The following is a 40,943-nucleotide window of genomic DNA, read 5'->3' on the forward strand; positions in this document are numbered from 1 at the left end:
GGCTACCAGCATGATGAAATGACAGGAAGCTACTTTGCACAGGCTAGATACTATGATGCTGGGGTAGGTAGATTTGTTAGTGAGGATAAAGTAAGGGGATTTATAGATTATCCAGAATCGATAAATCATTATTTGTATTGTTGGAATTCACCCATGTATAAGGAAGATTTGGATGGTAATCTTCCGACAGTAGTTATTGGTGCGGCTATTGGTGGTGTAATAGGTGGTGGTGCTACAATTGCATCTTCGTTGGTTAAAGGTGAAGATATTAGCTGGAAAGAAGTGGGAAAAAATGCTCTAATAGGTGCAGGAGCTGGTGCAGCGATTGGCACCGGTGTTGGAGCTGCAGCCATGTTAGCTGAATATGCAGGTGCTTCTGCGACAGTAGCAACAGGAATTAGTGTTGGTGCTGGAGTAGTCGGAACGGCTAGTGCAACTATTGAAGCAACTAATGAAATAAAAAGTGGCCAAAATATTAATATGAATAGTATAGTAAGTGAGGGAGGCAAGGGTGCTGTAAATGGAATGATAGCTGGTGCCTCGTTGGCATTTAATCCAGCGGGGGCAGCATCGGGATTTATGATTCAAGGAATATCAGATATAGTAACTGGAAAGCAGTCTTCTATGGAATCATATACTGGAGCAATGTTTGCTGGTGCAATAATTCCGGAAATAAACACTAAAGGAATGTCTACTTTAAATATTATTAAGAATATGGTTTATACAGGTTTTTTGGGTGGCGCAACAAGCGTTTTAATGGGTGATGCTTTAGAAGTAGTTAATGAAAGAAAAAATCATTCTATAATTTCGACTGCTACACATAGTATATTTGCAGGAGTTACATCTGGAATACTAGCTCCTATTATAGGGCACTGTTTACCATTTGATGTAAAATTTATAACCGGTAAGAATTACGGTGAAGAAGTATATAAGATAATAGAAGAAGTAGCTAATTTTACACTAGAGCAATTTTATCAGGAATATATTTGTGGAGAAAAATAAAATGGAAAAAGAATTATTTGTCACGTTAGTATTAAATATGATTTTGGTTGGAGTAGCCACGTTGATGTATTTGCTTGATCTCTTTGGGAATAAATTATTATTATCGGAACCCTTTACAAAATCATTGAGAATGGATTCAAGAGATATAGTAATAGTAAAAATTGTTCTTGGGATAATTGTGTCATATTTGTTTTATGTATCTTTTATATTGGGTTTTTTAGACATGAAGTTGTTGAAGGAAGGAGAAATATCTTGCATAGAAGGGTATGCCAATAATAGTGTGCAGGAAAACGAATATTATAGCGATTTAACAATAAAAACAGAAAATGAAAATATAACTATACATTTAAGGAAATCATATAAGGATGTTAGTGAGGGAGATTATGTAACAGTTTATTATCTTAAGAATACAAAGCAAGGAGTAATAAAATAAAAGAAAGCCAGTTGACTTAATTTGTTTTACTACTGTTAAAAGTATGAGCTGGGCTCTTCGATGTACATGACAAATTTTATGATTTTCAAATGATTTCTTATAGCTATGATGAGTTTGGAAGGTTAAGAACAAAAGCTATGCTAATGGCGTAATGCAGGAGTATTCATACCTTCCAGGTGGAAATCTTCACAGCATGGAAAGTCATGATAAAGAAGGTGTTCTTGATAAGTACTTCTATACTTATGACAACACAGGACTTATCAGTGGAATAAATAGAAAGAGAAGAGGCCTTGATGCAGTATCAGGTCAGTATGATTACAAGTATGATGCAATAGGTCGACTTACAGAATCAAGTTTAAATGGTCAGGTTAAATCAGCTTATGAGTATGATGCGTTTGGTAACAGAACAAGCCTGACAGAGAAAGAGGTAAAGACAACATACAACTACGATGTCCTTGATAGACTAGTAGAAGCAAAAGAATTAAACAACAGTCAGGCAATCGTAAAAACATACGACTACGATAAACGTGGTAATCAGACAAAAGAATTTGTAGATGGTCTCTTACAAAAGACCTTTACTTTTGATGCAACAAACATGCTTGCAAAGGTAACAGACGCTACAAAGGGCGAGTTAGAGAATCAGTACAACGGCCTTGGTTTTAGGGTGGCATCTACAAGACCAGAAGAAAAGATAGAATACTTATGTGATCTATCAAGAGACTACTACAATCTTCTTGAAAGAACTGTAAACGGAGAAACAGAAAGCTTCATCTATGACAACAACGTAATTAGCATGTCAAAGTCAGGAAGCAACTACTACTATCTCCAGGATGAGCTAGGCTCACCAATGTACATGACAGGTACAGATGGAGTAGCAGTATCATCATATGCATTCGATGACTTCGGACGAAACATCGACCCAAGAACCGGAAAGCAAAGAAAGCATGAATACACAACAAACGGTAACGTTATTCAGCCATTTGCCTTCACTGGCTACCAAGAAGACGAGGTGTCTGGCCTTAAGTTTGCACAGGCGAGATTTTATAATGCAAGTACAGGTAGATTCCAGAGTGAAGATAATGTAAAGGGATTTATTAATGCTCCATTCACTTTGAATCACTATGGATACTGCTTTAGCAATCCTATTGGAATAGCTGATAATAATGGTAATTGGCCAGAATGGGTAAACAAGGCGGGGCAATTTGTGAGTGATCATAAAGAAATAATTGTTGCTTCTGCTGCGACAGTCGCTGCTGTTGGTATAACTGTTGCCACTTGTGGCGCGGGTGCAGGAGTTGCAGCTGGATTAATAATTGCGGGAACAGGTGCAGCTGAAGGTGTTAAAGCTTATAAGAATGGCGAAAATGTAGAAAAGGCTGTCGCCCGTGGAATGGCAAATTCTTCTGTGATAATAACGTCGGCCGCGGTTAATCCGACTGGAACTATCTTAGGAATGAGTGGGCAAATGATTGCTGATGGAATAAAGGGAGAAATGTCTCCAATGGAATGTTATTCTGGAGCAGCTTTTGGTGGTGCTATAGCTAATTCTGGAATACCTGTTCAGAATCTTATTGGAGGAATGGGAGGTTCATTAATGGCGGATTCATTGAAAAATGGATTTGGAAGTGAAAAAGTACCAGTTGAAAAAGCGCTTATGCATGCAGGATTGTCAGGCTTAATAGGTGTAGTGTTTGACGCAGGAAACTCTGTTTTGGATTCTGCTCAGCCAGGTTTTGTGGAAATGGAGAAAGAATATTTGACTAATCCACTTTGGTTCTTACGCGAGTATGATAAAAGAACTGCGACAGAAATGATTGATGATGTGGGGCGTGCACTTTTGGGATGTAATGGTAGTAAGAATACAATAATGAATTATTTAGATACTTATGTGACAAATAATGTAATAGAATGTACGGATAATTAGGAGGAATAAGATGTATCAAGAGCTTTTTCTTAAGCAGTTTACTAAAATCATACTTTTATTTATTGTTGGTGGTTTATCAATATCATATATTCTGTTTAGTAAAAAATATTGGGATAGATTTGAAAAGTATAAAGATGATATTTTAGCAAAATGTATGATAAAAGGTATAATAGTATTCTGTTTTTGCTGCTTTGTTCGGTTGAGTGCTTGGCCTATGATTAAAGATAAACCATTAATTGATGATAACAAATATGAGTTATTAGATAATGCTACTGTTATTCAAGGTGTTACTAGGGGTGGTATTTTTGGTTTGTGTGAAGACATAATTGTGGAATATGATGATAAAGAATATGATCTAAATGTTGTAAAAGCAGATGATAATATAAACAAAGGAGATATAGTAAAAGTAATCTATTTACCAAATTCCGAGTACGCTGTAATTGAAAAAATCAATTAAATCAAGGTGCCTGACCCCATTACATAGAAATTACAATGTAATAAATTCGTAATGGGGTCAGGCACCAATGTGGTCAACTTAAAATCAAGGTGCCTGACCCCATTACATAGAAATTACAATGTAATAAATTCGTAATGGGGTCAGGCACCAATGTGGTCAACTTAAGCTGAAAAGCCAGTAAAATCAAGGCTTTTCAGCTTATTCTTTATTATAAAATCTCTGCATTTTTCTTGCAAAAATCACTTGACATAGCCTCCAAAAAATGCGGCGCTTCGCGCCTATTGATCAATAAGAGATTCGTTTCCGAGGCGAATTAAATTTGATCATTTTTTGGAGGTTTTCTTATGAAAAGAAACGAGATTTGTAACTCTATTGTCCAAGCTATCAAGCAGTACATTGATTCTCCTGATTGTATGGAGATTCACCGTGCACCGTCTAAGTTTATTAGAAAGCGTAAGCTTTCTTTTCAGCAAGTAATCCTGTATCTCTTATACTCTTCCAAAGCATCTATGAATCAGAATCTTGCTACGATTAGGCAAGAACTATCATCCATTTCTTTTCCTGACATCACCAAACAAGCCCTTTCAAAGGCTAGACAGTTTATCCATCCATATCTATTCCGTGATCTGTTCAACATTTCTGTAGATCTGTTCTACAAGAATCTTAATTCCAGAAAAACCTGGAATGGCTATCATCTCTTCGCTATAGATGGTTCAAAAATAGAACTTCCCAATTCCAAATCTAACTTTGAACATTTTGGCGAAATGTTTGGCTATCCTGATTCTAACAGAAAATTCACCATGGCACTAGCTTCTACAGTTTATGATGTACTTGAAGACTATATTGTTCATGCTTCTATTGATAGATATCTCGCTGGTGAACGTGCCCTAGCCATCGAACACCTTAAAACATTAGAAGCTCTCAAAATCTACAAAAACTCTATAGTTATCTTTGATAGAGGCTACTATTCTGAAGGCATGTTTCGCTACTGTGTAGAGCATAATCATCTTTGTGTTATGCGTCTAAGAGAAAATTTTAAGCTTTCAAAAAACTGTAAAGGTGAAACTCTAACCATTCTTCCGGGTAATCCTAAATATGGTACTCAGGATGTAGATATCCGTGTCATTGAGGTATCTCTCGATGATGGAACTAAAGAATATCTTGCCACTAACATTTTCGATGAATCTATCACGGCGCCTATGTTTAAAGAGCTATATTTCAAAAGATGGCCAATTGAAATAAAATATCATGAGCTTAAAAGCTCTCTTAAACTGGAGGAATTCAATGGCGCAACTCCTGTTGCCATTATGCAAGAGTTTTTCATAAGTCTAATGCTCTCGAATATTGCATCTCTTATCAAAAATCACGTTGATGGACTAATTGATGAGACTGCAAATCCTGCAAATAAATATAGATATCAAGCAAATCGCTCATTTATAATAGGTCAACTGAAATATCGCTTTGCTCGTTATATAGGTTCTCAAATTGACATTAATACTTTTGAAGATTTGATATCCTTGGCTTATAAAAATAGGTCGCAAATTCAGCCTGGTAGATCTTTCAAAAGAAAGAAAAATAAAGCCATTGGGCGAACTCACTTCAGAAATAAAAAGGTCACATTTTAATCCAATTAATAGAGGTTTCATTGCCAGCTTCTATATAGCTGCTGGCTTATTCTCCATGCATTTTTTTTGTTAGATTCTTCTTAATATGAAAAGATAATTCGCAAATACGATATTCTCCGCTAAATATGGTATTATTTATTTAGTTAAAATCCTTATAGATTTTTCTTAAGTTGTTGTGAAGTTGACCCCATTGGTGTCAGACACCAATGGGGTATAAAATGATTAATAAAAAAAGTTCTATTATAAAAAAAGTATTAGGTTCAAAATTAGAGGAAGAAGGATTTGAATACCAAGGTTATAATAATAAAACTTGGATTTTCAGAAAAAAAGGTGAGGTTAATCAAGAAATACTAATTTTAGAATATAGGTATGATAGTTCCTATTATACATTGCTTTTATCAGGTACATCGGCGATTCCGGCATCAAAGTTAGATTCTTCCGAGAAATTTATGGGAGAATATTGGCATATTGAAAATGATGATGATTTTGAAGCATTAATTAAATATTTTCTTGAACTTATAAAAACTAAAGGTTTAGATGAGTTAAAGAAAGTTAATGCTGTTTCTAAAAATTACATTGTATTAAACAATATTTCTAAAGATATTTATGATAAGCGAGAAGAGATTTTTGAAAGATTTATAGAAAAACATCCGCAGTTACCGGTTGATGATTATTCGTTGGAAAATATAAACATATGGTTTGATTTTATAGAAAAAGAATATGACTTTTATAGTCGTGGTGACATTATAAATTTTTCAGAAAAAGATTTAAGAGATTTTGAAGATGTTTCTGTCTTTTTATCTACTATGTTAGAAAAACATTTGTCAGGGGTTTGGGTGAAATATGATTTTGATGACGAATGCTCAGTAGTTATCGATAAAATGTGTTCAGTTAATAAAACGATAAATATTGTTGCTATTTTGAATAGTGTGATTGAGCGAGGAAACCTCCAAATAATAAAGTCAATATTTGAAGATATATATAGAAATAGAATAGTGAGATAAAGAGAAGGTGCCTGACCACACATGTGCAGGCCTAAAATTCAGGGAGTGACATGATATGAGTATATCGTATATGAAAATTATAAAAGAGGTTATGGGAGAAGAGGCTTAAAATAGAGGTTATAAGATTACGAGTCATCCAAAACTTTTAGCTACTAAGCCACTGGCATATTTTAGAAGAAAGATAAATGGTTTTAGTCAAGAGTTTGAAATAACAGAATACCTAATTGGACCTAGAACGATATTTCTGAGAGTAATGGGTAAAGAGATTCATTTAGAATATGATGATGAAGAAACTTTTAGGAATTGTATTAAAAAATTTCATAATTATATGATTACTGAAGGTTATGAATTATTGGAAAAAAATACAGAGGTTCCCGTTTTCAGCACGAATGATATTTTGTTTGTGAAGAACAATTATGAAGCACTAGCCAAAGATTTTTACAAAGAAAGACCTGTATCATTCGAAAAAGGTGTGGAGTTAGTTGTTGAAAATATCAACATAATTATTGATAGTGATTGGGATGAGATAAAAAGTGAGTTGATGGGAATAGCAGGAGCTTTGACATTTATACTACTTAAAGAAAAAGAAAATAGTAAGTTAACTGAATCTACGACTACTGATTCATTTTTCGTAGAATACGACTCCGAAAAACATATGAGAATTGATCCAGTAAGATTAGTATATAATTCATATATAAAAAAGGATCCAGATAAATGGATTATAAAGAAATTAATCAATAATAACTAAAGAGATGTGCAATATAGTCAATAAAAAGGACACGATTTGTGAGAATCGTGTCCAATTAGAAAGATGAAATGATTTTATAAATTAAAAAATATCTTTTGTAAATTCAATTATAAATGCCTTCACATCTTGATATGAAATCTCATCAGATATGAGATTTCTGGTGGTACGCTCGTAATCATTTTCGTAGAAATCTTTATCACAAAACTCTTTGATTGTGGCAGCTATATCTACGCTAGGCTCGGCAGAAGGAGCTACATTATCTTTTATTTCTAATCTATGATTACGAACCTCAGTAACAAGAGATTTGAAATTATCATCTACTGCAACTTGCTGTCCAAGCTTATAAATATCATATAGATGACGTGAGTTTCTTGCAGCTTTGTTTTGAATGTAGTAGTCACATAAAGCAAACAGCTTATCTATCAATGTTCGCTCTAAAGATTGCACCTGCATAGGAAATGGCATAAGATTATACTCTTCAATTAATTCAGGTTCCTCATCTTTTAAAGCTTCATAGATATAGTTTCCTATCATTCTCTCTTCGGTTGGAAAAGCATAAGACATTAGGGCAGTTTCCAGCTTTACATATGTAGTCAAAAAAGGATTATCTACTATGGAGCTATAAGCAAAATCGTAGTGATTGTAATCTTTATTACTTTCAATAGAATCCCAGTTTGCTATTGTAAATCCTAATTTTTCTGCAATGGATTTTAAGATATCGTATTTAAGATTCTTTCTTCTGTTTTTTCCTAAATGCTCAGTGAATGTGATATCAATATCTTCTGAAAAACGATCTATTACTCCAAAGGCCTTCGAAAGAGAAGTGCCGCCTTTAAAGCAGATAGGATAATCACATGAAGAGAGCTCCTTGAGAATAATTGTGACATAGTAATCCTTCTCTATGATATCTTGGGCTTGACCCATCTTTTCTGCAGTAAGGGCGACGATATCGCCAAATAATTCTTTATCATCGTGCAAGTACATTGTCTAACCTCAATTCATAATAAAATTTGAATGCTGTAAGTGGAAACTTCCTTATATATTTATCCACGTCGCTTCTTTTTATGTTATGTGATTCAATAAATTTCAAAAAGCATTGTCTGGCTTCTTCATAATCATAATCTAAATATGAGTCTAAATCCGACAATAGATACAGCATTTGTAATATGTAAACATTTTCATCGGTGATGGCTGTAAGTGGTTTTTTTACATTAAATTTTCTGTTACCAATGATAACATCCCTAGGGGCTGAGTTAGTGTTGTTACTTACTATCTCAACTACATGAGGAACCTGAGTAGAGATGCCAATCTGATTTGCAAAGGTATTTCCAGTATAGAATCCATCAACCTTTCCATTCTTGACTATAAACCTATATTTGGCAACGGTATCTGCTGTTGGTCCAACTGCTGATTTAAGCCTGGTTTTCTTTGGAATATAATAAATGCCATTATCATACTTAACAAGCAAACCCTTTTTGCATAGCGTTGATAGTTGCTGGGTAAGGGCTGGCTTTGAAATGGTGCCATCATATATATCTGAAAAGAAGATTGGCTCACCTTCTTTATATTTATCTTTTATGTAGTTGTATATCATATCATCACCGCCTTAACACATTGAAATATATAATATAATTCGTTAAGTCTATTTTAACATGTTATTAGAATATGTCAAAGAAAAAGTAGTCTCGCATACTTCAATAACAGTAAAGCTGTCTCAATTGAGGCAGCTTTATTTTTTCACTAAAAATTCTAATAATTATCCCTTGAAAGCAATAATGGAGAGTATTACAATACTACTAAATAAGTAAATAGACGGCACGATTGGTATAGAGTCGTCGATTTGTGATGAGGACGGGGCACTATTTTTTGAAGAAAAGGCGGAGGAGATAGATCTATGAAAAGAAGCTTTAATATAATTACAAAAAGAGTAGTGCTTGCGGCAAGCCTTGCATGCGGCATTAGCATTACGGCTTGTTCACAAGATAGTACAGGTGCCGACGCAGATACCAAAGACATTTTGACAAAGTTTGAGCAGGGCGAAGAAGAAAGTTCAGAAGAAACAAAGGAAATAGAATCTTTATGGAGCAAAGAGAGCGCTAGTGAATCAAGGGTCAAACTAGAGTCTAAATTAGTTGATGGTGAAATCGAATTAATCATACCTCAATACAATGGCAGCTCAGATCAGAGAGTAGAATACCTAATTGATGGTGAAAAGAAGTGTGATTTTAATTTTATATTCCCAGAGCAAATAACAGAAATAGAAACATGTGATTATAATTTTGATGGAAACGTTGATATTGTTTTTGTTGGTTACAATCATGGAAAAAAGGATTTCTGGCTCTACAGAAGTTGTGTGCGCGAATACGAAGAGGATACGTGTTATTTTGTAAATGATGATGATATAGAATCATATGTAGAAAAAGAATTATCTGATGATTATTCTGCAGAGGATATTATAAATGCGCTTACAAATGGACTTGTTAATGGTGAAATCAGTTCATATAGTGATGCATACAAGGCAATTGTGGCGTTTAACCAAATAGAATATGAATCATTAGATTTGAAGTATAGTTTGGTTTATATAGATGAAGATGATATACCTGAACTTCTTGTTGATGATACAGGATACTGGATAAGCGTTTATAGCTTTTCTAATAGCACAGTGACAGAGCCTATGGAATTCTGTGGATATGGTGTAGGTGGATGCGTGAATTACGAATATGTACCTTATAAAAATAGTCTTAGATACTTTGGACATGACACGGAAACATACGGCTATACACTCATGAAAATAGAAAACAACAAGCTTGTAACTACATACTTAGAAGATTGTTATTACGAGGAAGAAACTGTAAATTATAATAATTACACTGATGAGCAACTATCACCTGAAGAATTGAAGAACAGAGTTGAGGAATATAATTCTTGCGCTTTTGAAGAATTATATGGAGAATATACAGAGGAAGAGATAATAGAACAATTGCAATAGAATTGTATAATGCGCGGAGGATATTTTATGAAAAAGAAAATGGTAGAGTTAATTGCTCTGTCTATGTCGGCGATGCTTCTTGCAGGTTGTGGCGTGACCACTATCCACGATGAAGCCCTCAAAGCTGCCAAAGAAAATGCAAAAAAGGAAGAAGCGGCTGAAATCGATAAAAAGGAGTTAGTGGATATACCATTAGTGGATGATTCATTTTCAGATTGCACTGAAAGCAATGTGAGTAATGATTTAGTAAGATGGCTGTTGGCAACGACTGCTGTGGAGGTTCAAGGCCAGGGCCTGGATTGGCAGCAGATTGGTGGAACCAAATCAACAGCAGAGGATATAGAAACAGTAAAAAAATACCTCGATGAAAACAATGCAAAGGATGGGGATGCTGCGTTAGAGGTGGCGAGTGCATTGGTGGAGGAAGATTATACAAAAGCATATGAGAGAGCTTACAACCTGGGCACAGCTGAGTCGATTCTGGCGGCCAGCTACTGCGCAGGTGATTTAGAGTTCAATCAGTATTTGATGCATGCAGTCCCTGTTGCCAAAATGATTCAGCAGGAATTCGATAGTTTCGACGATTACGGAGACAACTATGTGACTGGATATATGTGTCATGTTGGACAGGGGGATTGTGGCGATGCATCTCGCGTAGGATACCGAGTTGTGCTGCAGCAGGCCTTCGTTGGAATGGCTGCATATTATGATGGCGCATACGCAATCGATTATGATATGGAACTGACTGGTGAAGCATACTCCACATATTTTGACGAAATGCCGGAGGAGGTAGATACAAAATCCCTGGAGGGCAAAGCTCCTGAATTTGTGCAAGGCTACATTGCGCCAATTGAGCTTGGTGAGAATCCAGCAAGTGGCAACATAGAAATCGATGGTGATTTGTATCATGTCCCATTTACTATCAAGCAGCTTACAGACAACGGATGGGAAATAAAGGATGCTCCTTCTGAGCTGGACGTCAACAGAGATGACACCATCAAGCTTACCCGCAACAGAAAGACCATCAAAGTCACTACCGAAGCTATTTCAGAAGGCTACACTGATGTTCAGTACGGATTTGTAGACTATATTGATACAGCTACATTGGGAGATGTAGAGGTATCACTTCCAGGTGATATAAAGTCCGGAATGGACATGGAAGATGCCAAGGATGTTATTGATAAATTCGAAATAGAAAATGATGACATGACAGATTCAGTCTTGTTATATATCTCAGATGACAGCGATAACAAGAGCAAAATCTGCATCACAGAAGAAGACGGAAAGGTCAGTTCATTCGTGCTATTTGTCTCTGTCTTAAACGGACAGCAAAACATGGACCAATACTACACCACTCTTAAGGAGGATGGCTCAAACTACAGCTACGCCCAGGCAATGACAATCAAGGCGAAGACAGACAAGTATCGTCCTGGTGCAGAATATACAGGCCTCCCTGAGTTGGCCCTCTCAGACAGCCTGGATGATTTCACAATCCAGATTGACAACACAGTTATTCAACTGCCAACAACTTATCAGCAGTTGTTAGAGTTGGGATTCATTTTTGACGATAGCGCCGATACCATTGTTCAACCTGATGAGCAGTACGAATTTTCCGGATACTATTTAGGAAATGAATACAGCAAAATGAACTTTATAGTCATCAATAATGGTGAGGAGGAAGCTAAATTAGGTGACATCCCTGTGCAGTACGTCCGCGCAACAATTTTTGGCTTCAACGAATACCAGGATTATCCATTTAAGATTGCCCAGGGAGTTGAGTTCGAAGCCACACTTGAAGATCTTCAGGAAAAGTACGGCACACTCACAAAGAGCGACAACTCTTTCGACAACGGCTATGTCCAGCTTGATTACTACACCTATGAAACCGAAAAGGGCTGGTACACTTTCTGGGTACAACCAGAAGGCATGTACTCCGGCGTAGAGATTAACGTATATACGAACAAGAAGACGGAGGAGTAATGAAAAGAATCATAAATTTTAAAAAGTTTGGTCATAGCTTTTTCACATTCTATTGTTAAACTAGCTCCCGTAGTAGTTCTTCAGAAAGAAGAAACTACGGGGAGGAAAAAAGACGAGGCATGAAAGTACAAGACTTAAGGGCATTACAATTATTATTAGAGAATGAAATGGATTTTGATTCAATTTGCAAATGCTTTCCAGGTTACAAGAAGACAACCGAGAACACAGGTTATTCAGATTACAGATTAATCAACGTGGAAAACATAATGATAAAAGAAGCTAATTGTTCATAATGTGATTGCCAACAGGCTCCCAGGTAATGGGAGCTTTTTTATTGATTTGGTTATGAAAAATAACATTGTTTTTTCACAAGATATTGTTATACTAATATTCAAGTTAGTGCTAGATATTGTATCTAGATATGTAATGGGAGGTACCGGTATGAAGGAACAGGATTTGAGAGCTGTAGAAGCAATGTGTAGCTGTGGAATGGATTTCGACACACTTTGTGCTTGTTTTCCAGGTTTTTTAGCAGCAGATTTAAAAAATGTTTACGATAATTACAAGGGCGTCAGCCAGCCGGTGCCCAACGTAGCAATGAGTGTAAATTGTTCATAAGATAGATTTGATGCCGAGGAAAAATTCCTCGGCATTAATTTTTTTTACAACTCATCCGAAATAAAGAATGTAAGAAAAATTACCGCGGAGGAACTATATGCAAATTGAAGGACTCAAGGTAACGGATTACATCAAAACAGAAGGTGCTTCAGACCAGGGATTTGGCGTAGGCACCAGCGGTATCAAGGACGATAACAAAGCAAATTTTAATACAGAATTAAGAACACTTTCAGTAGACAACGCATTTTATGATAATAAAGGAAAAATGACTGATGAAGATTTTACCAAGGAGGTAAATGAGGCATCAGCTCTTGGCATGTCTATAGTTGATAAGGTGAAAAATATCGAGCGCGGCTGGGACGAAGAAGCCACAGCAAAAGCTCGCGAGGACGGACACAATCCAATGGACATGGAGCCAGAGGCTCTTGTCACAGTCGTGGATGAAATCAAAATGAATCTTGCGAAAGCTGGAAAAGACATCAGCAAAATGGGAGGCCTTGATCAGGATGAGATTCAGGCAATGACCGGCTCAGTGGCACAGGCAGTTGAAATGACTCGTGGCCTATCTGATACTTTGCCAGTGGAAGCTCAGGCATATCTTGTAAAGAATGAGCTTGAGCCAACCATCACCAATATCTACAACGCTACATATTCGGCGCCAACAGGCCCAAAGGGCACAGCAGAGCCAACCGACGAAGACATAATCAGTCTTCTTGAAGATTTAGGAGATAAACTAGATTCACTTATCGAACAAGTCGAAGGTGAATTAACCGAGTCTGCGCAGAAACCAATGACACCACAGGAATTGAAAGATACTGTGGCAACCATGCTCAAGCAAGATGTTCCAATCACAAAGGAGCATCTTGAGTACATGGTTGAGCTTGGCGAGTACGAAAAGCCATCGGAAGAAAATATCGTAAATGCGATAGACGATATTGTAGCAGAGGGCAAAGAGCCAACAGATGCATATCTTATCCCTGGCTACTCTCTTATGGACCAGGCCAAGAAAACTTTTGAAGAAGTCATGGGAATGGATGCAAGCTCACTTTCATCTATTACTGCTCAGCGCCAGCTTACAGAAATCCAGCTCACAATGACGGTTGAGGCCACATTTACAATGATGAAAAATGGCATAACGGTTAATACAAGTGACCTGTCTGATCTCCTTGATAAGCTGAAATTACAGGAAACAAATCTCCTTCAGATTCTTATGAAGGCAGAAAAGAACGAAGCAACAAATGCAAATGTAAATCTGTTCAAGCAGGTAATGAACGAGATGGCAGACATCCAGTCTGCACCAGCCGCCATGCTTGGAAGATTTTCAAATATCAATGCAGAGACATTCTCTTACGTGCACGAAGTCAGCGTGTCGGTTACAGCAGAATACTCTCGCATGGAAATGACCTATGAATCTGTTGGAACAGAGGTTAGAGCTGACCTTGGTGACAGCATGAACAAGGCATTCCAGAATGTGGACGACATATTGGCAGACCTTGACATCGAGGCAACAGAAGCCAGTCAGAAGGCAGTACGAGTTCTTGCTTACAACAAAATGGAAATTACAGCAGAGTCGGTTACTACAATGAAGGCTTCTACAGAAATGGTGGCTCGCACATTCAAGAGCATGACACCAGCTGTTGTTGCAGAAATGATTAAGCGAGGAGAGAATCCTCTTGATATGACCATGGAAAGTCTTAAGGCAAAAGCAGAAAGCATTAAGGCTGAAATGGGTAGCACCTCTGATGAAGAAAGCTTTTCGAAGTTCCTTTGGAAGGCAGAGCACAATGCAGAAATCTCTGAATCAGAGAGAGACGCATACGTAGGTGTGTACAGACTTCTTCATCAAGTGGAAAAGTCTGATGGTGCAGCCATTGGTGCGTTGATAAGTCAGGGCACTGAGGTAACTTTGCGAAACCTTATGACTGCTGTTCGCTCAAGTAAGCACACAGGCAAAGAGTATGAAATAGACGACAAGTTTGGTCAGCTGGACGAGATGGTTGTGAAGGATCTTTCTATTACAGAACAGATTGAGAAAGTCTTCCTCACAAACCGCTGTCGCGACGCTAAGGAAGCTATGACTCCTGCAAAGATGCATGTCTTCGGCGAAGAGCAAATCATGGAAATGAATGTAGACCAGTTTGCAACTGCCATGGAAGATACTTCTGACGAGCAGGCTGAAGCTGCCTACAACAATTACGTAACAGAACAGCTAAAGACAACTATTGCAGAGGATGCAAAAGTATCTTCTATATTAGATGAATACAACTTACCTCATTCTGCAAACATGATTGCAGCAGTGGAGGCAATGGTTGAAAACAATGGCCAGGTATTCAAGGATTTATTCTCTAAATCTACTGGCAGAGCAGCCACTACTTTTGGAGCCCTTGAAAGCATGGATGTGGATGACATTATTGAATTGGCATACTCGCGTTTTGCTGAGGCTTGCCATACACCAGAGGAAATGGCAGAGGCCCAGGAAGCGCTGGGAACATTGGCTGAAAATGTCATGAAGACCATGATTGAAACGGAGGATGTCCGCACTGTAGATATGGATGGCATGAAGCTTGTTGTGCAGCAGACAAAGGTTATGTCAGAAATGGCTCGCACAGGGGAAACATATCACATCCCTATTATGGTGGCCGACGAAGCCGGAAATATGAATCTGAAAATCGTACGTGGCGACGGTGAATCAGGTCTTATTCAGATGGCCCTCCACCTTCAGACAACTGGCACAATCTCAACATCATTCCGCTACGAAGCAGGCTCAGTCAGCGCATCAGTAGAATGCGAAACTGCTCAAATGCGAGAAATGTTTGCAAGCCAGGCCCCTATGATTGCACAAATCATGCAGGAAGAAACAGGCTTTGCTTTTAGCTTCAGCTTCACACAGTCCTTCGGACTCAGTGCAGCTGACATCTATAATATGGAGCAGGGAAATTATGAGGGACTAGCAACAGCTGGCGCTTCCGGCGAAGCTAGCCAGTCCGAAATCCAGACCCAGGCCCTCTACAGCATCGCCCGTGGCTACATAAATGTAATTGCAGAATTGTTTTAAAAGAAACCATAAAAAATGAATAGTGAGAAACTATAGAATGCAAGGCCTTGAAATACAAGGTCTTGCATTTTTTATAGCTGAAAAGTTGCATATATTGGGTTAAGTTTAAGGGGGCACGTCCGATATTAAATGTGTAAGGACATGGAAGACCTAACAATTTCAAATACACCGCACGGATGCTAGACTTGCTTTATTTACGGCTAATTAGGAGGCAACTATGAGAATTAACAATAACATGTCAGCGGTGATTACCAACAACCAACTTCTTGGTACAGAAAGTTCCCTTGCAGATGTAATGGAAAAGTTAAGTTCAGGCTTTAGCATTAATCATGCATCAGATGATCCATCTGGTATTGCTATTGCGGGCAAAATGCAGGCACAGATTGATGGATTAGGTAAAGCTTCAACAAACAGTAGCGATGGAATTTCAGTACTTCAAACAGCTGAAGGTGCTCTTAATGAAGTAACAGATATGATTCAGCGAATGAGAGAGCTTTCGGTTCAGGCTGCAAATGGCACAAACTCAGATTCAGAGCGTGAGACAATTCAAAAAGAAATTGATTCTCTTTTAGAGGAAATTGATAGAGTAGCAGAAACAACAGAGTTCAACACAATCAACCTATTAAATGGTTCACTTGATAATAGAACTTATGCTGAGCATGCAACTCGTATGCAGACATCAAACACAGTTCCAGCAGGATTATATACATTGACTATAACATCAGCTGCAACTCGTGGAACAGCAGGTGGCGTTAATCCGTTGCTTGGAAATGCAACAGCTACAGCACTTTCAATGGCTGGAACAATGAATATTAACGGATACGGCGTTGAATTTACAGAAGGAATGTCTCGTGAAGCGGTATACGAAGCTATGCGAGATGCTTGTGAAAAAGGTAGTGCTACAATCTCTGACCCAGATGAGAACATTGCAATCTATTCGTTGAAATATGGTGCAAAGGCAGATTTGGAAATCGAATTTTCTTCAAAGGAATTTGCGGTAGCATTAGGATTCCCTGAGGACCAGATTACTGAAGGTGCAATTATCCAGAATGTAGGTGTTGATGCTGTTGTTGAATTGGACAAGACATCACCATCAATGTTTGGCCCACAGGCAACTACAGGATATGATGGAAATCACATTACTGTTACAGATGTAGATGGATTCGAATTATCTTTCCTTGCAGAAGCGGGATTTGATGCTACAACAGATACAGTGACAGGTGGAAAAATAGAATTTAACGTTACAGACATCGGCTCAATGACACTTCATGTTGGTGCAAATAAGAACCAGAACATGGAAGTAAGAATTGCAGCAGTTACAACAGAGTTCATGTACATTGATGACCTTAGTGTAACAAGAGTAAATGGTCCAGAGGATGCACTTGATTCTCTCGACACAGCTCTCAATTATGTGACTTCAGTCAGATCTCAGCTTGGTGCATATGAGAACCGACTTGAGCATACAACAAAATCTCTTGATACAACAGAAGAGAACATGACATCAGCTATCTCTCGTGTAGAGGATGCTGATATGGCAACAACAATGGTTGAGTATACAAAGCTCAACGTATTGGAGCAGGCAGGTACATCTGCACTTGCGCAGGCAAATGAGTTACCACAACTTGCATTACAGTTGCTACAATAAGGTGACACTAAAAGTCGAGTTTGCTTTTTATAGGAGTGAAATAAATGAACAGAGATAAGATTTCAGCTTTTACCTTGAAAATAGCTTCCAGCAATGGATGTGGATTGATTTCAATTCTTTATGATATATATGAAGAATATGAAACAGATGCGCTGGACAATTTTGAAGCTGGCCAAGTGACAGAAGCAATTGCAGCACTTAAAAAGTGCGCAGAAGTTGTAAATCACCTCCAGAAAGATTTAAATTTTGAATACAAGGTAAGTGGAAATCTGTACGCGCTTTACGATTATGTACAGCGAAATGTATCCAAGTCCATATACAAGGCAAACGCTGACGGATTATTAGAAGCAAAAAAGGTGATGGATGAGTTAGGAGATGCTTTTGACCAGTTGGCAAAGGAAGATACGTCCGCACCGATTATGCAAAATACACAACATATTATGGCAGGAATAACTTATGGAAAAAATTCTTTAAATGAAAGTGTTATGGGTAACCAGGCAAGAAGAGGATTTTGGGCATAACAGTAGTAAATAATAAATGAGACTCTAGTTCGCTAGGGTCTCATTTTTTGTGTTTTTGTATAAAGAAAATGTTTGTGAAAAATATACAAGCGAATTTCATAGTGTCAAACGCTATGGAATTATTTCTGGATCCGGAGCATACTGTTGCGTCGACAGGAGGTGAAAAAGACGAGTACGTTTTTGATCTGGAGCATTTTGACGTCGGCATCGCTGTTTGATGCCAGGTCGTACAGGATTCCAAATCAACTAATCATCCTGGGTTACTTAGCAGGAATTTATGTGAACCTGTTGAGCTATGGATGGATAGGAATTGCATACTTCCTTATGAAAGCAATGTGGCCAATAGCATGTTTATCGCTGCTGTATATTTTTGGTAAACAGCTTGGCGCTGGTGACATCAAATTGTTTTCTGTAATGGCAACACTGGTGGGTGCATACATTACCGTAAATACGATGATCACTTCTGTGATTCTTGCTGGGATCGCGATTGTCATTGTGAGTATATATGAAGGGCGATTAATAAGAAGAAAGCTTCATTATTCTTTTTATATAACGGCTGCGTTTTTTTTACTGCAGTATAAATGAACAAGAGAAATAATGGAGGAGTTACCATGAGAAATTTGGAAGTTGCTTTATGTGATTGCTGTGAAGATTACATATTAAAGTTTGCTTCATATCTTATGTCTAATGTGGATGCCAGCATTCATATTTTTACAACAACAGAGAGCTTCTTTTCCGATGAGGGTTGCTACGATGTAGCGATTATGTCTGAGGATTTCAAAGAAGTTTCGGAGTTTAGACCTAAGGGAGAAGTAAAACGCAAATACTTCTTATGTGAAGAATCGGATGTTGAAGATGAGGATTACATATATAAATACCAATCTATCGACAACGTCTTGGGAGAAATAACTGAGTTACGAAAACAAAAAGGTGTAGGCGCTAGTATAAAAAAGTCTAATGGAAATTCAAAGTTTATAGGAGTGTATTCTCCTGTTGATCATGAATTGCAGCTGCCATTTTCAATGGCGCTGGGTCAGGGATACAGAACAGGTGGGAAAGTTCTGTTCTTAGATTTAGAAGAGATATCTATCATGCCAGATTTAATCGGCAGTGAAATGGAAAGAAATCTTCTGGATCTTCTATATGAAATCAATACAAGCGCAAGTGATTTTGACATAACTACATATGTAAGAAACTTTATGGGATTTGATTTTATTCAGCCATTTAGAAATCCAAATGAGCTTGGTGAGATTGAGGCAGAAACATGGAATTTGCTGTTTGATGTTCTTGCCAAATCAGATTATGACGTGATTGTAGTTTTATTTGGAAGAACAATAAACGGATTTATTTCAATCCTCCAAAGATTTGAGCACCTTTATGTTTTGGGAAAACCGGGAGATTACTTCAAAAAGGGCCAGGAAGCATTTATGGAATATCTTGAGCGAATAAATGCAGAAGTAGATAGGGAGAGTGTAATTCTTCCTATGTCTGCAGGAAATCTGACAGATGGTACATACCAGATTCAGGAGCTGATGCAGGGCAATTTAGGAGTATTTGTAAAAAAGCTAATTAGTACGAAGGTCAAAAATGCAATTGAATGTTACAGATGATTTAGAAAAAGAGATACGTCAGGAGGTAATGAATGCACTTGATTTATCGATGGATGTGTCTGATGAAGAAATATTAACTTTAATTAAAAATAGCATAATCGAAAAGGGAAAGAATAGACCAATCTCGCTGGCAGATAGGAAAAAGATTGAAAATCATGTCTTTAATTCGCTACGAAAATTGGATGTTCTGGAGGACTTGCTAAACGACGAAGAGATTACAGAAATAATGATTAATGGCCCGGAGAATATCTTCATAGAAAAGAAGGGCCGAGTGGTTCATTGCAGTGAAAAATTCTCTTCCGAGGAGAAATTGAATGACATTATTCAAAATATCGTAGCTCAAAGTAACAAGATTGTTAACGAGTCAAACCCAATCGTAGACACCAGACTTTCGGATGGATCGCGAGTGAATATCGTGTTGAAACCTGCGGCTGTAGATTACAGTATTTTATCAATTCGAAAGTTTCCAAAAGAGCAAATGAACATGGAAAGATTGAAATCCTTTGGCTCTATTTCTGAAGAGCAAGTGGAACTTCTACGGAAGCTGGTGGCAAGCGGATACAACATATTTGTGTCAGGTGGAACAGGCAGCGGTAAGACATCATTTTTGAATGCTCTAGGTGAATTCATACCTAGTGATGAAAGAGTAATTACTATAGAGGATTCGGCAGAGCTTCAGCTGAAAAATGTAGACAACCTGGTACGTCTAGAGGCGCGAAATGCAAACCTGGAAGGTAAGAATGAGATTACCATCAGAGATTTGCTCAAATCCTCTCTTAGAATGCGCCCGGACAGAATCATTGTTGGTGAGTGCAGAGGAGCAGAAGCCCTTGAAATGCTTCAAGCCTTCAACACCGGTCACGACGGAAGTTGTTCAACTGGTCATAGCAATTCCTGCAAGGATATGTTGTCACGATTGGAGACTATGGTGTTGATGGGGGCGGAGATTCCGTTGCCTGCTATTAGGCAGCAGATTGCATCTGGAATCGATATCATTGTTCAGCTTGGAAGGCTCCGAGATAAAAGCAGAAAGCTGCTTGAAATCACAGAAGTGTTAGGGCTTGAGGACAATGAAATTCAGTTGAATCCACTTTATAGATTCAAGGAGATAGAAGAAGTAAATGGAAGGATAGTGGGCCAATGGGAAAAGGTAGGAAGCCTGGTAAACCAAGACAAGCTAAAAGCAAATGGAATGCAGATTTAAGGCTGACAAAGGATGATTTCATGCCTCTGCTTCAAGGGATAGGGCTGACTTGTGTAATCGCATATCTGTTTTATAAATCCTTCATGGGACTAGTGATTGGTGTAGGTGTAGTGCCTTTTTGGATTCATCTTAATAGAGTGGAGCGAGTGGAAAGAAGAAAGGCGAGAATGCTTGTTGAGTTTAAGGAATTCATGATTTTGATAGTACAAGGACTTCAGACAGGTTATTCCCTGGAACGAGGAATAAAGCAGGCAGAGAACGAGCTAAAAAGACTATATCCAGACGATTCTGTTTTGCTGCCGTATGCTCATGTGATGAATCAGAAAATCTCTATGAATGTGCAGCTGGAAAAGGCCTTTATGGAATTTGCATCATCAGTAGGTTTGGAAGAGGCCATGAGTCTAGCAGAGATTATCGCATTTGCGAAGCGAAGTGGTGGAGATTATGGAAAGAATATCAGGGAGACTGCCATGAAGATAGAAGACAATCTGGCAGTCAAACAGGATATAGAAACAATCACCACAGAAAAGCGACTGGAGCTAAAGGTAATGTGTGTTATGCCAATAGGAATTCTTGCGTATATCACACTTACTTCAAAGGGATTTGTAGCGCCACTTTATGGAAATCTAGCAGGTGTATTTATAATGACAGTATGTCTAATCGCGTATGGATTTTTGATTATGTTAGGTAAAAAGATTATCGATATTAAGGTCTAAAAATAGGGAGGTGGGTGTCTTGCAAAAGAATCATGATTTAACCTCAAAGCAATTGATTGAAATAGTAGTTGTGTGTGTGGCTCTTGGGATAGGCTTACTAATTCATGACTATTTGGAAACAAGAATAAACTTTGATGGAACTATAAAAAGAAGTGCAGCAGGCACAGGGAATACAACAGAAGATTTAGAGCTAAATTTTTTAGATCAGAATAAAGAATTGTCGGTGGAGGTATCCGACAAAAGTCTTTCGGATAAAGAGATATCCTCAAAGATAAATGAGGCTATAGAAGAAATAGAAGCGACATATTTAGGGAAGAATAAATCTGCCAATGAGGTTTGCTATGACTTAAACCTGAAATCAAGCTATTGCGACGGAATGATAGATGCATATTGGACTTTTGATAAGTTCGGGTTGATTTCAAGCGATGGAAAGCTAAGAACGGCAGAAATCCCTGAGGAGGGTGAAGTTGTAAATCTGGTAGCTCAGCTGAGTTATGAGGAGACGACGGAGCTTTATAGCTTCTCGGTATTTGTATGTCATAAAAGCATCAATACACTTGATGGCCAGGTGGAAGCCATCGAGAAAGCTGTAAAAAATATAGATTCCACAACACGTGATAAAGATAAAATGGTCCTTCCAACGGAAGTGGAAGATATGAAGCTTTCCTGGAAGAAAAAGATGGATTACAGAGGATTACAGGTAATAATCCTTGGAATTGTCACAGTGCTGGGAATTCAGCTTGGGAAAAAGAAGGATGAGAAAAAAGCAAAGCAATTAGAAATAGCTGAGAAGGAAAAAGATTATCCAATGATAGTCAGTGAGCTGTCAATTCTGATGGGCGCTGGTATGAGCTTAAGAAAGGCATTGGAGCGAATTATTGCTAGATATAACCAGAAAAAGAAAGCGGGATTACTTCGTCCTGGCTATGAAGATATATCTGTCACTTATCGCAAGATGTGTGACGGTCTAGGGGAGGTAGCAGCTCTCGAAGACCTGGGAATGAATAGCGAAAGCAAGGAGTATAGAAAGCTTGCTATGCTCCTTGCACAGAATCTGAGGAAAGGCTTTGCAGACCTAATAAGTTGTTTAGAAAAAGAAGAGAAATATGCTTTTGAAATGCGAAAGCAAAGAGCAATAAAAGCAGGAGAAGAAGCTTCAACAAAGCTTTTAATACCAATGGCAGGCATGCTTTTTATAGTAATAGTAATTTTGGTAGTGCCGGCAATTATGCAAATGAATATATAGAAAGAGGTAAAGAATGTATTATTTAATGCTTAAACAAAAGATAAAAGATTTTCTTACAGAAGAAGATGGAATTGGAACAGTAGAGATGATTTTGATTTTGGTTGTTTTAATCGGAATCGTGCTTATTTTTAAGGAACAGCTCAATTCATTAGTTGAGAGCATCTTCAAAACAATCAACGAGCAGGCTAAGAAGGTATAGTGAAAAAGGGTTCGTTAACGGTATTTTTTGCTCTGATAATGGTTTCAGTGATGACCCTGATTTTCACCATGGGCGAGTGTATTCGTATATACGAATTACAGGATTTTAGTCAGGAATACACAGACATGGCAGTGGAAAGTGGTTTCTCAGAATACAATCCATATCTCTGGTCAAATTATAGAATCTTGGCTATCGATTTGGGATATGGAAGTGGAAATGTTGGGCCAGCCGCATTGGAGCAAAAGATACTAGAGTATTGTACATACAACGCAAATATGGAATATGGCAGCAATTACGCCAGACTCATACCAGAATCATGTAGTGCTTCCAATTATTCGTTGCTTACAGATAGTAAAGGAGCAGGAGTGGTAATGCTTGGCGTAAAGGCTGCAAAAGATGGCCTGGCTGAGCAGATAATCACTGGAGTGCAGCAGAAAGCAGAAAGTATAAACGGAGTAGAAAAGGTCTCTGTGGAGCAGCAAGCATCAGATGGAAAAGCTGCCTTGGATAATGAGAAGGTGGCTTTACAAGAGAAAAAGCAAGCGGCGGCTACAGACGATAATCCAGATACAAATCCATCAGATTACCCTGAGCCAGAAGAGGTGGAGGATAATCCGTTGGATGCCTTTAGTGTGATGAAAGAATCGATCCAAAAAGGTTTTTTGTCTACAGTAGCAGATCCGGAGAAATTATCAGATGTACAAATCGATTTAAGTGCCACGCCATCACACAGAACGTTAAATACAGGAAATATGGAGATAACCAATGGCAATGTGTTAGTTGATAAGGCATTGTTTGTAGATTATCTGCTGACAAGCTACAGCTATTACGGTAGAGATTTAAAACATGATGGAATGAAATACGAGGTTGAATATCTAATAGCAGGAAAAGAGTCAGACGTGCAGTCATTGGCTACCGTGCTAGAAGAAATCATGCTCATTAGAGAAGCAGCAAACTTTTCTACCATCATGGATCATCCATCTATGGTTGCACAGGCTCAGGCTGTAGCAGATATTTTGGCTGGGTTCACCATGAATCCGGCAATAATCGAAGCAGTAAAGTATGCAGTGATAGCAGCGTGGGCATACATCGAAAGCACGCTGGATGTTCGTCTTCTGATATCAGGAGGTAAGGTGCCGTTGATTAAAAATCTGGATCAGTGGACATCAGATGTGTGGCATCTTTCAAATTTCTTGGATGTAAATTGCAAAGCGAAATCAAGTGAGACAGGAATTAGCTATAAAGACTATCTCATAGGATTTCTTACCTTAAATAGCAACAATACTCTGGCTATGAGAGCCTGCGATGTAATGGAAAATGCATTGAATGCCACTGAGGATTACAAGGATGTAAAGGTAGATAATATGGCATTTGCAGCAGATGTAACCATAACATATGCCGCTGATGAAATGTTCATGTCACTCTTAGATAGCAGCAATACCGTAGGCGAATACAGCTTGAGTAAACATAAATATATTTCTTATTAATTCTAGCGAAAGGAGGTGTAAAAAGGTGTCTCAGTCTTATATCAATTCTGTTTCCCTAATAAAACCATTTGCACTGGTTTTAAAAATGATTGTTTATATAAAAAGTTTAAAGAAAGGTAATATGCCCGTGTTTCTTAACTGCAAAAGAGAAGATATGGAGATACCTTTTTATGCCTCCTTTAAGAAAGCTAGTTACACCATTGAAGCGGCCATAATAATGCCACTTTTCATATCTTTGATGGTGTTTGGAATGTTTATTTTTAGGGTGCTGCAGGTACAGTCTGGCATTCAACAGTCCATAGATTTTGCCAGCAGAACCATGGCAGTAACTCTTGGAAATGTTGCTAATACAGGGGAGTCCAATGAGGATGTAAATCCTAATGAACAGGATCCTTCTGTCAGTGGAGAATTATCAGAGGGCGGTCTAATAGCAGGAACTATAGCGGTGGCCGGCGTAGAAGTAGTAAAAAACAAGGTGCCATTAGAGTTCATAGACGGTGGAGCTTTGGGACTAAACTTTTTAGAAAGTGAAGCGGAAGGCAACTACATAGATTTAAAGGTCAGCTACACCATGACATTTCCTGTAGGCTTGCTGGGCGATTTATCATTTGATGTTGATCAGCGGGCCAGAACCAGAAAATGGGTGGGGTATGACAAGGCAGAATACGAGTCCGATGGTCGTTATGTGTACGTAACAGAACATGGGGCAGTTTATCATGTGAACTATTTTTGCACCTACCTTAATCCATCGGTTCACAGGGTGCCAAAGGCAGAGGTTAAGGATAAAAGAAATAAAAGTGGCGGGATTTATTATGAATGTCACAGATGCAAAAACAAAGATGGCAATGGCTTTTTGTACATTACTGATTATGGAACGTCATACCATAATGATGTAAATTGCACTGAAATAAAACACAACATAAAGAAGGTTCTTTACGAGGAAGTAAAGGATACTATGGCCCCTTGTAGTAAATGCTCTGCAGGGGAAGCCCATGATGAGGAGTAAGAGAATGGAAACAATTGGTTTGGCTTGTTTGTATGGATTAACAGCTATGGATGATTTGAAAACGAAGCAGGTGCGAGTAATAGAAATAATAGTATTTGGAATATTAGGAATAGCTATAAATATAATTTACAGACCTCATTCGTTACTTAGCGTGTTAGGTGGAGTTGGAATAGGTCTTTTGACAATTCTGTTTAGTTACATTTCAAAAGAGAAAATCGGAATGGGAGATGCCTATATTATTACGGTGACAGGCCTGTATTTAGGCTTCATAGATACAGCAGTATTGCTATGGCTCAGTTCGCTAATAGCAGCAGTTACAGGATTGGTTTTAATACGTAAATACGATAATCCTAAAATGGAAATACCATTTGTTCCCTTCCTTTTAATAGCCTATATAATCATGTATTTAATCCATGTTTTAGGAGGAATTGTTTTATGAAGCTGAAGGGAAGCTACACTGTGGAGGCTGCATTCATAATCAGTTTTTGTTTTATATTATTTGGCATGGCTATTGGTGTCGCCTACGAATTATTTCAAATCACCTTGGAGTATGTGAAATACAAAGAAGGAAACTTTGACGCTGTAAACCTATTTAGATTAAAGGAAGGGCTTGTAGGAATATATCATGCTATAAAGGAGTAGAGTATATGGAAATAAGTTATGAACGAAAGCACAATGATAGCTTCATGGTGATAGATGGTAATGGGAAAAGCATTGATTATGAAAACAAAATGATTAACGCCAACCATATATCTTCATTGTTAACTATGAGCAGCTTTGCATTGGATGGAAAAGAAAAGCGTAGTTATACGATTAGTAGAAAAGAAAATCTGGAAGACTTTATCGATGCCCACGATATAACAATAGAAATGTTGGAACGAATCATTATCAATTTGCAGCTGGCCCTCGATGAAGTAGGGAAATACCTTATTGATGAGCAGCATATTTGGCTCAGCAAAGAATCAGTGTTTTTGGAAAAATCCAATGAGAATTATAAGCTTAGCCTTTGCTATTATCCTGGGGAGTTTGGGTCAGTTCAGGAACAGTTTAGACAGCTGATGGAATTCTTTCTTTCAAAGGCATCTCAGGCTGACAGGGAATCAGCAAAGCAATTATACATGGCATATGATTTGTGCCTTAAGGATGATTACACTTTGGAGGAAATAATTGATTGCCTTCAAGATAGAGAATACAAAGAATCATATCAGGATAACGATGAATATGTGCAGGAGCCAGAAATCGAAAGACCAGAGATATATGTAGAAAAGGTCACCTTAGAGGAGGACCCTGATATGGATTACCTGACAAATTACTATGAGGAAGATGAGCCAAAATATTCCTTTGTCGAGAAGCTTTTGTCAGCCACAAAAGATATTATTTCAAAGAGAAAAACTGTAAAAGATGAAGAGGATATATATACAGAGGATTTCCTTGTTGAGCCAGATTATGAGCTGGAAGAAAAAACAGTTCTATTAACTGAAGCCAAGGCTGTTGGGAAGCTTGTATACGATGGCAATAATAACGAGGATGACTTCATCATAAACAAGGATATTTTCAGGATTGGTTCATCGAAGAATAATGATGCCATTTTAAAGGCTCGTACAGTCAGTGGAAATCATGGGAAAATTACTAAGGAAGGAGACGATTTCTTCCTTGTAGACAACAACAGTTTAAATGGAACGTTGTTAAACGGAAATATATTGTCTTACCGTATTCCCTACAAATTAAAACCTATGGATATAATCCAATTTGCATCAGAATCCTACGTGTTTATGTAATTGGTGTAAAGTGCCAACTTTTGTTGTTAACTCCCTTTATTTTTGGTAAAATAATAAAAGTTTGTGGGATTTTCCCTAGTTAGGAGAGTTAACGAAATGAGTATTATCGATAAGGTGTTTGGAACACACTCACAGCGCGAGTTAAGGCGCATCAATCCAATCGTAGATAAAATTGAATCATATAGAGAAGCTATGGGGGCTCTTACTGATGAAGAGCTTCGCCATAAGACAATAGAATACAAGGAGAGACTTGCTAACGGCGAGACACTTGATGACCTTCTTCCAGAGGCATACGCTACAGTTCGTGAAGCTGGTAAGCGTGCACTTGGTATGGAGCACTTTAGAGTGCAGCTCATCGGTGGTGTTATTTTGCATCAGGGTCGTATCGCAGAGATGCGTACTGGTGAAGGTAAGACTCTTGTTTCAACACTTCCAGCATACCTTAATGCACTTGAAGGTAAGGGCGTTCACATCGTTACTGTAAACGATTACCTTGCAAAGCGTGATGCTGAGTGGATGGGTGAGGTTCATCGTTTCCTCGGCCTTACAGTTGGTGTTGTATTAAACGACATGTCAAAGGAAGAGCGTCAGGCAGCTTACAATTGTGATATCACATACATCACAAACAACGAGCTCGGTTTCGATTATCTTCGTGACAACATGTGTGTATATGAAAAGGATTTGGTTCAGCGTGGTCTTCACTACTGTATCATCGATGAGGTTGACTCAGTTCTTATTGATGAGGCACGTACACCACTTATCATTTCCGGTCAGTCAGGAAAGTCTACAAAGCTTTATGAGCTTTGCGATGTTCTTGCTCGCCAGCTTCAGCGAGGCGAGGATCTTCCTGAGTTCTCAAAGATGGATGCCATCATGGGCGTTGAGCGCAACGAAACTGGTGACTTCATCGTAGATGAAAAGGACAAGGTAGTTAACCTTACAGCACAGGGTGTTGCAAAGGTTGAGCAGTTCTTCCACATCGAGAACCTTGCAGACCCAGAGAACCTCGAAATCCAGCACAACATCATCCTTGCACTTCGTGCTCACAACCTTATGTTTAAGGATCAGGATTACGTTGTTTCAGATGGTCAGGTTATGATCGTTGATTCATTCACAGGCCGTATCATGCCAGGTCGTCGTTATTCAGATGGTTTACATCAGGCTATCGAAGCAAAGGAGCGTGTAGAGGTTAAGCGCGAGTCTATGACTCTTGCAAGCATCACATTCCAGAGCTTCTTCAATAAGTATGATAAAAAGGCAGGTATGACAGGTACTGCTCTTACAGAGGAGCAGGAGTTCCGTGATATCTACGGCATGGACGTTGTAGAGGTTCCTACAAACCGTCCAGTACAGCGTATCGATCATGATGATGCTGTTTACAAGACAAAGGCTGAAAAGTACAAGGCAGTTGTTGAGGAAGTTAAAAAGGCTCACGAAAAGGGACAGCCAGTACTTGTTGGTACTATCGATATTGATATTTCAGAGCTCGTTTCAAAGATGCTTCGTCGCGAAGGAATCGAGCACAATGTATTAAATGCAAAGTATCATGAGAAGGAAGCTGAAATCGTAGCAGAGGCTGGTAAGCACGGCGCAGTTACAATCGCTACAAACATGGCTGGTCGTGGTACAGATATTAAGCTTGATGAGGAAGCACGTGCAGCAGGTGGTCTTAAGATCATCGGTACTGAGCGTCATGAATCTCGACGTATTGATAACCAGCTCCGTGGACGTTCAGGTCGTCAGGGAGACGTTGGTGAATCACAGTTCTTCATCTCACTTGAGGATGACCTTATGAGACTCTTCGGTTCAGATCGTCTCATCACAATGTTCAACTCTCTTGGTGTTCCAGAGGGTGAGCAGATTAAGCACAAGATGCTTTCTGATGCCATCGAAAAGGCTCAGAAGAAGATTGAGGAAAACAACTTCTCAGCTCGTAAGAACTTGCTTGATTATGATCAGGTAATGAATGAGCAGAGAGAGCTTATTTATAAGCAGCGTCGTCGCGTACTTATGGGCGAGGATATGCATGAGCAGATCATCGGCATGATTAAGGACAAGGTTGACGAATGTATCGAAAAGACTATTCCAGATGATGTTGAGACAGACCTTTGGGAGCTTCAGGAGCTTAACCACCTCCTTTGCCCAGTCATTCCAGTTCCTGTAATGACAAAGCTTTCACTTGGTAACATCAAGGAAAAGAAGCAGCTCAAAGAAAAGCTTACAGAAATCGCACTTGATATGTACGATAAAAAGGAAAAGGAATTCGAGCAGCCAGAGCAGTTCCGTGAGGTTGAGCGCGTTATTCTTCTTAGAGTTATCGACCGCAAGTGGATGGAAGAGCTTGATGATATGGAACAGCTTCGTCAGGGTATCCGTCTTCAGGCTTATGGTAACCGTAATCCAGTTGATGAATATAAGGCAGCCAGCTACGATATGCTTGATGCAATGAACGCTGCAATCATCAATGATACACTTACAATGCTTTACAGAATCCGTATTGAAAAGAAGGTTGAGCGTGAGGAAGTAGCTAAGGTTACTGGTACAAACAAAGACGACACAGCATCTTCAGGACCAAAGGTTCGTAAGGAAAAGAAAATCTTCCCTAACGATCCATGTCCATGTGGATCAGGATTAAAGTATAAGCAGTGTTGCGGAAGGCATTAATAAAATCAAAACTTGATTTTGATTTTTTAATGCTACGACACGCCCCGCGCGGAGCGCATTTAAATGGGCGTGTCTTCCCGTTAGCTTTAAATAAACTACATGTGATTTAGACAGAACCATCTCATTTTGAGATGGTTCTTACATTTAAAGGATTGAGTATGACAGATTTAGAAGAATACTATAACAAATTCAATGAGGACAAACGCCTGCGAAGCCGCCATGGAATTATGGAGTTTACTGTTACTATGAAGTATGTCCATATATATTTAGATATGGTTGCAGCAGAGACTGGAAAGGACAAATCCAATATCCAGATTCTGGATATTGGAGCCGCCACAGGCGGCTACAGTATCCCTCTTTGGGAAGAAGGCTATGATGTCACTGCGGTGGAATTGGTAAAGCACAACCTTGGTATGCTTAAAGCCAAGGGCACAGGTGTAAAGGCTTTCCAGGGAAATGCACTTAAGCTCAAGAGATTTGAGGATGAGTCTTTCGATTTGACACTTTTATTTGGACCGATGTATCACCTAAAGATTAGAGAAGAGCAGTTGCAGGCTTTGAAAGAAGCAAAGCGTGTTACAAAGACTGGTGGATATATTCTTGTTGCGTATGTAATGAATGAGTACGCCTTCCTGACCTATGGAATCAAGGAGGGACACGTCTTAGAGAATATTGCTGAGGGAAAGTTGGATGAAGCCTTCCACGTACGGCCGGGCGCTGATGATTTGTACGCGTTCATGAGGACCGAGGATATTGAAGGCCTGAATGCAGATGCCGGGCTAGTCCGCGTACAAATCATATCGCCAGACGGCCCTGCAAATCACATGCGCCGCGAAGTAAACGCCCTCACTGAGGAGCAGTTCGCAGCTTTCATACAGTATCAGATGGCCGTCTGCGAGCGCGCCGACTTGCTCGGCGCCAGCGCCCACACTGTAGACATATTAAAAAAGTAAAAATTATATATTATGTAATTGGGTATTTGAAAAAAATAGAAAGGATGATAAAATGTAACTAGAAATTAGTTACACAATTCAAATGCCAAAAAAGAAAGAGTTATTAGAAAAATTATTTAGAAAACCATATCCTAAAAACTTCACAGTTAGAGATTTAGATGCTCTTATGAGTAAATGTAATTGCGATAAATTTCAGGGAGGTAGAGGTTCAAGTATAGGATATATTCATATTAAAACAGGTAGAATAGTTCAATTTGATGGGCCACATCCAGGTAAAGAATTATATAAATATCAGATTGATATGATTAAAAAATATATAAATGATATTGGAGAAAAGGAGTAGTAGCTTATGAAATCAGATATGATGAAATATAAAGGATATCGAGCAACAGTAGGCTATGATAGCCGCGACAATATATTTATTGGAAAGGTCTTTGGGATAAAAGATTCATTGAATTTTCATGGAAGCTCAATTGAAGAATTAGAGAATTCTTTTCATGATTCTATTGATAATTATTTGGAAATATGTGAAAAATATGGAAAGGTTCCAGAAAAAGAGTTTTCAGGAACATTCAATGTAAGAACATCACCAGAGATTCATGAAAAAGCTTCAGTTTATGCAGCAGAAAATGGATGTACTTTAAATCAAGTTGTCACAATGGCAATGGAATTATTCTTAAGAAAAAAGACAATGAAAATATAAAACAAAAGCAGCTAATCGACTTAGTCGATGTAGCTGCTTTTTAAATAATCTATAAATGTCATAACCTTGCCGTTTTCGCTGTCAAATAACTCTCTGAAAATGTTCATGTCAAAACCTCCTATAAACATTTTTATCAATCAACATCTATAGAATACCATGATTTCTGAAAACTTCCATTGAGAAGTTATACAAATTATACAATTCGCACAATCGCAAAATGTATATAATGCACAAAAAATGCGCATGCAACCCGCTATAACATAAATCTATAACACTTTAGATTGATTTAGCGCAATTAAATAGTATAATATAAATTAATTGGAGGTACGGTATATGTTTTTTGATGATGTAAAAAATAGAAGAAGTGTTAGAACTTTTGATGGAGAGGGATTAACTCAAGAAGAATTAAAGGATTTACAGGCTTACTCTACAAGCATTGTAAACCCATACAATATCTCAGTTGAATTTGTATTTTTGAATAAGGAAGATCATGATTTATCGAGCCCAGTTCTATCTGGTGAAAAGCACTATATTTCCGCCAAGGTTAAAAAAGGCGTAAATGCCGATGTTGCCTATGGCTACAGTTTTGAAGAATTATTAATGTATGCGGAAAGTAAAGGAATGGGTTCAGTTTGGATTGGTGGAACAATGCCAAGAGATAAATTTGAAGCAGCTTCAAATCTTCAGGAAGATGAAATTATGCCATGCATGAGCCCTATTGGATATAGGGCAGATAAAATGGGCGTTAAAGAAGTACTCATGAGAAAAGGCGTAAAAGCCGACACAAGATTCGACTTTTCAGAGCTATTCTTTAAAGGTGATTTCAACACTCCGCTTACACAGGATGAGGCAAAGGAATGTGGAATCCTTTTGGCCCTTGAGGCAGTTCGCCTTGCACCATCGGCTGTAAATAAACAGCCATGGAGAGTTGTAGTAACAGAAAGTGGCGTTCATTTCTACGAGAAAAAGGATCGTGGTTACGATAATGGCACATATGATTTGCAGAAAGTAGATTTAGGAATCGCCATGTATCATTTTGAAAACCAGTGTCGCGAAGAAGGAAAGCAGCTTACATTTAAGCTTGCAGATCCAGGAATTGCCATCCCAGAAAAAACAGAATATATTGCAAGCTACCTATTCTAATAGATTAAAATGACAGCGAGGCCTGTGACATAGCCTTTTTCTTAGGGCTAGTGCCATAGGTCTTTTTGTATGCCCTAAGGAATGTGGAGTAGGTGCCAAAACCGGCCTGCTCGGCAGCCTCCACGATAGCAACACCAGAATTAATAAGCGATTGAGCTAATGACAGTCGCTTAATTGAAATATAGTTTCCAATGGTGTAGCCAGTTTCATCTTTGAACGTGTGCATCAAGTAATATCGGGAAAGGAAAAACTGCCCGGCAATTGTATCCACAGATAAATCTTCTGCTAAATGTTCGTTTATATAATGAATAATTTCACCAATCTTTGAGCCGGCATAATTAGTAGAAATATATTCCACCTCATCGCTGATTGCTGCCCTGTTAAGCTCAATCATGAATTCCAAAAACAGCACCTGCATAAAAAGCTCGTTGGCATAATCATCTTTACCAAGATTTGCAGTAAGCTTTCCGACTGCGGCGGCAACCCTTGAATTCTTAAAAGAATGAAGTCTCAAAACATGAGAACCCTTTTCCATAGCATTTCTAAAGCAATAAGACAAATCATTTCCCTCTCGACTATACTCCGCCAAAAACTCCTTCGAAATATAAATGATGATTCTTTCATAAGGAGAATCATCGTGAAAAATAGGGCGATGAACCTCGCCTGCACTGACAAACACAATATCATCAGCCTGCAGATCAAAAGTCTGGCCCTCGATAGAATATGAAGTATTCCCAGATAAATGAATGAGCACTTTATGGAAATCGTGATAGTGAAAATCTATCTCTCCCAAATTGGAATCTACAAGATGAAAAATCTTGAAATTATCGTATAAATAACCTTTTTTAGAGTATCTATCCATGGATGACCTCCTTTGAAATCTTAAATATATTATATAACCATCAGCACTATTTGCAATAATTTAAGCACAAAGCAGCATTATAATATTAAAAAGTGCGGAGTATACTTGTGGTATGATAGAAACAGTACAGTTAACTAGTTTCGAAAGGACATTATATGAAATTCACAAAAATGCATGGCTGCGGTAACGACTACGTTTATGTAAACCTTTTTGAGGAGCAGCTTGATAACCCAGCAGAAGTTTCTATTAAAGTTAGCGACAGACATTTTGGAATCGGTTCAGACGGTCTCATCACAATTGGTCCATCTGACAAGGCAGATTTCAGAATGCACATATATAATGCTGATGGTTCAGAGGCAGAGATGTGTGGCAATGGAATTCGTTGCGTTGCTAAATATGTCTACGACCACAAGCTTACAGACAAAACAGAAATCACTGTCGAAACAGGAGCCGGAGTTCTTACTCTTATCCTTTATCCAGAAAATGGCAAGGTTCAGCAGGTTCGCGTAGATATGGGAGAGCCAATTCTTACACCTGCAGAAATTCCAGTGGTTTCACAAAATGACAAGGTCATCGATGAACCAATCGAAGTTGGCGGAAAGACATGGAACATGACATGTGTTTCTATGGGTAACCCACATGCAGTTGTTTTCGTAGATGACACGGCAAGCTTCCCACTTGAGACATACGGTCCACTTTTTGAAAATCATGAAAGATTTCCAAAGCGTACCAACACAGAGTTTGTTCAAGTTATCAGCCGTACAGAGGCAAATATGCGAGTTTGGGAGCGAGGCAGTGCCGAGACTTGGGCTTGCGGAACAGGTACATGTGCATGTGTTATGGCGTGCATCCTTAATGGAAAGACAGAAGACAAAGTGTTAGTTCACCTGAGAGGTGGCGACCTTACTATAGAATACGACCGCGCAAGCAATCACGTATTCATGACAGGTCCAGCAACCGAGGTATTTTCAGGAGAAATAGAGGTATAAAAATGAAATTAACAACTCTTTTAGAAGAATTAGACTATGAGTTATTCGCAGGAGAATTAGACCGCGAAATATCTACACTTACATACGACTCAAGAAAAGTAGAGAAGGATTCAGTGTTTGTCTGCATCTCAGGTACAGTTAGAGATGCCCACGATTTCATTCCAGATGTAATCGAAAAAGGTGCAGGTACTATCATTATCGAAAAGGATGTTGAGCCAGTTGCAGGCGTTACTTACATCAAGGTGAAGAACAGCCGTCAGGCCCTTGCAATCCTTTCAGCTGCATATTTTGGTCATCCAGCAAAGGAGCTTAAGACAATCGGTATCACCGGAACAAAGGGCAAGACAACTACCACATACATGGTAAAGTCTATCCTTGAAAAGGCTGGTATCAAGACAGGCCTTATTGGCACAATCGAGTCTATTGTTGGTGAGGAGCGTATCCCAGCTGTAAACACAACACCAGAGTCTTACAGAGTTCAGGAGCTTTTCAGACAGATGGTAGATGCAGGTCTTGATGCTGTTGTTATGGAAGTAAGCTCACAGGCGCTAATGCTTCACAGAGTTTCAGGTTTCACTTTTGATATTGGCGTATTTACAAACCTTGAGCCAGATCACATTGGTGAGAATGAGCACAAGGATTTTGAGGATTATATGCACTGCAAGAGCCTTCTTTTCCAGCAGTGTAAGGTTGGTATCTTCAACGGAGATAGCGAGCACATCGATGGAATCCTTAAGGGCCACACTTGCGATGTTGTTAAATATGGCTACGGCAAGGATAACGACCTTATAGCAGAAAATGTTGAGCTTCTCAAGGAACACGGCGCTCTTGGAGTTAAGTACCACATCGCAGGCAAGGAAAACATGGATGTTGAGGTAAATGTGCCAGGAACATTCTCTGTTTACAACTCACTTACAGCAGTTGCAATCTGCAAGCAGTTTGATGTTGCAGAGGATAAAATCAAGGCAGCCCTCAAGGACGTTCATGTAAAGGGACGTATCGAGCTTGTGCCAGTTTCAAAGAAATTTACAGTCATGATTGACTATGCACATAATGCAATGGCTCTTGATAGCCTTCTTACAACTCTCAAGGCTTATGAGCCAGGCAGATTGGTTTGCCTCTTTGGATGCGGAGGAAACCGTGCAAAGAGCCGTCGTTATGAAATGGGAGAGGTAAGCTCAAAGCTTGCTGATCTTACAGTTGTTACATCAGACAACCCACGTAACGAGGAGCCAATGGATATTATCAATGATATTCTCATCGGCGTTAAGAAAGCTGATGGCGAATACGTAACAATCCCTGATCGTAAGGAAGCAATTCGCTATTGCCTTGTAAATGCAAAAGAAGGTGATATTGTGGTACTTGCAGGTAAGGGCCATGAGGATTACCAGGAAATAAAAGGTGTAAAACATCATATGGATGAGCGTGAGCTTATCGCAGATATTATTAAGGAGGATGGACATGACATTATTTAAGGGAGCAGGAGTAGCACTTATTACTCCATTTAACGAAGATGATACCGTAAATTATGACATGCTCGGAACTTTAATTGACAGACAGATTGAAGGCCATACAGATGCAATCGTTGTGTGCGGTACAACAGGCGAGCCAGCCACAATGACTGAGGAAGAAAAGCTTTCGGTTATTGATTTTACAGTAAAACGCGTTAATCACAGAATTCCTGTTATTGCAGGAGCAGGTGCCAATTCTACAAGGCTTGTTATCGATTTTTCAAAGAAGCTTGAAAAGCTTGGGGTAGATGGACTTCTTATTGTTACACCTTTCTACAACAAAGCAACACAGCAGGGCTTGTACGAGCATTACACAGCAATCGCTCATGAAGTAAGCCTTCCAATTATCATGTACAATGTACCAAGCCGTACAGGATGCAACATCCAACCAGAAACAGCTATGAAGTTGGGTCTTGAGAATAAAAACATCGTAGGAATCAAGGAAGCAAGCGGAGATATCTCTCAGATTACCAAGCTTGCCAGCCTTTGCAGAGGATGCCTTGATATCTATTCAGGAAACGATGACCAGGTTATCCCAATCCTTTCCCTCGGAGGAATTGGTGTAATTTCAGTGCTTTCCAATGTTGCACCTCAGGGTACTCACGATATGGTTATGGAATATCTTAATGGCAACGAGGAAAAGGCCAGAAGATTACAGCTCGATTACCTTGAGTTAGTAGATGCATTGTTCTGTGAAGTGAATCCAATCCCTGTTAAATCCACAATGAATATGTTAGGATTTAATGTAGGAAGCCTTAGACTTCCACTTACGGAGATGGAGGAAGAGCACAAAGTGGCAATGAGTAAGCTTTTACACAGAATGCCACAGGAAATGCTCGCATAATTTTGAGGGACGAGTATTTTAATCCAAAGGAAACACCAATAACTTTTATATTGGTTGCTATAAATATCATTACATTCATAGTGTTGGAAATCATGGGAGACACTATGGATGGTTTATTCATGCTGTTAAACGGTGCCATGAACCCAAACAAGGTACTTGCAGATGGGGAGTGGTATCGTCTTCTTACAGCTACATTCATGCATTTTGGAATTGAACATTTGATGAATAACATGCTGCTTTTATTTTTGCTTGGACAGATTTTTGAACGAGCAGTAGGGCCAGTGCGTTATTTGGGAATATATTTAGGGTCAGGTCTTACTGGCTCTTTTTTGTCATTCTTTTTTATGTGTTTGATGGGAAAAAACGATATTGTGGCTGGAGCATCCGGTGGAATTTTTGGAATAGTTGGTGGAATGCTTGTTGTTATTCTTGTACACAAAGGGAAATATAAAGGAATAAGCACCAAGAGGATGCTAATTATGGCAGGACTTACCCTCTATTTCGGGTTTGCTTATGCTGGTACAGACAATGTAGGTCACCTGGGAGGACTTACTGCAGGCATAATCATTACATTCTTTACCTACGGAATTCCTACATTAATAAAGGGGCCACACGTTGATTTTGAGTCCGAAAAAAATTATACTTTAAAACAGGATGATATCAATGAGGAATGATGTATGAAAGTTAATATCTATTACGGCGGAAGAGGCCTTTTGGAGGACCCAACTTTATATGTAATTAATAAAATGGAGCAGGTATTGACTGAGCTTCAGGTTGAGGTTCGCCTTTACAATATTTATGAGCAAAAAAACGCGATTTCAATGCTCCCACAGACACTTAAGGATGCAGATGGAATCATTCTTGCAACCACAGTGGAATGGCTTGGAATTGGTGGCTATATGAACCAGTTTTTGGACGCATGCTGGTTATATGCAGATAAATCAGCCCTTGCGACGACATATATGCAGCCAGTTGTAATGTCTACAACATATGGCGAGCGCGAGGCTATGGTTACCCTTGAAAATGCTTGGGAGATTCTTGGTGGCTTGCCATGTTCTGGCTTCTGCGGATACGTAGAGGATCTTAAAGAATTCAGAGAAAATGCGGAATATGCTCACATCATCGAAAAGAAAGTAGAGACACTTTACCGTACAATTTCACAGCATACAAAGGGATTGCCAACCAGCAATCAGGCTGTCACACGAAGCATTCTTAGAACAGCTCAGCTTGAGCTTTCTCCACAGGAATCAGAGCAGCTTTCAAAGTTTGTATCTGACGATGAGTATGTTCAGACACAGAAGGCAGACATCGCCGATCTTACAAGTATGTTCAGAGATATGATGGGACAGAAGCAGGAAGACAGCACCAATGAATACATAAATGATTTCAAGGTGCACTTTAGAGGAAATCCTGAATTCTATGCAAAATATCTATTTATGGTGGAGGGGAAGAGCCAGCCACTATTTATGAACGTAATGGGAGAGCAGCTTGAATGTCGCTATGGCAAAGAGGACAATATCGATGTTTACATGAAGCTTTCAGGCTCAATCATGGACAATATTGTTGCAGGCCGTGAAACATTCCAGCGAGCATTTTCAGTAGGAGATATGACAGCAAAGGGCAATTTTAGAACCCTTCGCATGCTTGACGAAATATTCACTTTTAGCTAGGAGGATAATGTAATGAAGGACAACAATTGTATTTTCTGTAAGTTGGCAAATGGAGATATTCCAACAAATTCTATTTTTGAGGATAATGATTTTAAGGTGATTTTAGATGCAGATCCAGCCACAAAAGGACATGCACTTATCCTTCCAAAGGATCATTTTGCAAACCTTCTTGAGGCAGATGATGATGTGCTTGAAAAGGCATTACCACTTGCTAAAAAAGTGGCAAATAAAATGAAGGCAGAACTTGGCTGCGCCGGCGTAAATATCGTGCAAAACAATGGTGAGGCAGCAGGCCAGACAGTACATCATTTACACATCCACATTATCCCAAGATATGAGGATGATCCTGACAAAACAATCTGTGGATGGAGCCATCAGTCATTTACTGAAGAAGAGACTGCAGAAGTTGTAAAGAAACTATCATTATAAAAAAATAGTGAAAAGATTTATTTTAAAAAGATTTAACTAATCTCTTGACTCTGGTTGTTAAGAAATTTATAATTTACTGGTATGTTAATTTCATAACAAAAAGGAGAGAAGAGATATGGACAACAATATGAATTTTGACCCAATGACAGGTCAGCCAGTTAATCAGCAGCCTGTATACCAGCAGCCTGTAGTTGATGAGACAGTTGGTGTAGGTGAGTGGATGCTTACAACACTTCTTTGCTGTATTCCAATCGTAAACATCGTTTTGATGTTTGTTTGGTCATTCAGCAACAACACAAAGCCATCAAAGAAGAACTGGGCTAGAGCTGCACTTATCTGGGTAGCTATCGTGTTAGTACTTTACATCATTTTGATCGCTGTTTTCGGAGCTGCAATCGCTTCATCATTGTACTAAGATAAAAATAGGAGCAGGTACTTAATGTACCGGCTCCTTTCTTTTTACTTATTTATATCTGTTATAAGCTTCAAAATAGTGCTATTAGCATCTAGCAAATGGCTGGATGCCATGGTTTCTTTTATAGAATCTCTTCTATCATAAACATCTTTTACAGCATTAATAAGAATCTCTGATGTTAGTTCCTCCTCCTGAAGAACAGTTGAAAATCCTTGTTTTTTATAGCTTTCAGCGTTAAGAATCTGATCTCCACGGCTAGCTGCAGCTGAAAGTGGAATAAGGATGTTTGGAATCTTTAAAGCAAGAATCTCGCAAATTGAGTTTGCACCTGCACGGCTTATCATCAAATCTGTCATGGCGAACACATCGTTTAATTGTTCACTGACAAACTCATACTGTTGATAACCGGCCTTACCTTCCAAATCTTTGTTGATATTTCCCTTACCAACTAAATGAACAATCTGAAAATCTGAAAGCAGTGTATCAAGTGATTCCCAAACAGCATTGTTGATGAATCGGGAGCCAATGCTTCCACCCATAATCAAAATCACAGGCTTGTCCGCAGTAAATCCCGTGAACTCAAGTCCATTTTCCTTTGAGCCAGTGAAAAGCTCTCGGCGAATAGGCGAGCCAGTGTGAACTGCTTTGCCTTCTGGAAGATATTGAAGTGTTTCTGGAAAGTTGCAGCATACTTTTGTAGCAAATGGAATAGCAAGCTTGTTGGCAAGTCCTGGAGTCATATCAGACTCATGAATAATAGAAGGAACATGCTGACGAGCAGCCGCCATAACAACTGGTACAGAAACAAATCCGCCTTTTGAAAATACAACATCTGGCTGAATGTGCTTGAGCAATTGATTTGCTTCAGAAAAGCCCTTGATAACTCTGAAAGGATCGGTGAAATTTTTCCAATCATGATATCTACGAAGCTTGCCAGATGAAATACCATAGTAGGTGATGCCTGCATTTTCTACCAATTTCTTTTCGATTCCAGTATATGAACCGATGTAGTAGATTTCATAGCCCTGCTCCCTGAGAAGTGGAGCCAAAGCCAGGTTTGGAGTGACATGACCAGCAGTACCACCGCCTGTCATTACTATCTTTTTCATATAGAACCTCTTATATAAATATTAAGTATTTTTATTTGAACATTTACATGATAACAATCGTGAATTAAAAGTCAAATAATAGTACAATCCGGCGAAAATACGTGATAGAATTGGTTATGGAGAATAACTATTATGAAAAAAGACTAACTATTAAAGAAAGTCAATAAAAATGTTTTAAAACAGAAATGTTTTGAATATAGCAGCGGTGACTATATCATCGCAATCAGTACATTGAAAATTGCATGGCAAATAGAGCATCAATTAATGGTGCTCTTTCAAGGAGATATGATATTGGAATGATTAGACAGCTTTTGTGTATTGTTGTCTTGAGGTTTCGAGTTTATAAATGACTCGAACAAGCTTCTTTGTAGCGTGTGATAATGCAACATAATAATGTTTGCCCT

General features: G+C 38.7%; 41 protein-coding genes. 37 read left to right on the plus strand and 4 right to left on the minus strand.

The features are described 5' to 3' along the window. The 7 genes from E7274_RS13225 to E7274_RS13255 all read left to right on the plus strand — a co-directional run. Nucleotides 1-1,002 (plus strand): RHS repeat-associated core domain-containing protein (locus E7274_RS13225; RefSeq protein WP_304176530.1); only part of this gene is annotated, 1,002 nt, incomplete at its 5' end. Between the two features lies 1 nt (nt 1,003). Next, on the plus strand, nt 1,004-1,435 hold the full coding sequence (locus E7274_RS13230) for a hypothetical protein (RefSeq protein ID WP_304176532.1): 432 nt from the start codon (nt 1,004-1,006) through the stop codon (nt 1,433-1,435). 193 nt (nt 1,436-1,628) lie between these two features. Further along, nucleotides 1,629-3,359 carry an RHS repeat domain-containing protein gene (locus E7274_RS13235; RefSeq protein WP_304176534.1) on the plus strand — a complete coding sequence of 577 codons (1,731 nt, stop codon included), beginning with the start codon at nt 1,629-1,631 and terminating at the stop codon, nt 3,357-3,359. Between the two features lie 10 nt (nt 3,360-3,369). Further along, nucleotides 3,370-3,816, plus strand: coding sequence for a hypothetical protein (locus tag E7274_RS13240; RefSeq protein ID WP_304176536.1), 447 nt, complete (start codon nt 3,370-3,372; stop codon nt 3,814-3,816). A 344-nt stretch (nt 3,817-4,160) separates the two neighbouring features. After that, nucleotides 4,161-5,441 (plus strand): IS4 family transposase, encoded by a 1,281-nt coding sequence (locus tag E7274_RS13245; protein WP_304176538.1) that lies wholly within the window; start codon nt 4,161-4,163, stop codon nt 5,439-5,441. 218 nt (nt 5,442-5,659) lie between these two features. After that, on the plus strand, nt 5,660-6,445 hold the full coding sequence (locus E7274_RS13250) for a hypothetical protein (RefSeq protein WP_304176540.1): 786 nt from the start codon (nt 5,660-5,662) through the stop codon (nt 6,443-6,445). A 253-nt stretch (nt 6,446-6,698) separates the two neighbouring features. After that, nucleotides 6,699-7,193, plus strand: a complete 495-nt coding sequence (locus E7274_RS13255; RefSeq protein WP_304176542.1) for a hypothetical protein — start codon at nt 6,699-6,701, stop codon at nt 7,191-7,193. Between the two features lie 81 nt (nt 7,194-7,274). Here E7274_RS13255 and E7274_RS13260 read toward each other — a convergent pair whose 3' ends face one another. Together E7274_RS13260 and E7274_RS13265 are read right to left on the minus strand one after the other, a co-directional pair. After that, nucleotides 7,275-8,177, minus strand: a complete 903-nt coding sequence (locus E7274_RS13260) for a nucleotidyl transferase AbiEii/AbiGii toxin family protein (protein WP_304176544.1) — start codon at nt 8,175-8,177, stop codon at nt 7,275-7,277. Further along, nucleotides 8,161-8,787 (minus strand): DUF6088 family protein, encoded by a 627-nt coding sequence (locus tag E7274_RS13265; protein ID WP_304176546.1) that lies wholly within the window; start codon nt 8,785-8,787, stop codon nt 8,161-8,163. The genes E7274_RS13260 and E7274_RS13265 overlap by 17 nt, the downstream gene beginning before the upstream one ends. A gap of 300 nt (nt 8,788-9,087) precedes the next feature. Here E7274_RS13265 and E7274_RS13270 point away from each other — a divergent pair, with 300 nt between their 5' ends. From E7274_RS13270 to E7274_RS13380, 23 genes are all read left to right on the plus strand, one after another. Continuing rightward, nucleotides 9,088-10,182 (plus strand): hypothetical protein, encoded by a 1,095-nt coding sequence (locus tag E7274_RS13270; RefSeq protein WP_304176547.1) that lies wholly within the window; start codon nt 9,088-9,090, stop codon nt 10,180-10,182. Nucleotides 10,183-10,209: 27 nt separating this feature from the next. Then, on the plus strand, nt 10,210-12,162 hold the full coding sequence (locus E7274_RS13275; protein ID WP_304176549.1) for a DUF1266 domain-containing protein: 1,953 nt from the start codon (nt 10,210-10,212) through the stop codon (nt 12,160-12,162). Between the two features lie 167 nt (nt 12,163-12,329). After that, nucleotides 12,330-12,455, plus strand: a complete 126-nt coding sequence (locus tag E7274_RS13280; protein ID WP_304176551.1) for a hypothetical protein — start codon at nt 12,330-12,332, stop codon at nt 12,453-12,455. Between the two features lie 148 nt (nt 12,456-12,603). Continuing rightward, the gene (locus tag E7274_RS13285; protein ID WP_157752314.1) at nt 12,604-12,780 is read left to right on the plus strand and encodes a hypothetical protein; all 177 of its coding nucleotides are present in this window, start codon (nt 12,604-12,606) and stop codon (nt 12,778-12,780) included. A gap of 97 nt (nt 12,781-12,877) precedes the next feature. Next, complete coding sequence (locus E7274_RS13290; RefSeq protein WP_304176553.1) at nt 12,878-15,835, plus strand: DUF6240 domain-containing protein; 2,958 nt, start codon at nt 12,878-12,880, stop codon at nt 15,833-15,835. A 217-nt stretch (nt 15,836-16,052) separates the two neighbouring features. Then, nucleotides 16,053-17,480 carry a flagellin N-terminal helical domain-containing protein gene (locus E7274_RS13295; RefSeq protein ID WP_304176555.1) on the plus strand — a complete coding sequence of 476 codons (1,428 nt, stop codon included), beginning with the start codon at nt 16,053-16,055 and terminating at the stop codon, nt 17,478-17,480. Nucleotides 17,481-17,524: 44 nt separating this feature from the next. Beyond that, on the plus strand, nt 17,525-18,001 hold the full coding sequence (locus tag E7274_RS13300) for a flagellar export chaperone FliS (protein ID WP_304176556.1): 477 nt from the start codon (nt 17,525-17,527) through the stop codon (nt 17,999-18,001). A gap of 159 nt (nt 18,002-18,160) precedes the next feature. Next, a complete protein-coding gene (locus E7274_RS13305; RefSeq protein WP_304176595.1) occupies nt 18,161-18,586 on the plus strand; it encodes a prepilin peptidase in 426 nt (141 codons plus the stop codon). 26 nt (nt 18,587-18,612) lie between these two features. Continuing rightward, nucleotides 18,613-19,611 (plus strand): hypothetical protein, encoded by a 999-nt coding sequence (locus tag E7274_RS13310; RefSeq protein WP_304176558.1) that lies wholly within the window; start codon nt 18,613-18,615, stop codon nt 19,609-19,611. Then, nucleotides 19,589-20,815, plus strand: coding sequence for a CpaF family protein (locus E7274_RS13315; RefSeq protein ID WP_304176560.1), 1,227 nt, complete (start codon nt 19,589-19,591; stop codon nt 20,813-20,815). Before E7274_RS13310 ends, E7274_RS13315 begins: the two co-directional genes overlap by 23 nt. Continuing rightward, a complete protein-coding gene (locus tag E7274_RS13320; RefSeq protein ID WP_304176562.1) occupies nt 20,752-21,531 on the plus strand; it encodes a type II secretion system F family protein in 780 nt (259 codons plus the stop codon). Before E7274_RS13315 ends, E7274_RS13320 begins: the two co-directional genes overlap by 64 nt. A 19-nt stretch (nt 21,532-21,550) precedes the next feature. After that, the gene (locus E7274_RS13325) at nt 21,551-22,777 is read left to right on the plus strand and encodes a type II secretion system F family protein (RefSeq protein WP_304176564.1); all 1,227 of its coding nucleotides are present in this window, start codon (nt 21,551-21,553) and stop codon (nt 22,775-22,777) included. Between the two features lie 13 nt (nt 22,778-22,790). Continuing rightward, nucleotides 22,791-22,976 carry a Flp1 family type IVb pilin gene (locus E7274_RS13330; protein ID WP_081828553.1) on the plus strand — a complete coding sequence of 62 codons (186 nt, stop codon included), beginning with the start codon at nt 22,791-22,793 and terminating at the stop codon, nt 22,974-22,976. After that, entirely contained in the window at nt 22,976-24,463 is a 1,488-nt protein-coding gene (locus E7274_RS13335; protein WP_304176565.1) for a DUF5702 domain-containing protein, read from the plus strand. The genes E7274_RS13330 and E7274_RS13335 overlap by 1 nt, the downstream gene beginning before the upstream one ends. A gap of 154 nt (nt 24,464-24,617) precedes the next feature. Next, on the plus strand, nt 24,618-25,469 hold the full coding sequence (locus E7274_RS13340) for a TadE/TadG family type IV pilus assembly protein (RefSeq protein WP_304176567.1): 852 nt from the start codon (nt 24,618-24,620) through the stop codon (nt 25,467-25,469). Between the two features lie 4 nt (nt 25,470-25,473). Beyond that, nucleotides 25,474-25,908 (plus strand): prepilin peptidase, encoded by a 435-nt coding sequence (locus tag E7274_RS13345; RefSeq protein ID WP_304176569.1) that lies wholly within the window; start codon nt 25,474-25,476, stop codon nt 25,906-25,908. Then, nucleotides 25,905-26,111: a hypothetical protein gene (locus E7274_RS13350; RefSeq protein WP_304176571.1), complete on the plus strand. Its 207-nt coding sequence runs from the start codon at nt 25,905-25,907 to the stop codon at nt 26,109-26,111. Before E7274_RS13345 ends, E7274_RS13350 begins: the two co-directional genes overlap by 4 nt. 5 nt (nt 26,112-26,116) lie before the next feature. Continuing rightward, nucleotides 26,117-27,247, plus strand: a complete 1,131-nt coding sequence (locus E7274_RS13355; protein WP_304176573.1) for a DUF6382 domain-containing protein — start codon at nt 26,117-26,119, stop codon at nt 27,245-27,247. Between the two features lie 96 nt (nt 27,248-27,343). Next, on the plus strand, nt 27,344-29,911 hold the full coding sequence (secA, locus tag E7274_RS13360) for a preprotein translocase subunit SecA (protein ID WP_304176575.1): 2,568 nt from the start codon (nt 27,344-27,346) through the stop codon (nt 29,909-29,911). Nucleotides 29,912-30,069: 158 nt separating this feature from the next. Then, complete coding sequence (locus E7274_RS13365) at nt 30,070-30,864, plus strand: class I SAM-dependent methyltransferase (RefSeq protein WP_304176577.1); 795 nt, start codon at nt 30,070-30,072, stop codon at nt 30,862-30,864. Between the two features lie 82 nt (nt 30,865-30,946). Then, on the plus strand, nt 30,947-31,207 hold the full coding sequence (locus E7274_RS13370) for a type II toxin-antitoxin system HicA family toxin (protein ID WP_033154679.1): 261 nt from the start codon (nt 30,947-30,949) through the stop codon (nt 31,205-31,207). A 6-nt stretch (nt 31,208-31,213) separates the two neighbouring features. Continuing rightward, nucleotides 31,214-31,567, plus strand: a complete 354-nt coding sequence (locus E7274_RS13375) for a type II toxin-antitoxin system HicB family antitoxin (RefSeq protein ID WP_090481101.1) — start codon at nt 31,214-31,216, stop codon at nt 31,565-31,567. A 333-nt stretch (nt 31,568-31,900) separates the two neighbouring features. Further along, on the plus strand, nt 31,901-32,710 hold the full coding sequence (locus E7274_RS13380) for a nitroreductase family protein (protein ID WP_304176578.1): 810 nt from the start codon (nt 31,901-31,903) through the stop codon (nt 32,708-32,710). Nucleotides 32,711-32,714: 4 nt separating this feature from the next. On the opposite strand, the gene E7274_RS13385 is transcribed toward E7274_RS13380, so the two are convergent. After that, the gene (locus tag E7274_RS13385; RefSeq protein ID WP_304176580.1) at nt 32,715-33,572 is read right to left on the minus strand and encodes an AraC family transcriptional regulator; all 858 of its coding nucleotides are present in this window, start codon (nt 33,570-33,572) and stop codon (nt 32,715-32,717) included. 155 nt (nt 33,573-33,727) lie between these two features. Here E7274_RS13385 and dapF point away from each other — a divergent pair, with 155 nt between their 5' ends. The 7 genes from dapF (at nt 33,728) to E7274_RS13420 (ending at nt 39,430) form a co-directional block, all read left to right on the plus strand. Further along, entirely contained in the window at nt 33,728-34,561 is an 834-nt protein-coding gene (dapF, locus tag E7274_RS13390; RefSeq protein WP_304176582.1) for a diaminopimelate epimerase, read from the plus strand. A gap of 2 nt (nt 34,562-34,563) precedes the next feature. Continuing rightward, nucleotides 34,564-36,036, plus strand: coding sequence for a UDP-N-acetylmuramoyl-L-alanyl-D-glutamate--2,6-diaminopimelate ligase (locus E7274_RS13395; RefSeq protein WP_304176584.1), 1,473 nt, complete (start codon nt 34,564-34,566; stop codon nt 36,034-36,036). Next, on the plus strand, nt 36,023-36,916 hold the full coding sequence (gene dapA / locus E7274_RS13400) for a 4-hydroxy-tetrahydrodipicolinate synthase (protein WP_304176586.1): 894 nt from the start codon (nt 36,023-36,025) through the stop codon (nt 36,914-36,916). Before E7274_RS13395 ends, dapA begins: the two co-directional genes overlap by 14 nt. 104 nt (nt 36,917-37,020) lie before the next feature. Next, on the plus strand, nt 37,021-37,590 hold the full coding sequence (locus tag E7274_RS13405; protein WP_304176588.1) for a rhomboid family intramembrane serine protease: 570 nt from the start codon (nt 37,021-37,023) through the stop codon (nt 37,588-37,590). Nucleotides 37,591-37,593: 3 nt separating this feature from the next. Then, nucleotides 37,594-38,586, plus strand: coding sequence for an SCP-2 sterol transfer family protein (locus E7274_RS13410; RefSeq protein WP_304176590.1), 993 nt, complete (start codon nt 37,594-37,596; stop codon nt 38,584-38,586). Between the two features lie 12 nt (nt 38,587-38,598). Continuing rightward, nucleotides 38,599-39,015, plus strand: coding sequence for an HIT family protein (locus tag E7274_RS13415; RefSeq protein ID WP_304176592.1), 417 nt, complete (start codon nt 38,599-38,601; stop codon nt 39,013-39,015). A 115-nt stretch (nt 39,016-39,130) separates the two neighbouring features. Beyond that, nucleotides 39,131-39,430 carry a hypothetical protein gene (locus E7274_RS13420; RefSeq protein WP_207641075.1) on the plus strand — a complete coding sequence of 100 codons (300 nt, stop codon included), beginning with the start codon at nt 39,131-39,133 and terminating at the stop codon, nt 39,428-39,430. A 44-nt stretch (nt 39,431-39,474) separates the two neighbouring features. On the opposite strand, the gene E7274_RS13425 is transcribed toward E7274_RS13420, so the two are convergent. Further along, nucleotides 39,475-40,539 carry an undecaprenyldiphospho-muramoylpentapeptide beta-N-acetylglucosaminyltransferase gene (locus E7274_RS13425; RefSeq protein ID WP_304176594.1) on the minus strand — a complete coding sequence of 355 codons (1,065 nt, stop codon included), beginning with the start codon at nt 40,537-40,539 and terminating at the stop codon, nt 39,475-39,477. Between the last annotated feature and the right edge of the window lie 404 nt (nt 40,540-40,943).

Origin of the sequence: Pseudobutyrivibrio ruminis, assembly GCF_015057245.1 — a bacterium.
Classification (GTDB): Bacteria; Bacillota; Clostridia; order Lachnospirales; family Lachnospiraceae; genus Pseudobutyrivibrio; species Pseudobutyrivibrio ruminis_E.

Excerpts from the sequence above, each read along its gene's own strand:
- E7274_RS13315 (WP_304176560.1), top strand. The coding sequence starts at position 19,589 with ATGCAATTGAATGTTACAGATGATTTAGAAAAAGAGATACGTCAGGAG.
- E7274_RS13295 (WP_304176555.1), top strand. The coding sequence starts at position 16,053 with ATGAGAATTAACAATAACATGTCAGCGGTGATTACCAACAACCAACTT.
- E7274_RS13340 (WP_304176567.1), top strand. The coding sequence starts at position 24,618 with ATGGAGATACCTTTTTATGCCTCCTTTAAGAAAGCTAGTTACACCATT.
- E7274_RS13385 (WP_304176580.1), bottom strand. The coding sequence starts at position 33,572 with ATGGATAGATACTCTAAAAAAGGTTATTTATACGATAATTTCAAGATT.
- E7274_RS13270 (WP_304176547.1), top strand. The coding sequence starts at position 9,088 with ATGAAAAGAAGCTTTAATATAATTACAAAAAGAGTAGTGCTTGCGGCA.
- E7274_RS13330 (WP_081828553.1), top strand. The coding sequence starts at position 22,791 with ATGTATTATTTAATGCTTAAACAAAAGATAAAAGATTTTCTTACAGAA.
- E7274_RS13265 (WP_304176546.1), bottom strand. The coding sequence starts at position 8,787 with ATGATATACAACTACATAAAAGATAAATATAAAGAAGGTGAGCCAATC.
- E7274_RS13320 (WP_304176562.1), top strand. The coding sequence starts at position 20,752 with ATGGGAAAAGGTAGGAAGCCTGGTAAACCAAGACAAGCTAAAAGCAAA.
- E7274_RS13275 (WP_304176549.1), top strand. The coding sequence starts at position 10,210 with ATGAAAAAGAAAATGGTAGAGTTAATTGCTCTGTCTATGTCGGCGATG.
- E7274_RS13370 (WP_033154679.1), top strand. The coding sequence starts at position 30,947 with ATGCCAAAAAAGAAAGAGTTATTAGAAAAATTATTTAGAAAACCATAT.
- secA (WP_304176575.1), top strand. The coding sequence starts at position 27,344 with ATGAGTATTATCGATAAGGTGTTTGGAACACACTCACAGCGCGAGTTA.
- E7274_RS13420 (WP_207641075.1), top strand. The coding sequence starts at position 39,131 with ATGGACAACAATATGAATTTTGACCCAATGACAGGTCAGCCAGTTAAT.
- E7274_RS13345 (WP_304176569.1), top strand. The coding sequence starts at position 25,474 with ATGGAAACAATTGGTTTGGCTTGTTTGTATGGATTAACAGCTATGGAT.
- E7274_RS13405 (WP_304176588.1), top strand. The coding sequence starts at position 37,021 with ATGGATGGTTTATTCATGCTGTTAAACGGTGCCATGAACCCAAACAAG.
- E7274_RS13375 (WP_090481101.1), top strand. The coding sequence starts at position 31,214 with ATGAAATCAGATATGATGAAATATAAAGGATATCGAGCAACAGTAGGC.
- E7274_RS13255 (WP_304176542.1), top strand. The coding sequence starts at position 6,699 with ATGGGTAAAGAGATTCATTTAGAATATGATGATGAAGAAACTTTTAGG.
- E7274_RS13285 (WP_157752314.1), top strand. The coding sequence starts at position 12,604 with ATGAAGGAACAGGATTTGAGAGCTGTAGAAGCAATGTGTAGCTGTGGA.
- E7274_RS13260 (WP_304176544.1), bottom strand. The coding sequence starts at position 8,177 with ATGTACTTGCACGATGATAAAGAATTATTTGGCGATATCGTCGCCCTT.
- E7274_RS13395 (WP_304176584.1), top strand. The coding sequence starts at position 34,564 with ATGAAATTAACAACTCTTTTAGAAGAATTAGACTATGAGTTATTCGCA.
- E7274_RS13230 (WP_304176532.1), top strand. The coding sequence starts at position 1,004 with ATGGAAAAAGAATTATTTGTCACGTTAGTATTAAATATGATTTTGGTT.
- E7274_RS13250 (WP_304176540.1), top strand. The coding sequence starts at position 5,660 with ATGATTAATAAAAAAAGTTCTATTATAAAAAAAGTATTAGGTTCAAAA.
- E7274_RS13310 (WP_304176558.1), top strand. The coding sequence starts at position 18,613 with ATGAGAAATTTGGAAGTTGCTTTATGTGATTGCTGTGAAGATTACATA.
- E7274_RS13410 (WP_304176590.1), top strand. The coding sequence starts at position 37,594 with ATGAAAGTTAATATCTATTACGGCGGAAGAGGCCTTTTGGAGGACCCA.
- dapF (WP_304176582.1), top strand. The coding sequence starts at position 33,728 with ATGAAATTCACAAAAATGCATGGCTGCGGTAACGACTACGTTTATGTA.
- E7274_RS13280 (WP_304176551.1), top strand. The coding sequence starts at position 12,330 with ATGGATTTTGATTCAATTTGCAAATGCTTTCCAGGTTACAAGAAGACA.
- dapA (WP_304176586.1), top strand. The coding sequence starts at position 36,023 with ATGACATTATTTAAGGGAGCAGGAGTAGCACTTATTACTCCATTTAAC.
- E7274_RS13245 (WP_304176538.1), top strand. The coding sequence starts at position 4,161 with ATGAAAAGAAACGAGATTTGTAACTCTATTGTCCAAGCTATCAAGCAG.
- E7274_RS13290 (WP_304176553.1), top strand. The coding sequence starts at position 12,878 with ATGCAAATTGAAGGACTCAAGGTAACGGATTACATCAAAACAGAAGGT.
- E7274_RS13365 (WP_304176577.1), top strand. The coding sequence starts at position 30,070 with ATGACAGATTTAGAAGAATACTATAACAAATTCAATGAGGACAAACGC.
- E7274_RS13300 (WP_304176556.1), top strand. The coding sequence starts at position 17,525 with ATGAACAGAGATAAGATTTCAGCTTTTACCTTGAAAATAGCTTCCAGC.
- E7274_RS13355 (WP_304176573.1), top strand. The coding sequence starts at position 26,117 with ATGGAAATAAGTTATGAACGAAAGCACAATGATAGCTTCATGGTGATA.
- E7274_RS13235 (WP_304176534.1), top strand. The coding sequence starts at position 1,629 with ATGGAAAGTCATGATAAAGAAGGTGTTCTTGATAAGTACTTCTATACT.
- E7274_RS13350 (WP_304176571.1), top strand. The coding sequence starts at position 25,905 with ATGAAGCTGAAGGGAAGCTACACTGTGGAGGCTGCATTCATAATCAGT.
- E7274_RS13240 (WP_304176536.1), top strand. The coding sequence starts at position 3,370 with ATGTATCAAGAGCTTTTTCTTAAGCAGTTTACTAAAATCATACTTTTA.
- E7274_RS13425 (WP_304176594.1), bottom strand. The coding sequence starts at position 40,539 with ATGAAAAAGATAGTAATGACAGGCGGTGGTACTGCTGGTCATGTCACT.
- E7274_RS13415 (WP_304176592.1), top strand. The coding sequence starts at position 38,599 with ATGAAGGACAACAATTGTATTTTCTGTAAGTTGGCAAATGGAGATATT.
- E7274_RS13380 (WP_304176578.1), top strand. The coding sequence starts at position 31,901 with ATGTTTTTTGATGATGTAAAAAATAGAAGAAGTGTTAGAACTTTTGAT.